Origin of the sequence: Dyadobacter sp. UC 10, from assembly GCF_008369915.1 — a bacterium.
Lineage (GTDB): Bacteria > Bacteroidota > Bacteroidia > Cytophagales > Spirosomataceae > Dyadobacter.
The window spans coordinates 4,680,304-4,737,974 of the sequence record NZ_VSRN01000001.1 but is presented as its reverse complement, the minus strand read 5'-3'; the positions used below and the strand labels follow the sequence as shown (position 1 = coordinate 4,737,974).

Here is a 57,671-nt window from a genome sequence, read left to right as displayed (position 1 = left end):
TCCAGTACTGCGGAAGCTGATTTCGTAAAAGCCAACCAGCTTAATCCCAAAGAATGGCGCAGCTGGCATTATCTGACCGATTTTTTTAATAATCAAAAAACACAGGAAAAGGCGCTGGTAAATGCGCAAACTGCTTATAAACAATTCCCTGACAATCCAGTTATCGGCATCGACTATGCCAAATCGCTGCTGAATGCAGGTAACTTCACTGCATGTCTGAAAATATTGGAAAAAATCCAGGTTTTGCCGCAGGAAGGTGCGCGGGAAGGTCACACTTTGTATGTTGTTGCCAATCTGGGTAATGCAATGCATTTGGCAGAAAACAAAAAATACCGTGATGCTTTAAAAGCACTTGAAAAAGCCCGCCTGTGGCCGGAAAACCTCGGTACCGGGAAACCGCACGAACCGGATACGCGACTGATCGATTACCTTGCAGCGTATTGTGAAACCCAGCTTGGCAATGCGCCGAAAGCCAGTCAGTATACGCAGCATATCTCAGACTACACCCTCCATGCCAGCAAAGAAAGCAACAGAAATGTGCTCAACAATTACCTTGGTGTGTATTTGCTCCAAAGAGCGGGTAAGCAGGAAAAGGCTGCGGGGTTTCTGAATAACTGGAAGGCAGAACAGGATTCGCTGCGGAATTGGGAAATTACAAAAGGCTCCGATGCGCCGGAAGTGCAATGGGTCTTGGCTAAGTCGCAGAATGACCTGACGCTTTCTGAAAAGCTGGAACAGCAATTGACAGAGAACAAAAATTACAACCTGACCACGCTATTTTTCAGGATACTTGATTTGACAGAAGCGCGTAAAAAGGAAGATTAATATTGCATGATGAACCAGCGAAATAGATTTACCGGTTTTTATAAAAACAATGAAGTTCCCTTAACGGGGCTGCTGGCTGCGCTACTTCTGTTTGCGACAGTAACAAACGTTTATGCCCAGCCGTCGCGCCCGAAAGGCGTTATTGAGGACGGGCAGCATTATAGTGAGGTATTTAAAGAAAACCGGCATTTCAGACTGATTTTGCCAGCCGATTACCACCAGCATCCCGGGCGGCGATATCCTGTGATTTACTATTTTCATGGCAATGCGGGTCGGTTTAACGGTCCGGCGGAAGGTGAAGTTTCCCGCTCGGGCGAGGCGCGTTATTATGATGATTTTAATGGGAATTACGCACGTACCGGCCCCGATTCGCTGGACAACTTCACAAGTTACGTAGCTGATAATGATGTAATTATTGCGAAATGGGATGGTTACGTGCCGGCGCAATATCCTCGTCCGTACGACATTGCTCCCGTGAAGGAAGACCGGCAGTTTGTCGATTACTTTCCGGAATTTGTAAAGTACATTGACTCGCATTATCGCACAAAACCTTACCGCGAAGCCCGCGCCGTTTCTGGGTTGAGTATGGGCGGATTTATGTCCATGCTGGCTGCTTCCAAATACCCGCATTTGCTGTCGAGCGCCTCGTTTTTTTGTCCGTCCGCTTCATTTACGGTTGGGCCGAAAGCTTTGCAGATTTTTACTCCATTTAAAGAAATGGGGCGCAACTTTGTTGGGTTACCGATCCGAATGCATTTGGGTAGCAAGGATTTTTTGCGGCAGCACGATCAGGAGATTGACGATGCTTATAAAACCCTCGAACTCAACTATGAAAGCTGGCATTACGGGATTGGCTATTTCAAAGGTTTTCACAATGCTGTCAATATCAAAGGGCAGTTTGATTTCCACATGAAGTACTTCCGGATGCCACTCGCGCGACCCGAAAAATGGCACCATATTGATGTGTATCCCGATTTTTCAGTCTGGAATTATAATGTTAATACTGACAGGAAAATACCAGGCTTTACCATACTCGACGATGTGCGCCGGGAAGGATTTAGTATACAAACAAAACAATGGCTGCCCGACGGGCCGCTGGCTCCGAACATTGCTGTACAAGTCCTGACGGATAGCATTTATTCTCCAAATACCCGTTTTGAGCTGATCAAGCTGAATGTCTCTACCCGCAAAATTGACCGCAAAAGTGTTACCAGCGACGCAAAGGGCCGCATTCAATTACAGGGAACGGGTCAGCACAGTAAGATTGGATTGTACCGATCCGGTGATCCGGGCCACATTACGATGGCCACCTACTCGCTCGATAAAAAGATGCCGGGTGTGGGCGATATCGTTTCACTAAGTCCATTATTATTCAACAAAGGCGGCGCTGCGGTGGATTCCGTTCGCATGGAGCTGATTGCGCAGGATGAAGAAGTGGAAGTAATGGATCCCGCGATCACCATTGGTAAAATCGCTCAGGGAACGCTGCACGAAAAGACCCGCTTCCGCATCCGCTCGCGACACGCGGAGCTGGATCGTGCGAAGATGAAATTAATGGTGAGTTACAATGGCAAAAAAGACCAGTTTTTACTGGAAGTCCCTTTTTATTCACCCGAAAAAACCCTGACAAAATTCGAAATCGCTGACGGTCGGAATATAAATCTTGAAGTAGAAAATCAAATGCGCGTCGGCGAAGGAAATGGCAATGGAATAGCCAATCCGGGGGAATGGATCAGCATTTTTACAAAATCCGATCTGGATTCGCTCCATGATTTTGGTTTGCAACTTTTTACCGAAGATCCTTACGTGGATATGGACAGCCGGCGCATGCTTTTCTTTGCCCGGGCAGACTGGTCGGGCGCACAGCGTTTGACATCGCAGGTGAAGATTAAACCTGCTTGTCCGGATGGACACGAAATTGCTTTTTACGGTATTTACGAATATCCAAAAACCGGTAACACGCGCCGGGACAACCACGGGGCGCATTCGTTTATCCATGAAACGAAACGGGTTTCTTTCAAAGTGAAAGTCAAAAAATAGTGGGTATGGAGAATGAATTGGCAGATTTGAACCGGATATCGGTATATGCCAGCGATACTAATAATCTGTTGAGCAGACTTTTGCAGGTATTTGGCAAGAGCCGGTTTGAGGTTACCTACATGCAGGTCTTCAATACAGCAGATGAAAACCTGAAACTGATCCTCGTGGAAGCTTCTTTTCCGAAAGAAATGTTGGGACTAATTCTGGAACGCATTGAAAAGATCGTTGAGGTGCATCGCGCTTTCCCGCATCAGGATGAAGCAGCAAATCTGGCAGCTGTGCTAAACGTTTAGTTCTGGCTTTTACAAAAGCATTTCCCCGGATGTTGCTACCTTTACGGCCAGGTGTGACCGTTCGAGGGACACTTTCAAATGACATTGATTCAATAAAAATAATAGGATAAAAGGTTTGATACCATGAAAAAGACCGCGCAGCGTCGTTCGCTGATCTTGCAAAAACTCGATGAGTTGGGCGAAGTAAATGTGAATGATTTGAGTGAGATGCTGGAAGTGAGTGAGGTAACGATCCGTAACGATCTGGACAAGCTCGAAAACAGTAACCTGCTCGTGAGGGCTCACGGCGGCGCTTTTAAAACCAATAACATTGCCCTGACTGTCACCGAAAAACGGAAGATTAACCACGATATCAAGCGGCTGATCGGTAAAAAAGCAGTCTCGCTGATCAACGAAGACGACAGCATTATCCTCGATTCGGGCACGACGACTTTTGAAATATCGAACAACCTCGAAAAATTCAAAAGCCTGACCGTGATCAGCAACGCGCTGGACATTGTCAATAACCTCGCACAATATGAAAATTTGCAGGTATATATGCCGGGTGGCTACCTGAAAGAATTCTCGATGTCACTGGTTGGCCCAATGGCCGAGCGCAACTTTAAACAATTGTATTGCAACAAACTTTTCCTCGGGATCGACGGGATGAAAGCCAACGCAGGTTTTTTCACGCACTATATGGAGGAAGCGCATTTAAACCAGATCATGATTGATATTGCCGAAGAGGTGATCGTGGTGACCGATTCTTCGAAATTCAAAAAATCAGGACTGGCGTTTATTTGTGGTTTTGATAAGATTAATAAGGTGGTTACTGATGATAAGATTGAGGAGGCGGATTTGAAGATGCTGAAACAGCATAACATTGAGGTGATTATTGCGGAAAGCTAAGTTACACGCATCGAAATGGAACAAACACTGAGATATATTTCCATACTATTGTTGGCGCTTCTGACGATCGGCCATATTGAATGTGCCGCACAAACTGCATCGGCAAATCAACAAAAAATCAATAAAGCGGGGATTATCACTGGTGCTGATCAGACCGAAAAATACCTGTCCTATCTGAAAGGAAAACGCATTGGTTTAGTTGCAAATCAGAGTTCGATTGTTGGTAAAAAAAGCAGCGTCGACAGTCTGGTGAGTCTTGGGATTAAAATCGTAAAAGTGTTTGGGCCTGAACATGGATTCAGGGGCAATGCGAGTAACGGGGCCGCAGTGAGTAGTGAGGTAGACGCTAAAACGGGTATTCCTATCATTTCTTTATACGGCAAAAACCAGAAGCCAACCAAAGAACAGTTGGCGGATATCGACCTGATGGTCTTTGATATACAGGATGTCGGCTGCCGCTACTACACCAATATCAATACGCTGGAATATGTGATGGAAGCTTGCGCGGAAAACAATAAAGAACTGCTCATTCTTGACAGACCTAATCCAAACGGATATGTTGTGGACGGACCTGTCATGACGGATGATCGGTTTAAATCCGCCATTGGAATTCACTATACACCGATGACGCACGGCATGACGATCGGGGAATTTGCGCAGTACCTTAATGGTGAAGGTTATCTTGAAAAACAATGCAAAATTAAGGTTATAAAAGTCGCCAATTATGACCACGATATGCCTTATGAATTACCGATTCATCCTTCGCCGAATTTGAATACGCAGCAAGCTGTCATGCTTTTTCCGAGCCTGTGTATGTTTGAAGGAACTGCAATCAACGAAGGCCGGGGCACTTACATGCCGTTTACGATCCTGGGAGCGCCCGCGCTGAAAGGCAAGTATTCATTTTCGTACAAACCTGTCGGTATTCCGGGAATGAGTGAGCGGCCGAATCACAAAGATTCCGTTTGTTATGGTCTTGATCTCCGTAATTACGACATTGAAAAGCTTCGCAAAAGTCGCCAGATTAATCTGTCGTGGTTAATCGAATTATACAAAGCCTATCCGGACAAAGCACATTTCTTCACTCCCGGCCGGGCCAACCAGGATATATCCGCGTTTGACCTGCGCATAGGCACCGACCAATTACGAAAACAGATCATTGCTGGCGTACCTGAGGCAGAAATCAGACAAAGCTGGGAGCCTGAATTGGGGAAGTTTAAGGCGATTCGAATGAAGTATTTGCTGTATCCGTGATGGATAGTCTGGCATCTGCGAGTTCCTTTTTGATCAGAATTTCAGAAAAAACCTCACTTTTGTTACCTAATTAGCTAACTTTAAGATTGTAAAGCACACTATACGAGCAATGAGCGTAAAGTTTATCCGGGACATCTTTTATTATGAGAAATACTATCTTGAATTCTTTGATAAATTGAAACCGGATGTCAGGAAGAAGTTTAACTGGACATTGCAACTCATTGCAACCATTGACAGGGTACCTGAAAAGTATTTTAAGCACATAACTAACTCAACAGGAATTTATGAAGTCAGAGTTGAAGTTGGGTCTGATATTTATCGGGTTTTCAGTTTTTTCGATAAAGGAAATCTGATCGTGCTGCTAAATGGATTTCAAAAGAAAACACAGAAGACGCCAAAAAACGAACTCGACCTGGCGGAAAAACTCAAAAAACAATACTTCGATGAACAACGTGACTCAAAATAAAAAACTAACCTCCTTTTCCGCGCATCTTGACGAACAGTATGGAAAACCTGGCACGACCGACCGAGAACAATACGAAGAAGAATTTGAAGCCTTCAAACTCGGAGCAATGATCCAGGAGTTGCGGAAGAAACAAGGTTTGACGCAGGAACAACTGGCGGATAAATGCGGCACGACAAAAACTTACATTTCACGAATAGAAAATAATGCAAGCGATATCAGGCTTTCGACTTTGATGCGGATTGTCAGAGAAGGTTTGGGAGGAAATTTGAAGCTGAGTGTGACTGCCTGACTCTAAAATGAAATGTTATGAATTACTCAAATTTCCAAAGTTAATGACTTGCTCTCTGCACGGTAATTTACATCGGAATGCGCGTAAAATATCAGAGGGACTTCCCGGCAGATTTACATAAATTGCCTTTTTAACCAAAACACCGCTCCGCATGACACATACTACCTCTAATCCGAAGATCCACGAAGGCCGCAATTTGAAACGTTTCCGCGAAATGCTCTCGATTAAGCAAGATGCACTTGCATTTGAGCTTGGCGAAGACTGGAACCAGCAAAAAATTTCTTTACTGGAACAGAAGGAAAAGATCGATTCGGATATTTTGGAACAAGTTGCTGCTATTTTAAAAATTCCTGCTGAGGCGATACGAAATTTTGATGAGGAAAAGGCGATTAATATAATCGCAAATACATTTCAGGAATTTCATGATCAATCGGGCGGTGTGAACTTTCAGCCTACTTACAATATTAATCCGATCGAAAAATGGATGGAGGCATTGGAGGAAAATAAACGTTTAAATGCAGAATTGCTCAAAGCGAAAGATGATACGATCAGGATGCTGGAGAAGTTGATTGTCAACAAATAGTAAGCTAATCTTCATTCTGAATTGAGACATTTGACCACCACACTAATGAAAGAATCTGAAAATCCAGCAACGTCGTTGATCCAGGATGTTGTACAAATTTTACAGCTGGCGCGACAGAATGCTTATCGTGCTGTAAATACAGCAATGCTTGAAGCTTACTGGCATATAGGTAAGAGAATTGTAGAAGAAGAACAAGATGGAGCGGCCCGGGCTGCATACGGAGAAGGAATTATCAAGCAACTTTCAAAGGACTTAAGTCGTGAAATTGGCAAGGGTTTTTCAGTAGCAAACCTGGAAAATTTCAGAAAGTTTTACCTTACTTTTTCAGGTGAACAAAAATCTTACGCAGTGCGTAGGGAATTGAGCTGGACACATTACCGGCTGATTATGAGAGTTGAAGACCCTGCGGCCCGGACGTATTATGTAAATGAATGCGCAAACCAGACGTGGAGCACGCGAACATTGGAGCGCAATATTAATTCCTCATATTACCAGCGTCTGCTCTCTTCTCAGGCAAAACCAAGCATGTACATTCAGGGTCAGGACTTCAACAAAATTTTTACAAAGGATTTCATAAAAGACCCTTATGTTTTTGAATTCCTGAACATTCCCGAGCCGGTGAATGTATTGGAACAAGACATTGAAAAAGCACTGATCGGAAACTTGCAGCAATTCTTACTCGAATTAGGAAAAGGATTTTCATTTGTAGGAAGACAATTCAGGATCAGTACCGAAACAAGTCACTTTTATATTGACCTCGTTTTCTACAATTACCTGCTGAAATGTTTTGTGCTATTTGATCTAAAAACCGGCAAGCTAGCACACCAGGATACCGGGCAAATGGATATGTACATCCGCATGTTCGACGACCTGAAAAAGCAAGACGATGATAATCCGACCATAGGAATTATTCTGTGCACTGAAAAAGACGAAACGGTCGTGAAGTATAGTATTTTGAATGACAGCAAGCAGCTGTTTGCAACCAAGTATATGCTTTATCTGCCGACAGAAGAAGAATTAATAGCGGAAATTGAGCGGGAGAAAAGGCTTATTGAAACGCAATTGAATGAAAAGGCAGGATCTTTCGGACAATAACTAGCCTGCGCATTTTTCCAAAACCACATCAAGTACTCCCGCCGGTTCCAAAACCACAAAATCCGGATTGGCACGCAGGGCAGTCTCCATACTATCATAGCCCCAGCTTACCCAGGCGATTTTGACGCCGGCTTTTTTACATGCTTCAATGTCGCGCACCTCGTCGCCTACATACAGAACCTCATTTGGCTTTAAGTTGTATTTTTTAAGAAATCCCCTGATCAGTTTGTCTTTCCCGAAGAGGCTTGTGCTGCAATATATTTTACTGATCTTATCAATGCCATTGGCAGCCAGAAAATCAGAAATGTTGCGTTCTGAATTCGTTGAAATGATTGCGATTTGAAGACCGTTGTTGTGAAGGGCATTGATCAGTTCCTCTATTCCCTTAAATAACTTTACCTGCGACAATGCAGCTTTATAAAGACCCAAAAATTCGCTTGCCAGAAATGGAATGCGGTATAGCGGCACTTTGAGATAGCGACAGCGCTCCCTGATCGAGAGCGTTTTCAGATATTCGAGACCATCCGGTTCGATCGGGCGATAGTTGTGTTTTCTGGCAATTTGGTTATAAAGCGGAACAAATACTTCCCGAGAATCAGCCAGTGTTCCGTCGAAATCGAAGATGACGTATTTAACCATTACTATTAGTTAAATGCCTAAGAGCAGTTTTATCAGCGAAAAACCTTTCGTTTCCTTATTTTTTTGTATTAATTGCATTGCGATTAGTTGCGCTATCCTATAACCAACCCTTAACCTAATAGATTTTGTACACGCTTGCAACATTTCCAAAGATCCGAATAATCAGCCTAAAAATTCAAGTCGATAGCATATCAGACTCCCGCAGGATTGCTTCTCAAAGTTTGAGAGCGGCAAGCCGGGTATTGTTACTTGCGTGCTGCTTATTTCTCGCAAAATCACCCTCGACCGCACAAGTCAAAACTTCTAAGCCAACAACCCCTAAGACCAACCCCGGCTCAGCCTTACTGCCTCTCCCGCAACAAATGGAGCTGACCGATAAAATGTTTAAAATCAGCAAAAGCTGGAAGATAATCTCCGATCGCTCCTCAGTACCCGCACAGGTTTTAAAAAGTTTTCAGGAAGATTTGAAAGAAGGAGGTCTGCCGCTTTCGGTGGCAACTAAGAGCAGCTCACCGGCGATTCGGCTGATTGTTAAAAAGGGATCGGTAGAAATTGGTGCGACCGTTGATACGAATCGCACTGCACTTACCCGCCAGGCTTACCGGCTAAGCTTGAAACCTGAGACTGTTACCATTACCGCCAATGATGCGCAGGGTTTGTATTACGGTATGCAAACTTTCCTGCAACTACTACGTGCACAAGCACCTAAAATACAGCTTCCCGAAGGAGAAATTACCGACTGGCCCAATGTGGAAGTGCGGATGATTTACTGGGACGATGCGCATCACGTCGAGAAGCTGGGCGCATTGAAGCGGATTGTCCGGCAGGCTTCGACTTACAAGATCAATGCATTTTCGATTAAACTGGAAGGGCATTTTCAATATAAATCTGCCCCCGCGATTGTGGAACCTTACGCGTTGACGCCTCAGGAATATCAGGAGCTGGCAGATTTTGCAAAAACGCATTATGTTGACTTAGTGCCTTTTCTGGACGCGCCGGCGCACGTTTCTTTTATCCTGAAACATCCTGAATACCGCAAGCTGCGGCTGATTGACGATATTAACTACCAGTTTTCGGTTACTAATCCGGAAACATTTAAGCTGCTTGACGCGATGTTCAGCGAGCTGATCGATGCGAGCAAAGGCAGCAAATTCATTATCCTTTCCAATGATGAGGCTTACTACACCGGCAAAGCGCCTTCTGAAAAAGCGATGGCGGATAGTCTCGGCGGAAATGGTCGGCTACTGGCCTGGTTTATCAAAAAAATGGCCGATAGATTGCATGAGCAGGGCCGGACTGTTCTTTTTTGGGGCGAATTTCCATTGAGAAAGGAGGATATTACCTCGCTGCCGTCGCATATCGTGAATGGTGTTTACAACAAAGCAATTGCGGCGGATTATAAAAAGCATGGGATCAGACAGTTTGTTTATACAGCCACACAAGGCGCCGAGCCTATTTTCCCAAACTATTATCCGCTGCACACGAAGACAGCCGTGATGGCAGATGGAAGTGACCGTTCGTCGGGCCGGGTAGCGGGTATGTTCCGGGAGATCGGCACTGCATTTAAGGAAAATCTATCTTCGTTTATGGGCGTAGTGATTGCCGGCTGGGCCGACGCCGGGTTGCATCCTGAAACTTTCTGGCTGGGCTATGCGACCGCCACGGCAGCGGGGTGGAATAATAACCTCACTCCCGCCGATGCTTCGGCGCGATTTATGAATGCGTTTTACGGATCAGCGCAAAAGGATATGGACAGCATTTACCACGTTCTCAGCGAACAGGCTGAGTTCCATACTGAGAGCTGGGACTGGATCGCATCACCCTGGCGAACGATGATCAAAGGAAATTCAGACAGCCTGTTCCTGCAACCTGAAAAAGACCAGACTTTACCCCTACTGCCCGTACCGGAACCAGGTACACTGGCAATTTCAGACAAAACTTACCCTGTGAATGCGCAGCGCTTTGCGGCAGCAAAATCCATGCTTCCGCGCAATAAATATGCGTTTCAATTACTCCAGCAAAACAAATCGCGTGCTAAAAAGCAGCTTTATAACCTGGAAGTACTGGAATCTGTGGCGGCGATCTGCGGGCAAAACCTGCGCATGCTGGTTACATTAAATCAGGTAACTGATGCACTGCAAAAAGCTACGTCGGCCGGCAACCCGGCAGCGGCGGTTAGGCAATTGGATATGGCCATGGAAATGGTAAGCAAACTGAAAACACAGCGCGACAGTACGCTCGCATTTGTCAAAAATATCTGGTATAAAGAATGGCAGCCACTGGTTGAAGAAGCAAACGGCCGCAGGTATCTGCATCAGGTAGACGATATCAAAGACCACCAGCCGGTGCGCACCATCGACCTCAGTTATTTGATTTACAGAGAGTTGCACTATCCGCTTGATCAGTGGTGGAACGATGTGCAGAAAGTACGGAATGAGTATGCAAAGCAACATCAGTTGCCCTTGGTGGAGAAGCAGTTGAAATGGCAGCAATACAGGTAGCAAACTCGATCCCGTGACCGAAACTTCGCCAGGCGAATTTAGGATACATCCGCTTTCACTTTGTTTGTAAAGGCTGCGGGTGTGGGCAATTCCCTATTTACCACTGGTTGTCATTCTGTTAGTATACAATCATTACATTTCCGCTTCTTAGTAATTTTTCATTTGAAAAAATCTGATACGGATAACTTCCGGAAGAGACACGCTGCCCCCTATACATGCCATTCCATGGATGTATATATTCCCCTGAGTAGTAAATGATTTCTCCCCAGCGATTGAAAACCTTAATGGCAAGCTTCCTGATGGTACCTGTATTGGAGATTTCCCAATTATCATTTTTACCATCTCCATTGGGGGTGAAAATGTCCGGGACAAGTAGCATCGAAGTATCCCTGGGAGGATTTGTACAGTTTTTAACATCCAAAATCTTGTCTATTCCGAATGCTTCGGTCTGCTTGAAGCAGGTTCTGTCGAAATCCACTTTCACACTAACATTGATCTGATAATCCGCACCCTTATCCAGCGTTGGGATCTGTATTGATCCGGATGATTCGTATTGCTTAATTCCGTCGACCGTCCATTCAAAAACAGAACCGACCTGGTCTGCTTCTACCTTTAAGGACAACATTTCACCGGCGCACACCGGTTTATTGTCCGCAACAATCTGCCCGTTCACAGGATCCGAAGGCACTTTTCCGCCTTCGAATAAAGCATCGATTTCTTCCTGACTCAGCGGACGGTCGTAAAGGTGAATATCATCTATCACTGCATTGGACGCCTGACCGTAATTGTTACGGGCACCAATAGTTGCTCGCACTGTACCCACACCGTAAAATGCTTGAAAACCCTTGTCGCTTTCCGTGCAGATCTTCTTGCCATTGACATAGAAATAATAATTTTTGTCGTCCTTAACCACAGCAAGGTGATACCACTTTCCCGCTGGTTGGATCGAAGCGCTGGTACAGGCAAGATGATTGGCGACTCCCTGATAGCATCCATGCGAAAACCCTATAAGCTCTTCAGTCGCATACAAATTGCTAAAAATAATATGTTGATCGCCCAGGTCGCTTCCAACGGAAAAAAGAAACCAGGCCGTGCGTTCGGTAGGAATTCCGTTAGGACGTGCCCAGATAGAGTAGGTAAAATTATTGAGTTGTAAGTTATTGGGGCTAATCTCGATTACATCGTCAATGCCGTCAAATTCATAGGCTGAATTTGCATTCCCAAAGCGATCCGCAACAAGTTTTGCACCAGTAACTGTGCCATCGTTCGCAAGAGGGCTGTAATCTTTCGCATTGCCCGAAAAGGGATAGCAGCCAACTAATCCCCGTGTGAGGTCAACCTGCGCATGGCCAGTTATGCATCCAAAAAACGTCAAAAACAACAAAGCCGCACGCGTGGCAACCGAAAAGGAATTCATGTAACCTTAGGGAGAGTAATAATAATGAAAGATGGGAAAATTTCTTTTCGGAAAAAACTCGTCCGCAGATTATCCAGGCAGCAGCGGTGAAGCAACTGCGGAATGAGTATCGAAGCACCATCAGTCGACAAGTCCCCTAATTAACTGACCACGCCGGATTTTCGCTGCGAAATCGAATACCATTGAATGGTAATAAAAGCAACTGCCAGCAGGGGAACGGCGATCAGATTGACGACATTCCAGCCCCAGCTTGCAAGCGCAGCTCCCGCAACAAAAGATGATAAAGTATTGACTGCATATACCAGAAAATCATGAAATGCCTGCGATTTGGCCTGGTCTCCGTTTGTGTAGGACTGGGTTAAGATCGTGCTCCCGCCAATGAACATGAAGTTCCAGCCGATGCCGAGGAAAATCAAACCCGATGTAAAGTGCAAAAAGTCAGTTCCCGAGAGTGCGAGAGAAATGTGGAGCAGGAACATCAGGATTCCGCCGGAAATCACCTTTATCGCGCCGAAGCGCTGGATAAGATTGCCGGTAAAAAAGGACGGCACAAACATCCCGAGCACATGCCATTGTATAACAATCGAAGAGTCATCCGCATCGTAGCCACAGATTTTCATGGCAATCGGTGTGGCGGTCATGACCATCACCATCACAGCGAATCCCACGGAAGAGGATACAATGGCCGCAATGAACGCAGGTTTCTTTAAGATTTCCGAAAAGGGTTTCGCAGGCCCCGGCGCGCCGACCAGCGCAACCTGACGCGAATCGTGCCGGATAAGCGAAGTAACCGCCAGGGCAAGAATGCTTAAAGCCATGAGCGATAAAAAGGAATAGAGAAACGGTATTTCACCCAGATCTTTGGTCAATCTGGCGATCGAAGGCCCTGCCAATGCAGCAAAGATACCACCGGCAACAACCCAGGAAATCGCCTTGCTCCTGTCCTGCTCTTCTACCGATTCGGCCGCCGCGAACCTGTAATACTGGGAAAAACCCTGGTAAGCACCGATCAGAACATTACCTGACACGAAGACCCAGAAATCGGAATAGTAAATGCCCAGCGACGTCAGCGCACCGGCCAGAAACCCAAAAGCTATACCGAGCGTAAATCCTTTCTTCCTCCCATATCTTTTCATAAAAGCGGCAGCGGGGATCAGGGTAACCGCAGTACCGACGCTGATCACCGCCAATGGCAGTGTCGCCAGGCTTTTGTCCGGTGCCAGATTGAATCCTACGAGACCGGCCAGCGTGGTTACCAATATCCCCGCGGTCTGAAACAATGCCTGTCCTCCCACGAGTGGGAGGACGTTTACCAAAAACCGGCCTTTTGTATTTGTCGCCATAAACGATCACACGATTAGGTGCGGCAAGGTATCACAAATACTTATTCCTTCATGCCCGGATAATCGTTACCTGACACTGATTTTTTCAGAATCGGCACTTATGACGTATTTATTTCCCTTTTTGGTCACCGGTACATCCCTTACCACGCTTTCGCCCGGCAGGAAAAGCTTGATAGTCGTTTTCGCTTTATCTCCGCTGAAACTGACCAACTCAATGTTTTTCCAATCGATCTGATCCGTCGACTGGGCTACTTTGACGTGCGGGAGTATTGCGCCTTCGCGCACCAGCATTACCACTTCCAGCTCACCAGCGGCAATATTGTGCCAGCCGCCCTCGTACGATTTGCGGGTTTGATAGTCTACCCATTTTCCTTTTGGCAAATACACCTGGCGGCTTTCCCCAGCCTCAAAAAGCGGCGCAACGAGTATGTCCGATCCGAGCATATACGCATTATCCACTAGCCACGCCCCAGGGTCTTCAGGAAACTCAACCAGCAGTGCCCGCACCATCGGCAAGCCTTTTTCCGACGCAAGTTTGGACTGGGTATAAATGTAAGGCATGAGCTTATACTTCATTTCCACGGCCTTTCTGAAATAATCCTGAAAATCTTCACCATATTCCCAGGGTTCTTTGGGCGCCTGTCCGTGTGTGCGGGTATGCGAGCAGAGCAAGCCCATCGGCAGCCAGCGGCGATACAAATCTTCGGGCGTTTTCATAGTAAAACCGCCGATATCATGGCTCCAAAAGGTAAATCCGGAAAGTCCAAGCGACAAGCCGCCGCGCAATTGTGCTTCCATTCCCTTGTTGGTGGTTTCCGCGTCGCCGCCCCAATGGATCGGGTAACGCTGGCTGCCCGCCCAGGTGCTGCGCGCCCAGATGATATTTTCTCCCGTCAGCTTACGGGTCAGTTCCGAAACGATCTTGTTGTACCGCAAGGGATACAGGTTATGTTCATAAAAACCCGTGCGACCGGAAGCATACACCCCCGAAAGTGGCGCAGCTTCGCCAAAGTCGACTTTTATGGCCGAAACACCCATTTTGAGCAGCCCGCCGATTTTGTCTTCATACCATTTAATGGTATTCGGATTGGAAAAATCAAGCACCGCATCTTCATAAGGAACCGTTCCGTTTGCATTCTTTACAGCCAGACCTTTCGAGGTAATTTCAGGGTACAGACTGTTTTTAGGAACAAAATAGGGTAGCTGCCAGAGCGAAGTCCGGAAACCCTGTTTCTTCAAATCGGCGATCATACCTTCCGGATCTTTGAAGCGGCTCGGGGCGAAACGGTAATCGCAGCGCCAGTCGGTCTCAAACCAGCCCGTATCGAAATGGATCACGTCGGAAGGAATGCGGTTTTCGCGCAGTTTGGCGGCCACATTACGCCCGTCCTGCTCGGAAAAATAGGTAATGCGGCTCATCCACAGTCCAAACGACCATAATGGGGGCATCGAAGCTTTGCCCGTCAGGTTGGTGTATTCGTCCAGAATAGCTTTCGGCTGACCAAGAAAAACAAACAAATCCAGGTTCTCGTCCCCAATTTGCATCGCATTGGATTCCCCATAAGTCGCCCCGAAATCGCAGGTAATAGGCGAAGTGGTGTGCATAAACATGCCGTAACCACGAGAGCTCATGTAAAATGGAATGGGTTTGTACATGGTTTGCGTTTCCACGCCATTCGGATCATGCGTCCACAAAACGATTTTCTGACCATTCTTATCCAGCCGCGTAAATGACTCGCCGCAGCCAAAAATCTTTTCATCCGGTGAAATCGAAAATACCGCAGCTACGCTCCGCGAATAATCCGAAGCCCGGCGAACAAAAGAGAAAGGCAAAGTAGGTGTGTAAGAAGATTTGCCATCCGCCTGCCCGCGCGTCTGCGTCAAAACTCTCCCGCTTGCATCACGGATCAAAATCTTCCAGGGATTCTCATAAACAGTAACAGATCCGTGCACATTCGTGTATTCATGGCCACCGCTAATTTTCTTATACTTCCAGGAATCATCTTTCAAAGGGTTTTTAACAAGCATGAGCGAAGGGTCACCCGAAGGCCCCTGCGCCCCTGTATGAGCACGAATGCGCACCGTACGCGGAGATGTAAATTCCACCGAAAAAGGCAAAACAGGATCCTGTGCATATTCAATGGAAGGAAATTCATTGCTGTACGACCGCTTGTAACCAAGCATGGAGTTATCAAAATTATGGGCAGAAAATGGCTCATGCCGCTTCCATTTGATTTTTCCCTGCCCGGTTGCAGGATCGAATGCAGCCAGACTGTCGGCAAAAAACAGGGTGTTCGAAAAATCACGGAAATCGCCGCTGATATCGACCGGATCGTTCACCAGCTTGCTTTGCTGGGCAATGGTTTGAAAACCCGTAAGACCAAGCAGGAACAATAGTATGAAAAGCTTTTTTGAAAAAAATGTGGAATTGTACATGATAAAATGCAATGTGATACCCTGAATTAATGGGCGATAATTTTTCTTACAAGGGAGCGGCCATTTACGCCGGTAAGGCGAATGAGATAAATACCGCCGCTTAATTTGCTGGTAACAGCTATTTCCCGCTGCGCCTTTGCAAGCTTTTGCTCAAAAATCTGCCTGCCGCCCTGATCGCCAATGATGATCTTCTCAAAATCCTGATCTGTCCATTTCACGGTGATCTTTTCCCAGGTCGGATTGGGAAAAACCTGGAAAGGTTCCGTATCCTGCCCGACGCCGGTCACCGCTCCCCCGCCCCGCAACAAAACAGAGGTAACAGACATCGCCGGAAGCGACAGATCAAGGACATTACCCGTTACGCTGAGTTCTGATTTCACCAGGGCGTTTTGTGTATGAGAAATAAACGTTTCAGTAGCGGGAAGCTGTGATAAGGTATAAACGGGGGCTTTTTCCAAAACAGGAAGAAAGTGACCGAGCTCCACCCGAACCTGTCGACTTTTATCCGGAGAACGATTGATCAACACCACAGTCATCGAATCCCTGGGCGCATTCACGCTCGGATAAGCGGATATGAATGTTTCGTCTGCCGAAGTCGCTTTCACCGCATGCGTCTGGTTATAGCGGCTCAGCAAATGCATGGTTTCCCACATTCCGGCTTTCCAGCTCCACGGCGTGAAAATCTCGACGTCGTTTTTCATGAATTCACCCATGGTAGACGCATACCAGACGGCCGTAACGGTCGGGGATATACTTTCGTCAATACCCGTTTCTGTCAGTCCAAGCGTTACGCCATGATCAGCGCCCAGATATTGGGTCAGCCAGTCGTTACAGCGGGCAAAAATGTATTCGCGCGTAATGTTGTTATCGTAGCCACCATTGATCGTTTTCACACCATTGGCTTCGGGGAAAATGTAATTTCTATCAAAATACACCCGGTGTAACTGGCCAACTTCTTCTGTTTTTTTAGTGGCCGGATAAAAATGAATATCCAGCACATCGAGTAACCTAACATTACTCTTCTGCTGCTCTTCGGCGATGGATTTGATGAAGTATTCGAGCCAGGGATAGGTTTTTCCGTTCTCCGTCACCGGCTTGCCGTCCCAGTTGTACCATTGCCATTCATTCGCAGTCACCGGGCCGACGAGTTTGATATCGGGAAATTTGGCGCGCGCCTTTTTGGCCAGTTCAATGTAACGCTGCATAAATTCCTGCGGGGAAAGTTGCTTCGGCATCACGTCATCATGCGTCCCCGACCAGATCTCCGGCTCGTTATCCATATTCCAGTAACGGATATTTTCCTTCTTCAAACCCAACCCTTTTGTGCCAAACCAATGATCGAGAAGGGCAACGGAGGAATCGGCATTCCATTTTTCGAGATAAAGGTTGAAATCCCCTTCTTTTTTGGCTTTCGTCCCGGCTGAATTGGGTTCGCCTCCGCCGGCAAGGTTCTGGTTCACACCCTCCCACCACTGCGACCGGTTATAGTCCCAGTCGGCGAAATTGGCTGCATTGCTCTTCGCTGCATAACCTAAAAGCGGGAAAGCCCACATGCCCTGCGCATCCGGGAAATGCCTTTGCAGCGCCTGTGCAGTCTGGTCCCAATTGTTGAAATACACGTTGTTATACCAGTCCGGGTGACTGCCCAACTTTCTGCGCCAGTTGTATTTCGAAGAATTATTCCCCCCGCTCTCCCGAAAAAACCGCACACCCGCATCACGCAGCCTGATCAGATCAGTCTCTGGCAATGCCCAGTTAGGATCAGTTGAGGAAAAGGAATTGTTGCGTCCGTAGAGATACGGAGAAATAGATTTCACCTCCGCATTTGCATCGATTTTAATGTCGACTTGCGCGGAGGTGAGCGTCGGCGTTAAAAGGAACAACGCAAAAGCGAGGGAGCGTGAAAAGGAAGTTTTGCGGATTTGCATGGTTCGTAGCGCCTCTCCCCCTGCCCCCTCTCCTGAATGAGAGGGGGTTTTGTTTTCACTGAAGTGAAAGGGAGCTGACTATTTTCGCTCCTACGGAGCTTTAATATATATTTTAATGTCCACCAGCAAAAGAGAACGCTCCTGCAAGGAGCCATTCCCAAAACGCCCCTCTCCCTTGGGAGAGGGGTCGGGGGTGAGGGTCACTTCTTCACAATCCGGAAATTGTCAACACTGCCGTTGAATGAGGCAATCGCTACGTCCGGAGTGTTGAAAAGGACTTTCAGATCGGTAATTTTAGACACATCGGTAATCGTATTACCGGCTGCATTCTTGAACTCCGAGAGCTCGATCACAGCTGTTTTCCAACCGCTTGTCTGATAACCGGTTGAGGCGTATTCGGTGGAATTCCACGGCTGGAACGAATACACATATTCACTGCCGCCTGCCGCGATGGTAATGTCATATTTACCTGCTTTCCAGGGCTCAGCAATATTGTGCTCGAATTTGAATTGCCTGTCTGCGGCCGGGCCGGCGGCTAACTTGAAGTCAAACGTGCAGGTTGAGAAAACCCAGGCGTCGGCGTAGCCGGTTGCGGGTAACTTGGTTTGTTTGATCCTTGAATACTTGCCGGATATTGCGCCCGGATCGGTAGCCGGCATAATCGGCGCTGCGCCCCAGCATACTTCCGAGCCCCAGCTGGTTGCCGGCACATCGAAATTGATCATACCTCCCTCCGAACCGTTCACTTTGAATCCCGTTTTCACCGTCCCAAACTCTCCTTCCACAGTAACAATGTCCGACATCGCGGTGGCAGGCATTTTCGCCGTGATTTGTTTCACATTTGCGCTCAGTACTTCCAGATTGGTTGCGCCGACCTTGACAGATTTGATATTATAGAAATAATCCCCGTTGATTACCAGCGTTCCACCCGGTTTTACAAACTCGGAATACAGACCCGAAAGAACCGGCGTCGGCGCTGTCAGTACAAAATCATAACTGGCTTCTCCGCCCCTGGTCTGCACCCTGATCTTATTAGGGACAGCCGGATCCACAGCCTTGGTAGGCGCATTCGCAGGTATGGTCACGATCACATTGGAGTTACTGCCTAATGCAGAATTGAAAGTCGCTTCAAAGTCATTGAAATACACTTTCAACACGCTGCCCAGGTTTTGGCCCTGGATCACGATCAGACTGCCAGGCTCGGCCGCATTCAGCGAACTATCGGCCTTGGTTGGGTCGAGCAGACGGACGTTGCTGATCATAGGGGCACCGTCGACATCATCATTATCACAGCTTTGGAACGAAAGCAGCATTCCTGCCGCCATACAAAGTCCCAGGGCCGTTTTCAATATATTTTTTAATTTCATTGCTGGTCTAAAATTAGGGTTAGTCAACTAGTTTGCTGAAATCGAAAGGTACCGGCTCGTTTTTCAATGAAGGTGCGTTCACCAGTTCTCCCTCAGGGAAAGGCAGGTAAAGCGTGTTGGCCGATAACGGATAATATTCAGCCGGCGAATAGGTTACAGTGTACTTTTTTGGGTTGGTAGAACCCGGCACATAAGTCATCGTGTAGTTTTCCCTGCGCTGTGCAGCCGTGTAAGCGATTGCTTTGGCAGGATTGAAATAGTACCACCGCACGACCTCATTCCACGAGTTACCTTCAAACACAGTCTCAACTCTTCTTTCTTTGAAAATATCCTCGAAAGTCAGCGAAGTTTTGTTTGGCATACCAGCCCTTTTACGAACAGCATTGAAGTATTCCAATGCTTTGGCATCGGAAGTGGTAGCGGCATTGCCCAGCACTGCGTCTGCATAAATCAGGTAAACTTCCGCAAGGCGCAACATATAGGAATTGATATTGGCCGCCATAAATCCACCCAAACCACCATTGTCAGCCGGTGAGCCTACAATGTATTTTTTAATGGCCGAAAGTTGCGCCGGCCGTACATATTTCAAACCGCCCGTTGCTTTCTGAATGTTTGGGTAAACGTCACTATCAAACATCGCGATCGCCTTTCTGCGAAGCGAATCAGCCGGGTTTTCTGTAAAATACTTTACCAGATCAGCGGAAAGGCCCTGCGCCGCACCCCAGCCGTCGCCGGTTGTGGTAATATTGGCATCGTAAGCAAAGTATGCCTGGAACGAGTTGTTCACTCCCCACGGGTTACTTACCGGCATCCATTGCAGTGAGAAAAGACTTTCCGGGTTGTTTTTCGAAGCGTTGTGATTCGCACTTTCAAACAGCTCCCCATAAGTCGGTGCAAGTGTACGGCCGCTTTTGGTAATCACATCCCCGGCATAGTATTTCGCACTGTCCAGATCCGACTGGTTACGCGTTCCGTTCTGGTTCAAACCCGCGCGCATCAGGTACATCCGTGCCAGCATTCCCTCGGCAGAATATTTGGTCAACCTTCCCTGATCAGCAGTGGCAGGCAGGCTTTCTGCGGCAAACCGGTAATCCTGAATGACCAGCTTCCACACATCTTCAATCCGGTTACGGACAGGCGCTTCGTTAAGCTGTGCCACGTTGTCGTACACGATCGGCACGGCACCCCAGTTGGTTACCAGGTAATAGTAGGCAGTAGCCCGCATGAAGCGGCATTCCCCCAATCCCTGCGCCTTCACAGCCGCAGAAGCCGTGCTCCCGGTCGCTTCCTTGATTGCCTTGTAAGCGTTATTGCTTTGCGCGATGATCTTGTAAAAAGATTTGTAGCCCGGCAATAGGGTATTCACGTCCGTCGACGGGATCGCGTGCTTGATGTAGGCAGTGCGGTCGTTCGAATTGAGGTTACCCGCGCGGGCTTCCTGAAAAGCCATATTTGCCTTATCATTGAAATCGAACCACACAATATTGTAAAGCGGCGCAGTACCTGCCAGAATTTCCGCATCGGTTTTATAAAAATTACCAGAGGTAAGTGCGTCCAGCGGCGGGCGGTCGAGGAAGTCCTCGCTGCATCCCTGCATAAGCATCAATGCGCCGATAGCTGCTAAAAATTTGATTTTGACTTGCATATAAAAAGCTCTTTTAAAATTGTTGTTGGATCGGATCGGTTAAAAATCAGCCGTCAGACCGAAAGAATACATGCGAACAGACGGGTACCGGCCAGTATCTACACCTGCCATCACGGTTCCGCCATAAGTCACCATACCGATCTCCGGATCATAGCCTTTGTATTTGGTAATGGTAAACAGGTTTTGCGCACCGACCGAAGCTTTCAGCCCACGTATAAAAAAGTCTTTCAGCATTGACTTGGGGAAATTGTAGCTCACTGTGATGTTTTTGAGGCGTACATAGCTACCGTCTTCGATGAAATTGGTATTCATCCGGTTGTTACCATTCGGGTCGCCCGGTGCGATACGTGGGATATTGTGACCCGGATTAGTCAATGTCGCAGTTTCTGCTTCACCGGCTACGTAAGTGCTTGGGCGGGCATAATTCGCAACTGATTTCCACTGGTTACCAAATACCCCTCCGTTACCCGGAATTTCAGCCCGGTAACGCGGGTAGTTCAGGATGTCATTTTTAAAACTTCCGGTCAGAAATGCGTTGAGCTCGAAATTCTTATAGGTCATATTGTTATTGAAACCCAATGTAAACTTCGGCCACGGATTACCGATCACCGTGCGGTCTTCCGCGTCGATAACACCATCCGCATTCAAGTCCTTGAACTTCGTATCTCCGATCCAGCTGCCTGTTTGCGGATTAATTGTCAGCTCTGCATTTGAAGTCTGGATCGCATGGTTTTTGATATCTTCGGCATTCTGGAAAAGTCCCTCTGCCACATAGCCGGTCAGCATACTCGCAGGTTGCCCTACCTCTGTTTTGAAACCAACCGAAGTCGCATTCCAGATCGGCGTGATCGGGTTTAGGAGCGAGGTAACTTTATTTCGGTCAAATGAAAGGTTCAGTCCGGTTCTCCAATAGAAACCGCCCTTGTCGATATTCACCGTATTCAGTGTAAGACCTACACCCCGGTTTTTCATTGAACCTGCGTTCACAGCCGGCCAGCTCAGGTAGCCTGGTGAGTAAGCAATGTCCCCGCCATAGGTAAACGGATAAGAATTAACTGTAATAAGGCTGGTAATATTCTTAATATAGGCATCCACGATCAGCTCCACGCGGTTGCTGAACATGTGCAGGTCCAAACCTCCGTTGATCACATCATCCTTTTCCCAGGTCAGGAACTCGTTGGCGAAATTGGAAGCCAGAAAGCCCGTTCCCCAGCCGGTAGGCACGGTTTGCAGCGTAGAATAGATCGCATTTCCGCCGCTTCCCTGGTTACCAGAGCGGCCTATCTCAAATCTCAGTTTCAAGTCATTGATCGCATTCACGCTCTTCAGGAAAGGCTCTTCCGAAACCCGCCATGCCACCGAAACTGCCGGGAAGTTGCCCCAGCGCCGTCCGTCGCGGAATGCCGAAGATCCGTCCATCCGGTACGTTCCCTGTACGAAATAACGCTCGTTGAAACTGTAATTCACACGGGCGAAATACGATTCGCGCGATCCCGAACCTTTGCCGGAGTTGTTGCTTACGTTGGAAATAACAGACGCGTCTCCGCCTGAAAGCTCTTCAATGGTATTGGTAATGAATTTCTTACGACTGGCAGTAAGGGATTCATAAGTGAATGCCTGCGCTTCGTGACCGGCCATAATATTGACACCGTGCCGCCCTAATTTCAGGTCGTAGCTCAACCGGCTGTGCAAACTCCACCAGGTATTTGTGTTCACATCCCTTCTGGAAGTAGCCGCATCCTGTGATACTACGTACCCACCGATTGTGTAAGACGGATGGAATGAATAGTATTTCAAAAATTCGGAGCTACCGTTCACCTCTGTGTGCCACGTCAGGTTTTTGAGAGGTTTGACATCTGCGTACAAACTTCCCAGAATAGAGGTCCGGCGGTTGTAATCGTTGTAGATCTTCGAGATCATGACCGGGTTGGTGAACTGGAATTGCGTAGAAGTCGGGCCGCCCCAGCTGCCGTCGGGATTTGTCACCGGTACGCTTGGGTTTTGGTCCAATGCCAGCTGGATAATCCCGCCGTTATTCGTATTTACTTTTTCCTCGGTAATACCAACACTCATATTGGCACCGATTTTCAGCCATTTACGCGTTTGGTTTTCCAAATTCAAACGGCCATTGTACCGTTTGAAACCAGAACCTTCTACAATACCTTTTTGATTAAAATACTCACCGGAAAGATAGTAAGTCGACTTTTCGGTACCGCCGCTCAATCCCACAGAGTATTTCTGCAAGGTAGTCGGGCGGAAAAGTGCAGCCTGCCAGTCAGTACCTTCTCCTAAAACCGAAGGATCTGCGAATTGCGGTTCGGTAGCAGTACTTCCCACAGCGGCGGCCTCATTTCTGAATTGAGCGTATTCCCGCAGGTTCATTACATCAATATGCTTCGGCTCCGACTGAATGGTCACCAGCGAATTGAACGTAACCTTTGCTTCACCCGCCTTACCGCGCTTTGTAGTGATCATCACGACACCATTTGCACCAACCGCACCATAGATCGCTGTGGCGGAAGGTCCCTGCAATACGTTGATCGTTTCGATATCGTCGGGGTTGATGCTGGAAAGGATATTGGAAAAGCCCGACGGGCGGTTGTTAGGATCGTCCTTCATATTGTCAGGCTTGATCTGCACACCGTCTATTACATATAAAGGTTGTGTAGTACCTGTCAGTGAGCTGAGGCCCCGGATCAATACCGACGGTGCAGCGCCCGGCTGACCGGAATTTTGCTGGACCATTACGTTAGCCGCCCGTCCCTGCAACCCCTGTTCGAGGGAAGTATTGATGGTTTTGCTCAGGTCCTTACCGGAAACAGTCACCTGAGAGCTGGATACGTCGGTTTTTTTCATTTCACCATACCCTACCACCACCACTTCGTCCAGCGCAGCGATACTTTCCTGCAATCTGACGTCAATCTTCGTTTTGTTCCCTACCGGGATCTCCTGGGTTACATACCCGATGAAGGAGATCACCAGTGTATTCCCCGCACTCGCCTCGATCGAAAACTCTCCCTGGGTATTGGTGGTTGTTCCGTTGGAAGTTCCCTTCACCACCACACTTGCGCCTGGAATAGCGTCGTCCTGGTCTACTGAAACGACGGTACCAGTAACTGTTTTTTTGGCATCGCTCTGCGCAAAGGCACCCACGCCCGCGCCCATGATCCCCACTGAAAGAAGGAGAGGTCGTAGTAACCCGGCGAGAAATTGCAAGCTGCGATTAACCCGCCTTGTTTCGTACAAATTTTGTTGCATGTTGTTTGGTTTTATAAAGTGACTATTTGTTCACCTCCGATTTATACTTTTCCGATACCGCTGGGTTAGGCTCCGGATTTGGTACAAATCGAATGAATAGTTGGACAAATGTGCCTTTAAAAAACTTGCAGCAAGGGTTCCAAATGTTTACAAATAGGGTGTCATTTGTAAACCGGGGCGAAAAATCAAGCTGGTTTTTCGCCGTTTAATCCATTTTAAAAATTTGTAGCTGAAAAAGCAGGTGAGCAGGTAATGAGAAAGTGAAGCTCCCGCATATGTCAGTATCAGACTGATCTTTTGTACTATTCCTGGGTAACCTGCTGCCGCCGGTACTCCGTCGGAAGCATCTGGTACTCCTCCTTGAAAAGTTTCGCGAAGTATTTAGGGTTATTGAAACCAATCTGGTAGGCGATTTCGGAGACGGTCAGCTGGCTTTTTTCCAACAGGCCTGCCCCCCGCCTGATACGGATAATGCGGATAAATTCGATGGGCGTCTTGCCGGTCAGCGAAAGGATTTTTTTATACAGGTATACCCTGCTCATCGACATCGCATCGCTTAATTCCTCCACGGTAAACTCCGGATTGGCCAGGTTGGCTTCCACTACCTTCACAGCGCTGTTCACAAACTGCTCGTCCAGCGACCTGACGGCAACTTCGCTCGGCCGGATTTTTACATGCTGCTGAAACTGCTGCTGCAGTTGCTCCCGCTGCCGGATCAGATTGGCGATCCTGACTTCCAGAATGTCCAGCCGGAAAGGCTTCGTCACGTAAGCGTCCGCGCCGGTCTGGTATCCCTGCAACTGCTGCTCTTCCTCCGCCCGGGCTGTAAGCAGCACCACCGGAATATGCGAAATGCGCCGGTCGGTTTTGATAATGCGGCACAGCTCTATCCCATCCATTTCTGGCATCATCACGTCACTCACGATCAGGTCGGGAATGTGTTCCAGCGTAGCATCCAGCCCGGCCTTCCCGTTCGGAGCTTCCAGTATGTCGTAACTTCTCTGAAAAACTTCTTTCAGATATGCCCGGAACTCGTCGTTATCCTCTACCAATAGCAAAAGCGGCTTGTTTTTGGTAGGCCGGTCGGTGGGGAGTTCAATTTCAATAGCAGATGCTTCGGCAGGCGAAGCTGCTGGCTCAGGCGTGGAAGTTATAGCGGGCGGGCTTTCCTGCAAAGGCAATGTCACAGTGAATGTACTTCCTTCGCCAACTGCGCTTTTCAGATCAATGGTACCGCCATGCATTCTTACAAATTCGCCGGCAATGGAAAGCCCGATGCCACTGCCCTGGTTCACAATATGATCGGGCATCGGATGCTGATAAAACCGCTCGAAAACCCTGGCCTGCGCCTCCTCCGGGATACCTATCCCCGAATCGGCGACGCTGATCTCCAGATTCTCCCCGCTTTCCCGCTTCACTACCCGCAGACTAACCGTTACTTCTCCGTTCTCAGGCGTGAATTTGAATGCATTGGACAGCAGATTGTACATGACCTTGGACAATTTATCCTGGTCAAAATCGGCGTAGCGGGACGTTACTTCACTTTCAAACCGGTACTGAATGTGCTTATGCTCAGAAAGGTCCGAAAATGTCTGGGCGATCTGACTGAGAAACCGGACAATATCGCCACGCTCGGGCCTGAATTGTGTTTCCTCCACTTCCAGCTTTTTGAAGTCGAGCATTTGGGTAACCAGATTGAACAGCCGCTGCGCGTTCCGGTGCACGAGTGACAGTTGCCTGTGCACCGCATGGTCTGAGCGGATGTTTTTCAGCAGATTTTCGAGTGGCGTAAGCATGAGCGTGAGTGGCGTACGGAACTCATGGCTTACATTGGTAAAAAAGCGGATCTTCATCATATCCAGCTCGTGCATTTGCTGGGCATAATGTCGCTCCTGTTCGAGCTTGAAATTCATCCGTGCGCGTTCAATCAGTATCCAGCGTGCGATCATCAGGGCGCCTGCCACCAACAGAAAATAGAGCAGGTAAGCCCAGGGGGTGCGCCAGAAAGGCGGCAAAATTACCACACGCAGGCTGCGCTCGGTGGATGCGCCACCTTCTTTCATTTTGACCCTGAAAACGTAGGTACCCGGGTCGAGGTTGGTATAAGTCACTTTGCGGGTATTATCCGCCTCAAACCATTGCCCGTTAAATCCTTCCAGGGTGTATAAATAATGGTTCTTTTCAGGATGAAGATAGTTCAGCGCAGCGAATTCGATCGTGAATACATTCTGGCTGTGTTTTAAGGTAATCTGGTCGGTTTGGGACACGGATTTTTCCAGGACAGCCTTTCCGCTCAACAGTTCCCCCGGCTGGACACTTTTGTTGAAAATCTGAAAATCAGTGAGCGTAACTCTGGCCGCGACCTGTTCGTCAATAATTTGTTTTGGGTCGAAAATCGAGAAACCGTTCGCCCCGCCGAACACCATTTCGCCGGAGCGCAGCCGGAGCGCCGCATTCTCATTAAACCCTCTCCCCTGCAAACCATCCACTTCATTGAAAGTACGTACCTGCAATGCTGCGGGTATCCCGCCGGTTCGCTTATAGATATTGATATTTACCAATCCCTTAGGTGTTCCCAGCCATAAATTCTGCATTCCGTCGACAGCCACGGTCAGGACAGAATTGTCCGGCAGCCCGTGGCGGGTATCATAAGCCACAAACGCATTGGTGCGGGCATCATAGCGGTTCAGTCCTTCGGAAGTACCGATCCAGATATTGTCGAAAGCGTCCTGGGCCAGCGAAGTAACCCCGTCGCTGCTGAGACTGGTGCCATCGCCGGGCTTGTTGGCATAATGTACAAAACGGCCTGTTTGCCGCATCAGAACATCCACTCCGTTCGCAGTACCGATCCACAAATTACCCTGCCTGTCTTCCAGCATCGCAGAAATATAGTCCGAGCTGACCGAATTGGGGGCCGCACGCTGGTAGTGCCGGAATGTCTTTTTGTTTCGGTCAAAAAGGTCCAGCCCATCAGCCAGCGTTCCTACCCACAGGCGTTTCTGCGAATCTTCAAAAATCTCCCAAACCCGGTCGTCGATCAGGCTCGTGGAGTCTGAGGGATCGTGCAGATAGCGGGTGAACTTTTTCCCGTCAAAACTATTGAGTCCGCCAAAGTACGTACCTATCCACAGCACATCGCTTTTATCGAGAAACAGGCTGACTATTACATTGTTACTCAAACTTTGAGGGTCGCCCGGAATATTGCGGTACTGCCGGAAACTATTGTTTTTACGATCAAAATACACCAGCCCGCCTCCGTTCATGCCCAGCCAGAGATTACCCTTGCGGTCCTCAACAAACATATTGACGTCGTCGAAAGGCAGGCTGCCAGGGTCGCCCGGTGCGTGCTGGATCAGCGAAAACTTGAAGATATTCTTGTGGTAACTGCAAAAACCCTTCTTGAAGGTACCTGCCCAGATCATGCCAGTGGGGTCTTTGTACAACGCCTGCACGCTGTTCTGGCTGATCGTTCTCGGGTCGCCCGGGTTAAATAGCAGGGTCGATACGTTGCCGCTTTTTTTATCAATGACATTGATACCTCCGTGGTCCGTTCCCAACCAGATGCGTCCGTCCGGGCCGGCCACCATTGCACTGACTGTATTGTTATTGAGGCGAAAATCCGGCTCGGCGGTATTGGCAACCCGCAGCGTATTGTTTTTGAAATCAAAACAAAATGCCCCTAATGCAGCCTTCACAATGTATACCCAGGGCTCACCGTCATCGTCGACAAAAACCCTGTGGTTGGATAGATTTCCCAGGTTGCGGCTTTGCAGCAATGCACTCTGCACGTCGATGAGCTGCGTCCGCGCATTGACCCGCGCAAGAAAACCGTCGTCGCACACTACCCATAGGTTACCCTGGACATCTTCGTCAAAATCTGATATTACCCGTTTCGCGGGCGCAAAGGAGTCTTCGGACGGGCCGAATTTAACCTTCACCAGCTTTTTGGAACGTGTAAGGAATTTGAGCAGCCCCAGCCGGTTGTGGTTTATCCAGTAGTCGCCGGAGCGGGTCCTGATAATGCGGCTGAAATTTGCATCGGGCAGGCCTAGCCTTTTGGCGGCCTGGTCTGCATTATGTTCAATGCGTTCCGTTACGGGGTCGTAAATATCGAAACCAATCTGCGTATTGATCCAGATAAAACCCTGCGGGTCTTCAAAAATCGCATTGACCCGCCGATCCGAAATGGTAGCAGAATCGCCCGGGATGTGCTTGAAAACGCGGAAAGAGTAACCGTCAAACCTGTTCAGACCATTCGCTGTCCCTATCCATACAAAGCCCTGGCTGTCTTTCAGGAAGCAGTTGATCTGGTTGTGGGATAGTCCGCGCTCGGTGTTGTAGCGGGCAAACTGGTATTCATTGGACTGGGCCAGGCCCTTTTCCAACCGCCCCGATACCAGGGTTACAATCCAGCAAAAATGCCAAAGCCAACTTCGCATCGCACAAAAACGGATCTTTTACCTCAATTAATACATATTGTTCTTAAAGCAGGTCACCCCGTGATTCTATCCCCAGACTTACCATAGCAAATGATTTACCGCCAAGGTTCCTAGCTGCGGGCCCGCCGATCCGAAAGAGCGGCTTCACCCGGCAGCCGCCTGTATTTTCTGAACCTTTCAAACGGTAGATATACACATTCTGATCTTCTTTAAAATACCATTGAAAGTTACCATCAGAAATGCCCGGGTACCATTACGACGAAAAGGAAGGGGTTAAGGATCAGCTGCTCTGGGCCGCCGTAATCGACGGCGACAGAAATGCGCTGGGCAGCCTTTTTGATGCCTATGCGAAACAACTGATGGTATACGGATACAGGATTTGTGCCGATAAAACGCTGGTAAAGGATGCGATCCAGGATGTCTTTGTCGACATCTGGACTTACCGAAGCAACCTCGCTTCCCAGGTGCGCGTCAAATTTTATCTGTACCGCAGCCTTCGCCGGGCGATCCAAAAACAAATGACAAACATTCCGCTTATCCGTACCGAAACGGAACATCTGGAAACCATAATCGGCGAGCAGGCGTCTGCGGAAAGCGATTGGGTATTGCAGGAAACCGAAACGCAGCACAGCCGCCGCATACTTTATTCTCTGAAACTGCTTTCAGACCGGGAACGCGAGATTATTTCGCTCAAATACTATTCAGACCTCAAAATCAGGGAGATCGCCGATATGCTTAATCTGAAAGAACAAACCGTTGCCAATACACTCCAAAACGCACTGACCAAGCTTCGGAAAAGCCTGGTACTCGGGCTGCTCTTCTGCCAAATGCTGGCTGAAAAATTATTTTGAAAAAATCTGCATTTTCTTTGGTAGTAAGTCAGGGCTCTGCTCATCTGTATTTTATAAGGTATATTATTTCCTATTTAAATACCAATGAGCGAATATCTGGAATACGAGCCGGAGGATTTTGCCAGCGATGATTTTTTTATTCATTGGGTGAAATCGACGGACATCGCGGCAGAGACATTCTGGCAAAACTGGCTTGAAACCTATCCGTTCAAAAGGCAGGATGTGGAAGCAGCCCGCCAGCTGGTGCTGCTGACGCAAAACCTGCCGCAGCCGCAGGTATCAGAATCGGAACTGAGTCATCTCAAAGCATCCATTTTCAATAAAATCGATGCGGCGGAGCCGAAACCGGCAAGGCTTTGGGTTCACATTCCCGCCTGGGTCGCCGCGGCGAGCATCACTGGCTTACTTTTGCTGGCAGGCTGGCTGCTCATAAACCGAAACCACATTTCGGACGAACGTTATCCAAGCCTGGTAGCGAAAGCGGCTGAAAAGTACGATTTGATTGAAGTGAAAAACCTGACGAGGGCCGTTAGACTGATCAATCTGCCGGACGGCAGCTCGGTAATCCTCAAAAAAGGCAGCATGCTTTCCTACCCGCAGGAGTTTGAGAAGAATTCCCGGGAAGTGTATCTGACTGGTGAAGGTTTCTTTGAAATCACCCGAAATCCTGAAAAGCCGTTTTATGTCCACGCTAACCAGATTACGACCAAAGTGCTGGGGACCAGTTTCAACGTGCGCGCCTACCCGGATCAGCAGCAGGTACTGGTTTCAGTCACCACGGGGCGGGTTTCGGTGTACAAAGCAGGCAGTGAGGAGTCCAGGACTGTGAAGGCCACCCGTTCGCTGAAAGGACTGGTGCTTTCCGCGAATCAGAAGGCATTGTATGCAGGTAACAGGATCGTGCTGATGAGCGGGCAACCGGAGCTCGCCCAGATTCCGCCCGGTGAAGAAATGAGTTTCGAATACGAAGAAAAGCCGGCAGGCGAAATCTTTGCGGACCTTGAAAAAACGTACGGTATCACCATCGTATATGATCCTACCGTTATCGGAAACTGTCCGGTAACCGCCTCGCTTACCGGCGAGCCTTTGAATGAAAAACTGAAACTTTTATGCAAAGCGATTCACGCCGGCTATGAGTACGTGAACGGGGAAATAGTCGTGTCGGGTAAAGGCTGCGAGTGACGAATAGATCTTTTAACCAAAATATTTACCTAAACCCCTTAACTGTGACAATCTGACCACTACTACCCTGTAAAAAAAGAAGCCGGCAAAGTTGAAGCTTTACCGGCCCGCCGATCCGATTCATCCTGGCAGATGACCGGATCTGTATGTCAAAATCTCTCAAAATTTTAACAAACGAAAGTATGCAAAGAAAGGAACGATTACAACATCTGTTGTGGACGACTATGAAACTTACTTATTACCAGCTCCTGCTGCTTGTTGCATTTATGGGCGTCGCCTCTGCGGGCACGATGAAGGCGCAGGATGTGCTCAGCCAGACCATTTCGGTGAGGATCGTGGACCAGAAGTTCAGGAATGCATTGCAGCTTATTGAAAAGAACTCCAATGTTAAATTCATTTACAGCTCGCGGGTTATCAACGCAGACCGGCGGGTAAGCCTGCATCTGACGAATGCACCGGTGGCCGACGTGCTTGAAAAATTACTTAAACCTTTGCAATTGACCTATGAAGTATCGGGAAGGCAGATTGTTTTGGATAAAGCAGAAAAAAATGCGGAACCGGGCGATGACGACCAGACTTACCTCGACGCAGACCTTAAAATATCGGGCACGGTCACCGATCCGGCGGGCAGTGCATTACCCGGTGTGAGTATCGTGCTAAAAGGAACGCAGCGCGGAACGGTTTCCGACGTATCCGGTGCGTATGAGCTGGAAGTACCTGACCAGCAAGCCACTCTGATATTTTCATTTGTAGGCTACATTTCGCAGGAAGAGGTCGTAGGCGGGCGAAGGACGATAGACATTTCTTTAAAGGTGAATGAAAAAGCACTGGAAGATGTGGTGGTGGTAGGTTACGGTTCGCAGAAAAGAAAGGATGTGATCGGGAGTATTTCAACGATTAAAGCTGATGTGCTGGAAACTCCGTCGGGTTCGACCAATTTCAGCTCCTTAATGCAGGGCCAGGCTTCGGGTATCAGTGTACAATCGTCCTCGGGCAGACTTGGTGCGCCCGTCAATATCACCATCCGCGGCCTCAGCTCCATCAGCGCGGGTACCAGTCCGCTTTGGATCATCGACGGCGTACCGATACTCACAGATATTTCGATCGACAATAACGGCTCGGCCGCGCAGTCGCCGATGTCGCTGATCAACCAGTCGGATATCGAATCGATCCAGGTTTTAAAAGACGCCGCAGCCACATCGATTTACGGTTCCCGCGGCTCGAACGGGGTGATTATGGTGACGACAAAATCGGGCGCAACCGGAAAGGCTACGGTCAATCTCGATTACAGCACCGGTATCTCGCAGCTGCCGTTTCAAAGGGTCAAATTTTTGAACACACAGCAATGGTTCCAGATGAAAGACGAATCCAAACAGGCTTACGGACTTGGCCCGTTTGAAATGAGCGATTTCTATTCGGGTAAACCATTTGCCACGGAATTCCTCACCCGCCAGCAGGCAGAGTCCATTAATACAGACTGGCGGAAAGAAATGACCCGCACCGGCAGCTTTCACAATGCCAACGTTTCCATTATGGGCGGAGACAAGCTGACAAAATACTATGTGTCAGGAAATTACAGGAAGGACAAAAGCGTAATGACCAACGAAGACCTCGAACGTTTCGGCGTACGGGCCAACATCGACATGAAGCCATTGAGAATGCTCGATGTAGGCGCAAAGATCAATCTGTCCATGTCCAAAGGAAACCGTGGCAAGAACGGGACAGCCAGCGAAGACGGAAACAAGAGTGGTACCAACGGCGGTTTTAGCTTTGTAAATACTATTACAGTACCCTTTGAGCCCGTTTACAGTGTTCAAAATCCGGCGTTCTACTACAATCCCTATACCGGAAATCCGCGCGCAAGCAGCGACCCCGCCAATATGGTGGAGCAGCTGGATATGTACCGGGTATTGACGGATGTGTATGCCGAATACCGCTTTCCGTTCCTGGAAGGGCTATCGGCTCGGACACAGCTTTCGATGGATTTTGTGCAGGCCAACCGTAATTTCTGGGTTTCCGACGCGATCCGTTCCAATGGTTCAATGGCGCAGGACAATGCTTCGACCTCTAAAAACATCAACTACAACATCTTCCTTACCTACAACAAAAATTTCGGCGACCATTCTCTCAACCTCGTGGGAGGCACCGAAGCCCAGCGATCCACGACCTGGTACCGCAGTATGGAAGGCCAGAACCTGGTCGGGAATTACCAGCAGCTCGGCACACCGGCGAATCTGACGACGATGTTTTCGGGACTGAATGGGGAACGTTATCTGCTGGCGTATTTTGGGCGGGCCAACTACAAGTTCAAGGACAAATACCTGGCAGGTATAAGCATGCGCCGCGACGGTTCCTCGGTGTTCACTTCCGACTACCGCTGGGGCAACTTCCTGGCATTCTCGGCCGGCTGGATATTGTCCGACGAGGCTTTTATGGGTGATTTTGGGAGAAACCATTTCATCAAACTGCGGGGCAGCTACGGGCAAACCGGCAATGCGGGTATCCCGGGCTATCTGGATGTATCCAATTATGCGACCAACTATTCTTATGGCAGCTCGGATGTTTTTGCGACCAACGGAACAGTCATCACGTCGATCGGCGTCAAAAATCTTTCCTGGGAAACAACCAGCAATTTCGACGCGGGCGTTGATTTCGGTTTTTTCAGCAACCGGATCAATGGTTCGCTCGCCTACTACAACAAATATGTGAAAGACCTGCTATTGGCCAGCACGCTGCCTCCATCGTCTGGCATTGGCTCTATCTGGGGCAATATCGGCGATCTGGTAAATAAAGGGATCGAGCTGAATGTGACTTCTTCCAATTTGAAAGCCCGCGATTTGAAATGGCAGACCACTTTAAACCTCGCTTTCAATCATAACGAAGTAAAAAAGCTAACGCCACAGGTCGACCAGGCGGGAACCGGAATGGCCGTGCTTCCTTTTATTTCGAAAGTCGGGTATCCGGTACGTGACTATTATCTGGCAGACTTCGCCCATGTAGACCCGCAAACGGGCATTTCGCAGCTGTATGCCCTGGATAAGGAACATTACACGCAAACGGGTGAAACACGCCGGTTAAAAGACGCGCAGGGACAGGATGTACTGCTGATCTCCAACAGCGCGAATGCCAATGCCAATATGTTTCATCACAAAAACAAAAACGGCATTCCGAAATACTACGGAGGCATTACCAACCGGCTCGGTTACAAGTCATTCGATTTCAGCTTCCTGGTCACTTTTTCGGGTGGCAACTACATTTATGACACGTTTATGCGGGACATTGTGGTGCAGAATTCCAACGGAGAGCAGTTGCAGGAGGTTTATAACAATTACTGGAAAAAACCCGGCGATGTGGCCAAATACCAGCGCCTGACGTGGAAAGGAAATGTAAAAATGGAAGACGGCTCGATCCTCGGCCTGGGTGATCCGCGCATTTATACCGACCAGTTTTTGTATAAAGGAGATTTTGTAAAGCTGAAATCCGTCTCGCTGGGATATTCCGTACCGCGCCGGTCGGAGGAGCGCAAATTGTTCCAGAACCTGAGGATTTACGCCACGCTTGAAAACCTGTATACTATTTCGCAATATCCCGGCTGGGACCCGGAAGGCCAGAGCACGGTATATCAGTGGGACCTGCCACAACTTTTCTCGGCTACCGTAGGCGCATCGATCAAATTTTAAATCATTGAATATGAAAAAGATACTACTACTCGCTGCGCTGCTGCTACAAATCAGCGCCTGCAAAAACGAGGATTTTTTCGAACTGGAAAGACCGGTACAAAGTCCCTGGACAAAGCTCACTGAATTTGACCGCGCCGTGATCGGGCCCTACGCGCTGATGTTTGCAAAGGGAGACTGGGGAAATGTTTTTAATTATTGGTATTTATACAAAAATGCGATCGCCGACGACGTGGCCTGGGCAACACCGGGCGACGGGACCTGGGGCTGGTACCGTGACACGGAGGCCAATAAAGCCTGGACGGACGATATTTTCAACACCTGTTACAATGCGATCTCCTCGGTGAACGATGCATTGCAATTTGTGGAAGATGCCGGAGGCGCGCCATTCCCGAAAATCTCAGCCGACGATCAAAAACACAATCTTGACAGGATCGTGGGCGAATTGCATTTTCTCAGAGGCTTCGCTTACTATATGAATGCGACTACATTCTGCACGGCCTACGTCCCCGGCGGGCCGAATGATACGCGACAGATCCCACTGCGTACGACGAAAGCCAGCTCCTACCAGGACGCTTCGACACCGAAGATCGGGACCACGCAGGAGATATGGGAACAGGTGATTGCAGATTTCGAAAAGGCTTACCAGATGCTGCCGGAACGTTATATAGCGGGTAAAATGCATGCGTCGTATCAGGCGGGCCGGGCCAACAAATTTGCGGCGGCGGCCATGCTTTCGCGTGCCCATTTCGCGATGGGAAACTATCCGAAAGCACGCGAGTTTGCTTCTTTCGTGATCGACCAGAACGGCGGGGATTATGACCTGAGCGAAGATCCGATCGAGGCATTCAACAAAAGCGCACTGGCACGCGGGAAGGAGACGATCATGTACATACCGAGCTACGACCTTACCTACGGCAAGCAAAACCTGCACTCGACGTGCTTTGCCAATATGTTCCAGAAAACCGTTTGCGGCTGGACAGCTACGCATGTGGATTACGAAACCTTGAAAAGGCTGGGCTGGATGGCCAATCCGAAAGCGGATGCAACGATTGGTATCGCGGCAAAAAGGGACAAGCGTTTCACACAGCTTTGCTTTGTGCGGGAACCGGCAAATGTTCCGGCAGCAAAACGCGTGGAAGGCCGCTATTACGAAACCCGCGTAAACCTGACCTGGCGCACGATTGTGTCGGATAAGTCGGCACGCGGGCCGGCTGCGGGTTACACCAATGTACCCCAGATCAGGCTGGCGGAAATGTACCTTACCCGTGCAATTTGCGCCTTCAAAGCCGGTGACAAAAAGCAGGCGGCGGCTGATCTGAATATAGTCCGCAAGCGTGCCTGGGATGCCCGGGTGGCTGGTGTCGCCTATGAAAAGTCACCCAATTTTGTGACCGAGGGGAATATTACCGAGCAAATGATCGGTGACGAAAGGCTCATCGAAATGTTCTGTGAAGGCGACCGGATCGACTATCTCAGAGCGCTCAAAGTGCCTGTCGGAAATGGTGACCGCGGCCCTGGGACTACGCCCTACACATCTCAGGCATTCGTTTGGCCCGTTCCTGTTGTGGAAAAAAGCCTGAATAACGGATACCAATAGCATAAGTTGAATGGATATGTATTAGCTAAAAAACCCCGGCTAAATGCCGGGGTTTTTCTGTATGCAGCAGTTTTCAGCCTCAAAATCCATCCTGCAAACTATTACAGCTGTTCAAATCAAAATGGCGGCTGCGTTTGCTGGGGCTTCGTTTTTCGCAAGTGCGCTTATCGTCTCCAAAGTTACCCGGGCAATTTCAGAAAGTGCTTCTTCCGTGAAAAATGCCTGGTGCGCGGTAACCAGCACATTTGGAAAGCTCATCAGGCGCTGAATGGTATCGTCCTCGATGATACTTCCGGACAAATCTTTGAAAAACAACTTTTCCTCCTGCTCGTACACATCGATCCCCAGATAGGCGATTTGTTTATTTTTCAGTGCCTGGATCACATCGATCGTATTGATTAACCCGCCCCGGCTGGTATTGATCAGAGAAACACCGCTCTTCATCTGTGCAATGGTTTTTTCATTGATCAGATAATGCGTTTTTTCATTAAGCGGGCAATGCAGGGAAATGATGTCGGAACCGCGCAGCAATTCGTCAAGCGGAACATACGAAACGCCTGCCTCGCGCAGCTCTTCATTAATAGCTAAATCATAGGCGAATACTTTACAACCAAAACCGAGCATGATCCTGCAAAAAGCAGCGCCGATTTTACCGGTTCCTATCACGCCTACCGTGCGCCCGAAAAGATTGAACCCTAACAGACCGTTCAGTGAGAAATTCTGTTCCCGAACCCGGTTGTAGGACTTGTGCGTTTTCCTGTTCAACGTCAGTATCATCGCTGCGGCATGCTCAGCTACGGCCTGCGGGGAATATTCGGGGACACGGCAAACACGCATTCCATGCCACCGCGCCGCTTCCAGGTCGACATTATTGAAACCCGCACAACGCAATGCGATAATCTTCACACCCTTTGCAGCGAGCACGGCGATCACCCCGGCATTTACCTTATCGTTGACAAATACACAAACAGCGCCGACATCGTCCCCTACCGCATTGACAATATGCGGCCCGAGATGCGTTTCCAGGTATTCAATCTGAAAATCGTGGTCTCTATTGTACCGATCGAAAAACTGCCGGTCGTAAGGCTTGGCGGAAAAGAAGAGTATCTTCATTTAAAATTATCGTATGAATTGCCGATGTATTTTTTAATAGTTTTCAGGTGACAAATTAATTCGATTATTTTGTTTACAAATATTAATAAACCGTTTAACATTCATCCGGCTCTAAAATATCGTCCATAACTGACAGCGCACCCAATTAGCCGCTTGCAGGCATCAACTAAAATCCACTTATGAAGTTACAGAATTTACTTCCCGCATTTGCCCTGGTTTGGCTTTGCGGTTGTTCTGCAAGCAAAAATGCCGGCGGGAAAGTTTCGGGCAGCGACGAAGTACGGGTGTCCATAGACCTCGTCGATATCGATTCCGACCGGGTGAGGGTCAAGGTGACGCCGCCCAAACAAAAGACCTCTTCCATTGCCTACCATTTTCCGAAAATCATTCCCGGCACCTACGCAGTAGCCGATTACGGCAGGTACGTGGAAGATATCAAGGCATTTGATAAAAACGGAAAAGAGCTGAAAACCTCCCGGACAGACTCCAATACGATTGTGATCGAAAACGCGACAAAACTGGCACAGATTTCCTATCTGGTCAATGACACTTTCGATTCGGAGGAAGACAACGGAACATTTACAGAAGAAGGGAAAACCATTTTTTCGCCCGCAGGAACCAATATCGACACTGGTAAGCAGTTTATGCTCAACCTCGCGGGCTTTGTCGGGTATTTTACCGATCAGCTTGAAAAACCTTATCGCGTTACCGTCTCCCACCCTGCCGGACTGTACGGAACCACCGCGCTTATTGATGCTGAAAACGACGAAAAGTCGGATGTTTTTAATGTTGCAAGGTATCCGGATATAGTCGACAACCCCATCATGTATGCAGCTCCGGACACTTCGCGCTTCAATGTAGATGGCATGGAGGTGTTGCTGGGCGTATATTCGAGACGCGGGTCGGTACGTGCCGCGGATCTTCGCCCCGACCTCGAAAGAATGGTGAGGGCTCAGAAGAAATTTCTGGGGCCGATCAATGACACGAAGAAATACGCCGTGCTGACCTACGTTTCCTCCGGCGCCGGTGACGATGCGAAAGGCCTGGGTGCTTTGGAACATAACAACTCAACGGTCGCCGTGTTTCGCGACCCGATGAGAAGTAAAGACCTGATCCATGTGATCAGTCACGAGTTTTTCCACACCATCACCCCACTGAAAATCCATTCAAAAGAAATCCACTATTTCGATTTCAATAACCCGAAAATGAGCCAGCATTTGTGGTTTTATGAAGGTGTAACCGAATATTTTGCAAATCTTTTTCAGGTTAACCAGGGGCTGATCAACGAAAACCAGTTTTATGACCTGATCGCAAAAAAGGTTGAAAACGCGCGTGAATACGACGACAAACTCTCCTTCACGGAAATGAGCCGCCAGGTCCTGGATAAAAAAATGAAGTCGCAATATCCCAATGTGTATGAAAAAGGTGCGCTGATTGCGATGTGCCTGGATATTCTGATCAGGGAAGAAAGCCGGGGTGAGCGCGGGCTGCTGTGGCTGATGGGCGAGCTCTCCAAAACCTACGGTCCCGCCAAACCTTTCGACGACGACCAGCTGATTCCGGAAATTACAAAACTGACCAGCCCTGCAATCGGGGAATACCTTCAGAATCACGTCGTAAAAGGAGAACAAATTCATTACGAAGACTTTATGAATAAAGTTGGAGTAAAAAAGGAAATAGTACCTCTTCCAGAACCGGTCGTTTTTATGATAGAAGGCAAGCCTTATATCAAGCTGGACGCAACGAGAACAAAGATCCTGGCGGATTCGGTAGACGGTGCAAATCAATTTTACAATAATCTCGGCATTAAAAACAATGATGCATTTGTAGAAATCAACGGGTTAAAGATGGACCCCGACGACCTGAACGGTATCGTTTATATGGGTTACGACCTCGAAGAAGGAAGCCCGATGATAGTGAAAGTGAACCGGGCCGGCACGGATCTCGAACTCAAAGGCACCGTCAAGCTGAACTATTCCGACGGCGACGGTTTCCGGTTTAAGGATCAGTCTAAAACTGCATTGAACCAGGCCTGGCTGAAAAGATAGTGTTACTCGACCGAATACAAGCCAAATGAAAACTACGATGAAAAAAATGCAGCTCCTCTCGGTACTGGCCTTAGCCAGCGCGATTCGATCCGGCCGGCCCTCCCAATGCCAGCTGTTCATTATACCGGCTCCTAAGTGACCGCCGGAAGACGACACTCACCAACAAAGAGGCAGCCAGTATAAACAAGCCGGGCACATTGTGGCTTGCGTAGGAGTTGAATGCCATTTTTCTTTTGGCTAACGAAGTGCGGACAATTTCTGCAAATGGCATTGACGCAGGCACCGGCGTCCAGATATTTCCAAGCTCACGCTTGAAAAGCACGCGCGACAATCTTTCTTTTTCTGCTTCCACGCCCTCCGCTGCAAAATTCAGCTCAAAAACCAGCGGATCGATCTTCGCCTGCATATCCTGCGGTTTTACGACACTCTTATCAATCAGGAAATCAACCGGGCCGATAGACAGGTTAGATAGTTGTAACTTTCTGAGGTAAGAAATGATCTTGGCGGAATCGGAAGACAAGGCGTATAAAAGCGAATCCGTAGAAAGTGAGTTCAGCACATACCTGTGCCTGACCACCCGCTCGGCATTTTGCCGACCTGCGCTTTTCTGAGCGACATATCTTCGGGGAGCTGAGTAATTATGGCCGCTAAAACGCTCAGGTTACGATGCGCCTGCACGCCTCATTTTTCGGTGATAAGTCCCTTTTTTGACGACAGCAAATGAAGCCCTCGCATTGTCGAGATCCTCTGAAATCGTGGCAGTATCCAGTTCATTTTTGCCAAAAAGCCTGGCAATCTAAATTTTCTTATCATTGTTATCGAGTGTTTTCTGCTGCCCTATCGCAACCGGTTCCTCCTGATATTTTGGATACTTTCGCCGGATATCTCGCGTATGGCCTTCTGCGCCCGTGTTGAGAAATTGTTCTCTGAATCTTGTCGCTATCTTTTGTTGCCTGTGCGATCGCAAGACTCTGGCAACAAAGCGAAAGGATCATTGTGCTCAGAAAACTTGTAAATCGTACCTATTTGATCATACCAACGCTCAACTTCAAATTTTGACCCTAAATTAAGTCTGGAAACAGTTTCGGATAACCGGAGCAAAGCTTACCAAAAAGCCAATTCTCCGAATTTATTGATATGGATCCGGCCAAACGCGAAAGGGTAATTATCAATATATCTGACATTTTAGATCTATTAGGGTAAAATCTAAAATTACCATCTGTGTTGATTTCGTTCCAAAAAACCGATTTAGAAATCGCCGGAAATCTGCCTTGAGTAGTGAGTAAAAGACTATTTTTCTTCGGCAATGGAGACCCTTTTAATGTTTACCGAGGGAATAATGACCGATTCATTTGAGGGAATCCTACATGTTATTTTGGGATCCTCTTTCAAATTAAAATGCAAAAGATAAATGTCAGAAGTGTCCGCAGATTGAATTTCAAGATCATAATCCGTTAGTACAACGTTGTCGTAGACTCTGGAATCCAAATCAATAGTTGCCCCATATGATTTATTGGATACCTTGGTTGGGACAAATTGTACAAGCCAGTATTCGGAATTGCTATTATTATCACAAGCCACTTTTTTGATTATTTTCCCTGTTTCGACCTCAAAATCGTATTCATCCGGCTTATGGCAGGAAAGAAGAAAGAATAGGCTTAAAAAAGAGACCCAGCTTTTCATTAATTAGGACTGTTTAATATTAAATTAATTTCTTAGATACTCCGCGTTCTTATTTTACAAACCAATAATCATCGCTAGTGGATGAGTGGTAAGTATTTTTTTCATGCTTGATCAATAAGATATGGTAAGAAGTTACATATTTAATTATATATACAATATATATAAATTCAGGTATTTATAAAAATATGACCATTACAAAGTTGAGCTACGAAATCAATGGTTTCTTATTCATTTTTGCAGTTCCAAGAAACTAAAAAGACAATATAAATGCAGAACCTGAAAATAGCAACCGCTCAGTTTGAAAACCGGAGCCGTGATAAACAATACAACCTGAAAGCGATTGACAGACCTGCAGCGGCGGCGCAGGGCACACAGGTTATCGCGTTCCACGAATGCTCAGTTACCGGATACACTTTCGCGAGAAAACTGGACCGGGCCCAGCTAACCGAAATCGTTCTTTACAGGGATATCATCGGCGCAACGCACAACCCGGAACAAAAAGTAGCCTGGCTGAGCTAGCCCATATTGTTGTAATAATTCATTCAAAATGTAACTTTACAACTACAAAACTTCTTTCAAGAAACTTCTGTATCCGGCTATGAAAAATTTCTCCTTTTTTTTAATGGCTCTTTGCTGTTCCGCGACCAGCTTTGGGCAGACACAAAAACCAGTATATAAGCCTAATGCGGATATCCACTTCATGCCTATCGCACTGGCATTCCCCGACCCTTCGGTGCGGATCGGGAGCGAGTTGATGACAGGCGGGCGGTGGAGCTATGGACTCAGCGTGGGTGCAGGAATGAAAGCTTTTACTTTTAGCAGGACGCCATTGAGCCTGTTCAGTTCCAGGAGTTACAGGATGATGGAAATCCGCCCGGAGGTAAAATTCTATTGGCTGAAAAGAGAGACATTGGGCTGGTATCTGGCTGCCGAAGGTTTTGTTTCCAGCGTGAACCGGCAATTAGGGAAGGATTCTTACTACCTGTCCGATACTACGATGGTATCGTTCGACGGCTCACATTTCAGTAAAAAGAAAATGGGACTGGTCTGGAAAATAGGTGTTAAATTTCTCGTCCCCGAAAAACTGACGATCGATATGTACACCGGGCTTGGTCTGGCGCGGACCAATGTCCGTTATACAAAGACCGAAAATCCGACCGAGGACCCTTATGATCCTTTTTTTGATCCCGAGGATTTTTATCCAGGAAAGAAATTCACGCCGGTTATCTCCTTTGGGGTGAAATTCGGGTTGCTGGTGTGGCAAAAGGAGGAATAAGCCCGTCCTTAACCGCAAATAAAGGGGTGTAACCAAATTTTAATGCGATTTTAACTTGCTTTTAACCTCTTATTAAGGGCGAGTTGCGCTTTTTGTATTAAAGTTTTGAAGGTCACTCCATGATGAAAAATTTCGCCCCGCAATTTAATCCAGCCGCCCCAACGGTATGGACCCGGATCGTCATCACCGGATTTTCCCGAATGAGCCTGCCGGTCATCTCATTTAAGTTTGAATCAGATGATTAAAGCAGCGGGGAAATACATCGTTCCGTTTTTGCTGATCGTCCTGACCGGGCACTTCTTCGCAACTGCCAGCACCCACGAAAATATTGTCCGGTATGCCCGGCAGAAAGTCTCTCAGGCCGGCGCTATCCTCGGGTACGACCTGCACCGCCATACCCTTATCCCAGGTTACGGCGTCACCGATCGCAAGTTGCGGGACAAAATTTATGTTGAAGAAAAGGAAGAAGAAAATTTCAGCCTTCCATTTGGTAAAACGTATAGCTGCGATCGTAGCTGCTTCGCTCCTTCTTATAGCGGGGCGAGGGATCTCTTTCTTGCCAGCACCGGGAAACAATTACCAATAAACGCACAGCGGCTTTCCTATCCCTACCGCATATACCTATTGCTGAAAGTATTCAGGATTTGATCCCGGCAACGGAGAAAAGTCAAAACCCGCTTTTGAAAACTGGTTATTCCTGACGGTACTGCTTAATGGATTCTCCGACAATAAATTACCTGAACTAAATTTTTATCAAATAGAAAAAACATCATGAAGAGAATCCTCATGGTCATCGGCTTGTGCACAATGTTGTTCAACACAAGCTGTGAATCCAAAAAAGAAGAAAAGGAAGAAGAAACCCAATTCCTGGTTACCAGCCCTCTGGAAAAAGACACACTGATTACGAAAGAGTATGTAAGCCAGATCCGTGCGATCAGCCACATTGAGCTGCGGGCTTTGGAAAAAGGATATCTCCAGAACATTTATGTAGACGAAGGCCAGTTTGTAAAAAAAGGCCAGCTGATGTTCAAAATCATGCCCATGCTTTATGAGGCTGAAACACAAAAAGCACAGGCAGAAGCCAATTTTGCGGAGATTGAGTTTAGAAACACCAAATCCCTGGCAGACAGTAACGTAGTTTCCAAAAATGAGCTTGCACTCTCCAAAGCAAAGCTTGACAAGGCAAAAGCGGAGTTAGGTCTCGCCCAGACGCACCTGGGTTTCACCGAAATCAGAGCGCCCTTCAACGGCATCATGGACCATTTTCAGGTCAGGCTGGGAAGTTTGCTGGACGAGGGAGACCTGCTGACAACCCTTTCAGATAACAGCGAAATGTGGGTTTATTTCAATGTCCCGGAAGCGGAATACCTCGATTATAAAGCGAACGAGAAAAAAGATCAGATGCTGAAAGTGAACCTGCAGATGGCCAACCAGCAAATGTTTGAATATCCGGGCGTAGTAAAAACCATTGAAGCCGATTTCAACAACGAAACGGGCAATATCGCCTTCAGGGCTACATTTCCAAACCCTAAAAAGTTGCTGAGACACGGAGAAACAGGCAATGTGCTGGTGAAAGTACCGTTCAAAAATGCCCTGATCATTCCTCAAAAAGCCACTTTCGAAGTATTGGACAAGAAATATGTGTATGTCGTGGACAAAAACAATGTGATCAGGTCAAGGGAAATCACGATCGCGGCAGAGCTGCCGCACATATTCGCCGTCAGCTCCGGCCTGAAAAAAGACGACAAGATCCTGCTGGAAGGCTTGCGGCAGGTACATGAGAACGAGAAAGTACACACAAAATTCGTACAGCCCGACTCGGTGATTTCCAATTTAAGTCTGTATGCCGAGTAACCTGGTATAAAAATCAAAAGACATGTTCAATCAATTCATACGCAGGCCCGTATTCGCCATTGTGATATCGGTCATGATAGTCTTTATCGGGATACTGGCTATCAAAAAGTTACCCATTTCCCAGTTTCCTGACATTGCTCCTACCACCGTCAATATATTCATCGCCTACCCCGGCGCCAGCGCAGATGTACTGGTCAAATCGACCCTGATCACGCTGGAACAGGCTATTAACGGGGTGCAGGACATGCGTTACATTGCTACGGATGCAACCAGCGCCGGCGAGGCCACATTGAGGATCATCTTTGAGCCCGGGACCGACCCTAACGATGCGGTAATACGCGTAAAAACGAGGGTCGATCAGGTAATGCCGCTTCTGCCGGAACTTGTTCAGCGGGAAGGGGTTATCATTACGCCAATCCAGCCCAGTATGCTGATGTACGTCAACCTCTACTCCAAGGATAAGAGCATTGACGAAAAATTCCTTTTCAACTACGCTACCGTCAAAATGATCCCTGAAATCCAGCGGACAAAAGGGGTTGCAAGGGCGCAGATCCTGGGTAGCCGGAGGTACGCGATGCGCGTTTGGCTCAATCCCGACCGTATGCGGGCTTATCATATTTCCACAGAGGAAGTAATGAAGGCATTGGGTGAGCAAAGTATCATCGGCCGCCCCGGCAGAATCGGACAAAGCTCAGGTATCGCCGCTCAATCGCTGGAATATGTGCTGACTTACAAAGGAAGGTACAGTGAGCCGAAGGAATATGAGGACATCATCGTCCGCGCCAACTCTGAAGGGGAAAGCATCCACCTGAAAGACATCGCCAAGATCGAATTGGGAAGTGAGTTTTTCGATATCTATTCCAATCTCGATGGCAAAGCTTCTGCTGCGATCGTATTGCGGCAAAATTACGGCAGTAATGCCAGCGACGTGATCGAGGAAGTGAAGGAAAAGCTCGATATCATGAAAGAGTCCTTCCCTCCCGGCGTCGATTACAAGATCAGCTACGACGTTTCCCAGTTCCTGGACGCGTCTATTGAACAGGTGATCGATACATTGCGCGATGCATTTATCCTCGTCGCACTGGTCGTATTCATATTCCTGGGCGACTGGCGCTCGACATTAATCCCGATCCTCGCCGTACCCGTTTCATTGATCGGTGCATTCTTTGTAATTCAGGGATTCGGGCTGTCTATCAACCTGATCACGCTTTTCGCATTGGTACTAGCCATTGGTATTGTGGTCGATGATGCGATCGTGGTGGTGGAAGCGGTGCACGCCAAGATGGAAGAAGAGCCGCATTTATCACCTTATGGCGCGGTGAAAAAGGTATTGGGCGAGATCAGCGGGGCCATTATCGCGATTACGATGGTGATGGTTTCGGTGTTCCTGCCTATCTCATTCATGTCGGGTCCGGTGGGTACTTTTTACCGCCAGTTTTCCATTACCATGGCCAGTTCCATCGTGATTTCTGCCTTGATCGCATTGACACTCACGCCGGTACTTTGTGCGATGCTTTTGAAAAACCACCACGGGCACGAAAAGAAGAAAAACCTGCTGACCAAAGCACTCGACAGTTTCAACCGGGGCTTCGACAAACTGACAGGCGGCTATGTAAGTTTGCTTAAAAGGATCGTAAGCCGGAGAGTACTCACATTCGTGATATTGATCGTCTTCTGTGCCGGGATAGCTTACGAAAACAAGATTTTGCCCGCAGGTTTTATTCCGAATGAAGACCAGAGCACGATCTACGCGATCATCCAGACACCTCCTGGTTCTACGCTGGAAAAAACCAATGAAGTTTCCCGCCGCCTGCAAAAAATCTGCGAGGAAGTTCCCGGCATTGAGTCGGTTTCTTCCCTCGCAGGTTATGAGATCATGACCGAAGGACGTGGTTCCAATGCCGGTACCTGTCTGATCAACCTCAAACCCTGGTCGGAGCGCGAGCATAATGTGAAGGAGATCATGGAGGAACTGGAAGAAGAATCGAAAGGACTTGGTGCTACGGTCGAATTTTTCGAGCCGCCTGCCATTCCCGGTTTTGGTACCTCGGGCGGTTTTTCAATGCGTTTGCTGGACAAAAACACAGATACCGATTACAGTGAGTTCGATAAAATCAACAAAGAATTCATGGAGAACCTCGGCAAGCGGAAAGAGCTGACCGGCCTTTTCACCTTCTTCGCTGCCAATTATCCGCAGTACGAGCTCGAAATAGACAACAAGCTCGCGATGCAGAAAGGCGTATCGATCGGCAAAGCCATGGATAACCTTAATATCATGATCGGTAGTACCTATGAGCAGGGCTTTATCAAGTTCAACCAGTTCTTTAAGGTGTATGTACAGTCCGACCCCGCATTCCGCAGGCTTCCGTCAGATCTTTTAAAACTCTTTGTTAAAAACGATACGGGAGAAATGGTACCCTACTCGGCATTCATGAAGCTTAAAAAAGGCCAGGGCCCGAATGAGATCACCAGGTTCAACCTCTATAATTCTGCATCTATCCAGGGACTTCCTGCAAAAGGATATACCACGGCAGATGCTATTCAAGCCATTCGTGAAGTGTCTGCCAAAACACTTCCCAAAGGTTACGACATCGCCTTCGAAGGGCTGTCCTACGATGAAGCCAGCCGCGGGAACGAGGCGCTTTACGTATTCCTGATCGTACTGGCATTCGTCTATTTCGTGCTGGCTGCACAATACGAGAGTTTCATCATCCCGCTGGCTGTGGTGTTTTCGCTGCCTGTCGGGGTGTTCGGTTCCTTTTTGTTATTAAAATTGATGGGGCTGGAAAATAACATTTACGCTCAGATCGGACTGATCATGCTGGTTGGTTTGCTGGGTAAAAATGCGGTACTGATCGTAGAATTCGCGGTTCAGAAGCGGCAGCAGGGAGAAACGATCCTGAATGCAGCTATTGAAGGCGCGAGGGTCCGTTTCCGACCGATCCTGATGACCTCGTTCGCATTCGTTGCAGGGTTGATCCCCCTGATCCTTGCAACCGGCGCCGGCGCGATCGGTAACCGGACGATCGGCGCTTCGGCCATGGGCGGGATGCTGTTCGGTACCATTTTCGGGGTAATCATTATCCCCGGCCTCTACTACATATTCGGCAGCCTCGCCGATGGCAGAAAAATGATCAGGGATGAAGAAGACAGCTCGCTGACCGAACAGTTTGTCCACGCAGTCGACGCTTTTCCCGAAACTCAAGAAACCCAAAATGATGCGCAATAACAGAATAGTAACCTGGGCGGTGATCACGGTCACCGCGCTGACATACACCGGCTGCAGTGTGCCCGTTTTGGTACACAAAACCGAAAACAAGACTGTACCTGTGAGCTACAACAACTCACAGGAATCTGCCAACACGGGAAAAGTAAGCTGGAAAACCTTTTTTAAAGATCCCTACCTGAATGTGCTGATCGACTCGGCTCTGAACAACAACCAGGAGCTGAACATCACCATGCAGGAAATTGAGATCTCACGCAACGAAATCCAGGCCCGGAAAGGAGAATACCTTCCTTTTGTGGGGCTCGGAGGCGGAGCGGGCGTGGAAAAACGCGGCCGGTACACCAACATAGGCGCCAGTGAAGCAACTACCGATATCAAGCCCGGAAAAGAAACGCCCGAATTCCTGCCCGACTTTCGGGTTAATGCTTTTGCGCACTGGGAAGTCGATATCTGGCATAAACTCCGGAATGCCAAAAAGGCCGCACTGACCCGGTACCTGTCTTCCGTGGAGGGCAAGAATTTCATGACGACCAATCTGATCTCTGAAATTGCTAACTCCTATTACGAGTTGCTGGCATTGGACAACCAGCTGGAAATCCTGCAAAAGAACATTGAGATACAGAGCAATGCGTTGCGGATTGTTAAAATGGAAAAAGAAGCGACGCGGGTCACAGAGCTTGCCGTGACGCGGTTTCAGGCGCAGGTATTACACACGCAAAACCTGCAATACGACATTCAGCAGCGCATTGTGGAGACCGAAAACCGGATCAATTTCCTGATCGGCCGGTACCCACAGCCTATTCAGCGCGACCACCAGACTTTCGAAAAGCTAGTTCCGGACCTGATGCAGGCAGGTATTCCTTCCCAACTGCTCGAAAACCGCCCGGATGTGCGGCAGGCCGAGCTTGATCTGTCAGCCGCCAAGCTGGACGTGACCGTGGCGAAGGCCAATTTCTACCCTTCCCTGGCGATCAGTGCGAGTGTCGGATTACAGGCATTTAATCCGGTGTTCCTGACCCGACTGCCCGAATCGCTGATCGCTTCGCTGATTGGTGATATGGCCGGCCCGCTGATCAACAAAAATGCGATCAGGGCAGCTTACGCCAACGCCAATGCGCGCCAGATCCAGGCTGTTTACAACTATGAGAGAACGATTTTGAACGCCTATATTGAAGTACAAAATCAGCTGTCGAAGATCAGCAACCTGGAAAAAAGTTATGACACCAAATCCCGGGAAGTACAGGCGCTTTCCACTTCGATCACTATATCAAACCGACTTTTCTCCTCAGCGAGAGCCGATTACATGGAAGTATTGCTAACCCAGCGCGACGCCCTGGAATCCAGGTTCGACCTGATAGAAACCAAGATGCAGCAAATGAATGCAACGGTCAATATCTATCGCGCATTGGGTGGCGGCTGGAATTGACCGTAAATAGAAGAAGCGTTTTTTAGTTAATCAAAAAGCCTGGAATGTGACATTCAGGCTTTTTGTGCTAAATATTGGTTACGAACCTGGAAATCGAAAAATAATTGGTACCAGCCGGTCGCAAAGTAAAAGGCTTCTGCTGTGGAAGAATGCTTTTGTTTGGTTGTACGCTGGACGTATGTGAAGTACACATAACTCCAAGGCGGCCGGTTTTATGCAAGCCTTTACACACACTACAACCTCATCCCCACACAGATTTCAGGAACTGGATGCATTAAGAGGCATAGCGGCCTTCGGCGTAATGTTGTTCCATTTCACAATTAATGCCAATAAATTACTGTTGGGATGGCAATTTAGATTTGGCGTGACAGGCGTCGATCTTTTCTTTATGATCAGTGGTTTTGTAATTCTGCTGAGCGCCTCCAAGGCGAATTCCGTTCGAGAATTTGCTATTGCAAGATTTGTAAGACTTTATCCGACATTCTGGATCTGCGCCTTTGTTACTTTTTTATTTAAAAAATATGATGAACCCGAGAATACCGGAACCAAAGAGTTGCTTGCCAACGCAACGATGGCCCCTAATTTTTTCGGCGTGGAATACCTCGACGGCTCCTACTGGACACTTGTCATTGAGCTTACATTTTATTTTTGGATGGCGGCGATCATGCGATCCGGCAGTGTAAAATATATTGCAGAATCAGGACTGATCGTTCTGACAGCCATTATTTCCTTTCACCTTAACAGTATTCAATATCCTGATTTTTACCAATTTATCATACAGAAGATACAGATAGTGAATCACTTTCCCCTCTTCTATTCCGGGATTATTTTTTATTACATTAAAAAGTCAGGTTGGAGCTTCAAACACGCTGTATACCTTGTAACATCAGCGACAGCATCGTTTTATTTACATGATAAAGGGGGGCATTCGAGAGATTTTTTAAGCCTCAATGAACATTGCTTAATCATTACTGCCTTTCACCTACTGTTTCTTCTTTTTGTTAGTGACAGACTTGAATTTTTGAAAATACGTGCCCTGATCTTTCTTGGCAAAATATCATATTGCCTGTATCTTATCCACCAATATATCGGCCTCAGGATAATCGAATGGCTCGGGAAATTTGGAAATTTAAACATCTATCCCGCACTCTTTATCACCATCTCTCTTTGTATGACTTTTGCCTGGGTGATCACCTTCCGCATTGAAATGCCGGCAGTATGCTTTTTAAAATCAAAGATGCAGCTAAGTACTCCGGTGTGTAAAAAACAGGATAGCATCAAAAAATTGGAATCTTTACTCACATCAAAACAAAAGTAGCCCCGGATACCAGTACCACGGACAGCAGCATGGACAGGAAAACCAGGATGGACGACTGCTCTTCGTCGGCTTTCAGGAATGCAGCGAATACCGTCACATTGGCGGCGACTGGAAAAAGGGGCACGAGCGCGAGCATTTTGTAATCCTCCTCTTCCAGATCTTTGGCAATTAAGGACGCCAGCAATGCGATAACCGTCAGAATGACGGCCGCCGCAACGGTGCGAAAACTGAGCAATTTGAAAAAATAAGGCAGTTTCACGTCTTTAAAATTGACATTGGCCAACTGAAACCCGACTATCATCATCCCCGCCGCCGAAACTGCAAAGCTGACTACACCCAACGCAGGTTTGACAAATTCCGGCGTTTTCAATCCCGTCATTTTACAGATCACCCCGGCGACGAAGACATACAGGAAAGGGATGCTCAGCATCTCTTTCAGTGCCTTGCGGGAATCGTATTTTGTTTTTGCTACCTGGTAATAGCCGATCGTGTCGCCATAAAGCGCCGAGCCGAGGTAAATGCAGATCAGCATACTCACCTTATCTTCGCCGAAAAGAGCCGTGACCGTCGGAATACCGAAAAAAGCGATATTGAAAAAGGAAAAGGAACTCCTCAATATCAGCGGATCGGTTTCATTAGCGAGCCTGTTCTGCACCATTTTCGCTGCGTAATTCATTCCGAATGCCAGCAGGAATGTCAAAATAGGCAAAACGAGCAACTTCGACGGCTCTGCATCCAGCATGTTGGTAAAAACCAGCAGCGGCAGCAGTACATTGATCAGCGGCTTACTGACATAATCCGAATTGAAATCAAACTTTTTACTGATCAGGTAACCGGCGGGTATAAAAGCCATCACCGGCAGCAGCTCTTTGTATAATTTAAGAAGGGTTTCCAATGATCTGGCTGGTAAGGTGACGAGATAAATTGCCGATCATTTTCACATTGAACCAGACCGCATTCACATCGAGCAGCAAGCCGTTCGTGATATGGCCGACCGCATAAAAATTGGGGTAGACTTTTTTACCGGCAATCACCTGCATGGTTTCAGTATTGATCTTGATCCCGCCTGCATCCTCTGCTTCTACCAGACCATCTTTTGCAAGATGCTGCATCAGCTCCGATTTCATCATTTTAACCGACGAAGCAGGACCGGTTGCATTGATCAGGTATTTTTCAAATGATGGGGGTCCATTTTCGCAGCTCATTACAAATCCTTCCTGCTTCTCATCATAGGCTACTTCCTTCAAGCCGGGGATAACCTTCAACTGCCGGCTTTCAAAAAGCTGATCGATACGTTCCGCATTCACCAGCGGCATACAATGCCTGCTAATGCCCCAATAAGCGCCAAACCATTTTTTGAATTTCAGCTTTTCCGCTTCGTCCAGCCATTTCCACATGTCGGAGCTTTCGTACCTCAGCGAATAAGGTACATTAATGAGTGCGTCCCCGCCGTTTTTTGCGATCCTGATATCCTCCCTAAGAAGTTCCCCAGCGGGTTTTCCAGTTCTTTTTGTAGCTTTCCAATCAATTTTCCCACCCGCATATTCCTCCGCTTCCTGCATAAAAAGTCTGAAAATCTCTTTTACCGTGGGGTTCCGCAGGTAGTTTCGCTGGATTTCGTGCAGCTTTTTCAGAGTAAGAAATTTGCATTCGATCATTTCCTGATGCTCGGGCTGCACCCTCGGCATCAGTCCATCGGGAGAGTAGCAAGTGATTTTTCCTTTGTAATCATTATCGGTCAGGGTCATCAGTGCATCAATTGCGCTCAGGCTCGAACCCAGGATGCCTACATCCGCACTTTTTGGAATTTTGTCGAGAATGGGCGCCGAAGGCCAGGGAGAGCCGAAGTAACTTTCCTTCTGGTCAAGATGCGGGTAATTGTTGGCGACAGGCGTACCCGGCGCAAGTATCAGTACATCGCATGAGCAGGTTTCGCTGCCCGAGAAGCTGATCTCAAAACCTTCTTTACATTTCGCTACATTTTTAGCGCTGGCGTGCAGCACCGCCACATCCATCCCCTCCGATTTCGCCAGCTGAAAATAGTGCTCGAACTGTTCTTGCAAATAATCGCCATAGAGTCTTCTGGTAGTAAAAGCCCGGTTTTCACCCTGATTGTCGACAACCTCGTTGCCTACCCTGGAATCATGTTCAATCAGCCAGTCACTAAAATGTTCGGGTTCGGTAAAATGGATTCCCATGAGGTCAGCCTGGGTGTTGAGAATATGACCCGGTTGTTTCGTCCCGAATGCAAGTCCTTTGCCTACTTCCTCATTCTCCTCAATGATCGTAATACTGATTTCCCGATGTTTTTGCGCTATCCTGAATTGAAGAAACAGCTCTATGAATGCCGATATGCCACACGCTCCGCCGCCAATGATGGCTATTTTTGTCAAACTCATTTCAAGATCCCCGTTTACGATTGCCCACTGCCGGCAGGCATCAGAAATGAGAACTTAAATAATCATGCTCATGCGATGACAATCATAGTGGAACCGACTCCAAAGCCGTAGCACGCTCGGCGAACTCGGTGAAGAGCTGGCCCAGGTATTCCGAAAAATGGACCAGATTGAGCACGCCAATGCGGATTTTATTAGGCAGTACCCGGTAATACTTTTTAAATGCAGCGGTAAAATGCGTCGGATTCTTGTAACCCGTTTTTTGTGAGATCTCCGATATCTTGGTGCCGGGCTGCTGCAACATCTGCATGGAAGTTTCCATCCTGAGATCGTGCAGGTAACTGAAAACGGGCTTGCCGAAAACTTCCTTGAAATGCTTTTTAAGGTTATACTCGTTGGTGCCGACCTGATGCGCAAGCTCTTTCAACGACCAGCTCCTTTCCAGGTTCGCGGCAATCATCCGGCGCGCCAGATGCATTTTTTCCACATCCGATTCTTTGAGTACCATGGTAATATCAGGTACCGGGTGCTTTTCATACTGCTCAAACTGCAGTGCCAGAAGCTCCATCACTTTGCCTTTTATAAAGAGACTTTTATGGTACCCGTTGTATGAACAATTCAGGATCTCGAACAGGGAAGAAATCATCCTGGAAGTGACGGGGAGGTTTCGCCAGCTCATGAAAGCAGGCAGCACTGTTTTGATCCCTTTTTGAAAATGCGCAGAAAGCGGGTGCGTATCCGGCAGGTTGTTGAAAAAGAACGCAGTGCTTAGGTTAATCGCAAATACTTCCACGTTATCCTCCGGCTTCCACTGTACCAGCATATCTTTTTGAGGAAGCAGGAACAGGTTATGCTGTTGTGGCTTAAACCTGACAAATGGCTTGGAAGCAGCTTCTGAAAAATAGGTTGTGACGCTTTGAAGGCTGAAAATCATTTGCACATGTGAACCGGACATACATACCTGTAAAGGTTCGGCCGAGCGTACATGGAAGTTTCCGTACCAGATATAAACACCTTCCATCGTCAGTTCTTTCCCCGCTCCCTTCCACCTGGAATCATCGAAAACCAAGCCCGTTTCAATTACACTGTCCATTCCTGGCGCTGTGAAATCCGGAAATTGCCAGAAGTGTGTTTCGTCAGACACGCCCTGAACCGCTATTTTTTCTTCTTCTGCCGTCATCGCAGTGGATTTGTCCAAAGATACTTGGAACAAAAATAGCGTGTATTTAGACTGATTTTAAATGATCTAAAAAAACTACCGCAAATCCACTGAAATATCATAAAAATCAACCGTGCAGCCCGCAGAAGAATTCAGCGGGTCAGCGCACGGGATCTTCTGTTGGGTTACTCATTTCATTCTTTTAGCTGTCGTCTCGAACATATTCATCAGGCTTCCTTTCAGATGATCATCATCGACTTTCTCAAGATCAATGGTAACATCGTAGCCCTGTGTAAAAAATGCCAGTGCAAGCTTGTTGCCACTTTCCGTGACGGTAACCGGAATTTTTTCAGCCGTGGAATCCTTCTGGTTAATAAGCTGGCCAGACAAAACCCCGCCGTTCCGCACCAGGTCTGCAACCATTTTAGAATCACCATCTGGGGTACCTACCACCAGAATTTCCCACTTCCCCGCAAAAAAATCAGCCGGAGCCGTTTGTGCGCGGCTGCTGAACGCAGCGAAAAGCATGAAGGCAATTGCGTAGATAAAGCTTGTCCGTTTCATATTACTGTTGTTTATGGAATGAAATTGAAGCAATATAACGGGAATAGTTATATTGTCTATAATTCAGACAATAAATTTTTTCCTATTAAATATCTACTTGATGCAATAGCTTACCTGGTGCGTCCAATCAGGGAATAAATGGTTTTCCAACAACAATTTTATCGCCCGAGTCGTCGACCTCAAACAAATGCGGCACGCGTACCGTGCGGCCATTTACGCTTTTATGACTGTGCAGCGACATAATCAGTTTTCCCTCAAATGTCCGGAAAAGCATGCCGTGACCGAAGTTGGCATCATTAATTGGCTTTTTTTCCTGAATCCACGGTCCATCCAGCGTGCCGCTTTCAGAATATGCAACTCCCTGTGTATAAACATCATAAATCCAGCTAGTCCACAACATACCCAGCTTTCCCGTCTGCGTGCGGAACAGCCACGGGCCGTCAGTTACTTTGTTAGGCCGGTCTTTTCCTTCCTTATCTTTTTCCCGGCTCCATGGCGAGTCGCTTGCCAGGAACAGGATTTCAGGCTCGCCCGTCGTGCCGCTCAGGTCGGGAAGCAGCTCGATTTTTTCGACTGTCCCATTTCCGTTCTGCAACCATTCGTGGCAGTATACCATATAAGACTTCCCGTTTTTTTCGGTCCATATTGTAGCGTCGAGTGTTAATTTGTCGGCAGGCAGGTAAACCGGCTTGTCCATCGGCACATAAGGACCGTCGGGCTTGTCGCTAACCAACACGTGGCTGGCGCGGCGTTCCAGGTCTTTCTCCACTTTGACCGCCTTATTGGTGAAAGTCGCAAAATTGTAATACCTGCCTTTAATCGCATGTAACTCCGCCGCCCAAACCATCGGGCTCGGTCCCATCCACGATTTCGGGTCCGTTTCGATCACTTTATACGGGCCGCTCCATTTTTTGAGATCCTTGCTTTTCCACAGCATTCCGCCGGTTCCGGTCATGTAATACATGGAAGTTTTCTCGTCGGCGAGGATAAACGGATCGCTAAGCCGGATGGAGTCGAGCGGAATATCCGTTTTGAATTTTGCGACGGGCTGCTGGGCAAAAGCAGCCAGCAGGTTTGCGGTAGCAAATAGTAAGGTCAGGAATATTTTTCGCACGTTTTTCCGGTTTTGTTGAGATAATAGATCGAAACAAAGAAAGCAAAAACGATCCGCGGAAACAAAGCCGGACAGACCGCTGCCGGGCAGCGACTGCCGGGCAACGAATGCCGGGCAACGATTGCCGGGCAATGGTCTGCTATTCCGATCGTAATGTATCTGCCGGGTTTGTATTGGCAGTCCGGTAAGCCTGCACGCCGATCGTCCCCAGCCCGATGAGCAGCAGCGTTGCGACGCATTGAAAGAAAACGGCCGGACCGAGTGAAACGTGGTAGGTGAAAATTTGAAGGAAAAGTCCGCCCAGCAGGTAACCCAGCGGTAAAGCGATAATCGAAGCAATGAGGATCAGCCGTACAAAACCACCCGACAGCAGCGCCATGATCTGAGCCACACTCGCGCCCATCACTTTCCGGACGCCCACTTCTTTGGTCCGCTTTTCGGTGGTATAAGTGACCATTCCCAGTAGCCCCATTGCGGCGATTACAAAAACGATCAGTACGATAATACCCGTAATCTGCTGGTCGCCACCATCGGCATAATTATCATATAATTGCTGCTCGTACCATGCAAATACGAACGATTCGTGCGGATGAAATTGCTTCCAGACCTTCGAAAGTGCCGCCTCGACCCGCTCTTTCGGTGCGCCTGCCGCGATTTTCAGGGATAGTACCTTGATTTCCCCGGGATCATAAGCCAAGACAAGCGGCGCGACGGGCAGCTCGTACCGCATGAAACAGAAGTTTCTCACCACCCCGGAAACCTGTACATTGCTTTCATTCAGACGAATAGTATGTCCGACAATGTCTTTCGGATTTTTAAAACCAAGCATACCGGCCGCATGCTCGTTGATCACCGCAAAATGAACGGAAGTATCTGTGGAAGGCTCCGGTAAATTTTCGCCTGCCACAAATTTCAGCTCCATATTGGCTATAAAATTGGCATCAGCTGCATAAATATAGGTTTCCTGCGATGCTATCGCAGATTTCGTCCCTATCCTGCTGATCTTAGCTTTTCCTGCACCTTCATTTAATGTAGCCGAAGCCAGCCCGATCCGCTCCACGTCGGCCTGCTTACCGATTGCGTTGGCCAGCAACTTAAAATTGCCGGATGAAAGGGGGATATTGAGAATATCTCTCCGGGTAAAATTCTCATTATCAGTAGCCATATATTCAAATTGGCTATTGGAAATGCCCACGAAAGTCATGAAAACCAGCGCCACTACAAACTGGATCACGACCAGCGATTTACGGAAACTGATCTTCCCCAGGCCCGCCGGACCTATTTCACCTTTGATAATGCGGGCAGGCTCGTAAGAAGAGAGGATCCGGGCAGGCAATATCCCCGCGAGGATCCCGGTCAGTAGTGTGAAGACGATGAAAGAAATCCAGAGCACATGTGTTTGGCTGACTTCGAAATGCAGCCATCGCACATGCACATACGATTGAATAAACAACAGCCCCATGTACCCGATACCCAGGGCAAAAAAGGCGATTACGATGGTTTCGGTCAGGAATTGCGTAACAAGCTGCCAGCGTTTGGCGCCCGCCACTTTGCGTACACCCACTTCCCTCCCCCGGCTCAGCGAACGCGTTAATGTGAGATTGACATAATTGAAACCGGCTAGCAAAATAACAACCAGCGGAATGAGCAAACCGGCACCGATCTTCCAAAGCGGCTCTACGTGCGGATTATTGAGCAGACTTTCGGTGTCAGGAGAAATCTCCCCGAGCAGCTGGCTGCGGAAACGATGTCCTTTAATATCCTTGAATGCGACGTTTTTTTGGTTATCCTGAGCTACCTGTAATATTGCACGGTCGAGCAATGCGCGGCTGCTGCCTTTGGAAAGCAACACAAAAGTATATGCATTATAATCCAGCCAGTTATCTGTTTTGATATGCTTGTTGAGATTATTAAAGCCGGACATTGAAACGAATATATCCGATTGTAAATGCGTTGTAAACGGTTTGATCGAACCGAAAACGCCGGATACCGTAAAATCGCCCAATTCGGGGTCGCGCAGCGTTTTGCCCACGGGATCAGCAGTTCCAAAATACCGCTCTGCCGTCTCTTTCGACAGTACCACCTCCCGCGGCTCCATGCAGGCTTTGCCTTTTTCGAGTTTAAAGCCGAATATTTCAAAAAATGCAGGGTCCACAAACATTCCGGTTACACGCAAGGTCTTGATACCATTGTTGAGATTACCACCGAAATTCCGCACGATCCGCGTCGACTTTTCGATCACGCTGTGTTCGTTCAACAGCTTTTCAGCCAGCGGTATAGGTGTGGAAGCCAGCGCATAGCGCTCGCCGTTATTTCCTTCCGCATCGGTCACGATCCGGTAAGTACGGTCGGGGAACGGGTGAAATGAATCTTTCTCGAAACTGCTCTGCACCTGAATCAGCTGTAAGAAACAAAATGCCATGGCGAGTCCCAGGCCCACGATATTGATCAGTGAAAACAGCTTATGCTTCCAGAGAT

Annotated in this window: 40 protein-coding genes and 1 pseudogene (2 of these 41 only partly in view); 22 read left to right on the top strand and 19 right to left on the bottom strand. The window is 48.0% G+C overall.

Annotation, left to right across the window (positions count from 1 at the left end; all coding sequences use genetic code 11):
- From FXO21_RS19580 to FXO21_RS19540, 9 genes are all read left to right on the top strand, one after another.
- A protein-coding gene (locus FXO21_RS19580; protein WP_149641672.1) for a DUF5107 domain-containing protein crosses the window boundary here: on the top strand, positions 1-825 show its end. It extends 2,385 nt beyond the left edge of the window; the window shows 825 of its 3,210 coding nt (coding positions 2,386-3,210); its start codon lies beyond the left edge, outside the window; the stop codon is at positions 823-825.
- Positions 826-831: 6 nt separating this feature from the next.
- On the top strand, positions 832-2,865 hold the full coding sequence (locus FXO21_RS19575) for an alpha/beta hydrolase (protein ID WP_149641671.1): 2,034 nt from the start codon (positions 832-834) through the stop codon (positions 2,863-2,865).
- A gap of 5 nt (positions 2,866-2,870) precedes the next feature.
- Positions 2,871-3,158, top strand: coding sequence for an ACT domain-containing protein (locus tag FXO21_RS19570; RefSeq protein ID WP_149641670.1), 288 nt, complete (start codon positions 2,871-2,873; stop codon positions 3,156-3,158).
- A 123-nt stretch (positions 3,159-3,281) separates the two neighbouring features.
- Positions 3,282-4,046, top strand: coding sequence for a transcriptional repressor AgaR (gene agaR, locus FXO21_RS19565; protein ID WP_149641669.1), 765 nt, complete (start codon positions 3,282-3,284; stop codon positions 4,044-4,046).
- A 15-nt stretch (positions 4,047-4,061) separates the two neighbouring features.
- Entirely contained in the window at positions 4,062-5,300 is a 1,239-nt protein-coding gene (locus FXO21_RS19560) for an exo-beta-N-acetylmuramidase NamZ family protein (protein ID WP_149641668.1), read from the top strand.
- A gap of 109 nt (positions 5,301-5,409) precedes the next feature.
- Positions 5,410-5,766 carry a type II toxin-antitoxin system RelE/ParE family toxin gene (locus tag FXO21_RS19555; RefSeq protein WP_149641667.1) on the top strand — a complete coding sequence of 119 codons (357 nt, stop codon included), beginning with the start codon at positions 5,410-5,412 and terminating at the stop codon, positions 5,764-5,766.
- On the top strand, positions 5,744-6,055 hold the full coding sequence (locus FXO21_RS19550; protein WP_149641666.1) for a helix-turn-helix domain-containing protein: 312 nt from the start codon (positions 5,744-5,746) through the stop codon (positions 6,053-6,055). The genes FXO21_RS19555 and FXO21_RS19550 overlap by 23 nt, the downstream gene beginning before the upstream one ends.
- Positions 6,056-6,206: 151 nt before the next feature.
- Complete coding sequence (locus FXO21_RS19545; protein WP_149641665.1) at positions 6,207-6,638, top strand: helix-turn-helix domain-containing protein; 432 nt, start codon at positions 6,207-6,209, stop codon at positions 6,636-6,638.
- Positions 6,639-6,683: 45 nt separating this feature from the next.
- Entirely contained in the window at positions 6,684-7,733 is a 1,050-nt protein-coding gene (locus tag FXO21_RS19540; protein WP_149641664.1) for a PDDEXK nuclease domain-containing protein, read from the top strand.
- Here FXO21_RS19540 and FXO21_RS19535 read toward each other — a convergent pair whose 3' ends face one another.
- Positions 7,734-8,372 carry an HAD-IA family hydrolase gene (locus tag FXO21_RS19535; protein ID WP_149641663.1) on the bottom strand — a complete coding sequence of 213 codons (639 nt, stop codon included), beginning with the start codon at positions 8,370-8,372 and terminating at the stop codon, positions 7,734-7,736.
- Positions 8,373-8,497: 125 nt separating this feature from the next.
- Here FXO21_RS19535 and FXO21_RS19530 point away from each other — a divergent pair, with 125 nt between their 5' ends.
- Positions 8,498-10,873, top strand: coding sequence for a glycoside hydrolase family 20 zincin-like fold domain-containing protein (locus FXO21_RS19530; RefSeq protein WP_409014766.1), 2,376 nt, complete (start codon positions 8,498-8,500; stop codon positions 10,871-10,873).
- A gap of 118 nt (positions 10,874-10,991) precedes the next feature.
- Here FXO21_RS19530 and FXO21_RS19525 read toward each other — a convergent pair whose 3' ends face one another.
- The 8 genes from FXO21_RS19525 to FXO21_RS19490 all read right to left on the bottom strand — a co-directional run bounded on the left by FXO21_RS19525 (position 10,992) and on the right by FXO21_RS19490 (position 28,706).
- A complete protein-coding gene (locus FXO21_RS19525; RefSeq protein WP_149641662.1) occupies positions 10,992-12,290 on the bottom strand; it encodes a LamG-like jellyroll fold domain-containing protein in 1,299 nt (432 codons plus the stop codon).
- A gap of 140 nt (positions 12,291-12,430) precedes the next feature.
- Positions 12,431-13,633: an MFS transporter gene (locus FXO21_RS19520; protein WP_149641661.1), complete on the bottom strand. Its 1,203-nt coding sequence runs from the start codon at positions 13,631-13,633 to the stop codon at positions 12,431-12,433.
- 66 nt (positions 13,634-13,699) lie between these two features.
- Complete coding sequence (locus FXO21_RS19515; protein ID WP_149641660.1) at positions 13,700-16,069, bottom strand: TIM-barrel domain-containing protein; 2,370 nt, start codon at positions 16,067-16,069, stop codon at positions 13,700-13,702.
- Between the two features lie 26 nt (positions 16,070-16,095).
- On the bottom strand, positions 16,096-17,997 hold the full coding sequence (locus FXO21_RS19510; RefSeq protein WP_149641659.1) for a glycoside hydrolase family 44 protein: 1,902 nt from the start codon (positions 17,995-17,997) through the stop codon (positions 16,096-16,098).
- Positions 17,998-18,197: 200 nt separating this feature from the next.
- A complete protein-coding gene (locus FXO21_RS19505; RefSeq protein WP_149641658.1) occupies positions 18,198-19,364 on the bottom strand; it encodes a glycan-binding surface protein in 1,167 nt (388 codons plus the stop codon).
- Between the two features lie 19 nt (positions 19,365-19,383).
- The gene (locus FXO21_RS19500; RefSeq protein ID WP_149641657.1) at positions 19,384-21,009 is read right to left on the bottom strand and encodes a RagB/SusD family nutrient uptake outer membrane protein; all 1,626 of its coding nucleotides are present in this window, start codon (positions 21,007-21,009) and stop codon (positions 19,384-19,386) included.
- Positions 21,010-21,048: 39 nt separating this feature from the next.
- Entirely contained in the window at positions 21,049-24,267 is a 3,219-nt protein-coding gene (locus FXO21_RS19495; protein WP_149641656.1) for a SusC/RagA family TonB-linked outer membrane protein, read from the bottom strand.
- A 302-nt stretch (positions 24,268-24,569) separates the two neighbouring features.
- Positions 24,570-28,706 (bottom strand): hybrid sensor histidine kinase/response regulator transcription factor, encoded by a 4,137-nt coding sequence (locus FXO21_RS19490; protein WP_149641655.1) that lies wholly within the window; start codon positions 28,704-28,706, stop codon positions 24,570-24,572.
- 239 nt (positions 28,707-28,945) lie between these two features.
- Between FXO21_RS19490 and FXO21_RS19485 the strand changes: the two genes are divergently transcribed.
- The 4 genes from FXO21_RS19485 to FXO21_RS19470 all read left to right on the top strand — a co-directional run bounded on the left by FXO21_RS19485 (position 28,946) and on the right by FXO21_RS19470 (position 36,016).
- A complete protein-coding gene (locus FXO21_RS19485; protein WP_149641654.1) occupies positions 28,946-29,557 on the top strand; it encodes an RNA polymerase sigma factor in 612 nt (203 codons plus the stop codon).
- 84 nt (positions 29,558-29,641) lie between these two features.
- Entirely contained in the window at positions 29,642-30,739 is a 1,098-nt protein-coding gene (locus FXO21_RS19480) for a FecR family protein (protein WP_149641653.1), read from the top strand.
- Between the two features lie 182 nt (positions 30,740-30,921).
- Positions 30,922-34,419 (top strand): TonB-dependent receptor, encoded by a 3,498-nt coding sequence (locus FXO21_RS19475; protein ID WP_192579260.1) that lies wholly within the window; start codon positions 30,922-30,924, stop codon positions 34,417-34,419.
- A gap of 10 nt (positions 34,420-34,429) precedes the next feature.
- Positions 34,430-36,016 (top strand): RagB/SusD family nutrient uptake outer membrane protein, encoded by a 1,587-nt coding sequence (locus FXO21_RS19470; RefSeq protein ID WP_149641651.1) that lies wholly within the window; start codon positions 34,430-34,432, stop codon positions 36,014-36,016.
- 111 nt (positions 36,017-36,127) lie between these two features.
- Here the strand turns inward: FXO21_RS19470 and FXO21_RS19465 are convergent, their stop codons facing one another.
- Positions 36,128-37,129 (bottom strand): 2-hydroxyacid dehydrogenase, encoded by a 1,002-nt coding sequence (locus FXO21_RS19465; RefSeq protein ID WP_149641650.1) that lies wholly within the window; start codon positions 37,127-37,129, stop codon positions 36,128-36,130.
- A gap of 179 nt (positions 37,130-37,308) precedes the next feature.
- Between FXO21_RS19465 and FXO21_RS19460 the strand changes: the two genes are divergently transcribed.
- Positions 37,309-39,177: a M61 family metallopeptidase gene (locus FXO21_RS19460; RefSeq protein ID WP_149641649.1), complete on the top strand. Its 1,869-nt coding sequence runs from the start codon at positions 37,309-37,311 to the stop codon at positions 39,175-39,177.
- A gap of 70 nt (positions 39,178-39,247) precedes the next feature.
- Here the strand turns inward: FXO21_RS19460 and FXO21_RS19455 are convergent, their stop codons facing one another.
- From FXO21_RS19455 to FXO21_RS19450, 3 genes and pseudogenes are all read right to left on the bottom strand, one after another.
- Positions 39,248-39,754, bottom strand: coding sequence for a hypothetical protein (locus FXO21_RS19455; protein ID WP_149641648.1), 507 nt, complete (start codon positions 39,752-39,754; stop codon positions 39,248-39,250).
- A 487-nt stretch (positions 39,755-40,241) separates the two neighbouring features.
- A pseudogene (locus FXO21_RS29285) lies at positions 40,242-40,484 on the bottom strand (hypothetical protein); the annotation flags it as partial.
- On the bottom strand, positions 40,468-40,860 hold the full coding sequence (locus FXO21_RS19450) for a hypothetical protein (protein WP_149641647.1): 393 nt from the start codon (positions 40,858-40,860) through the stop codon (positions 40,468-40,470). The gene FXO21_RS19450 and the pseudogene FXO21_RS29285, both read right to left, overlap by 17 nt.
- A 267-nt stretch (positions 40,861-41,127) precedes the next feature.
- Between FXO21_RS19450 and FXO21_RS19445 the strand changes: the two genes are divergently transcribed.
- The 7 genes from FXO21_RS19445 to FXO21_RS19415 all read left to right on the top strand — a co-directional run bounded on the left by FXO21_RS19445 (position 41,128) and on the right by FXO21_RS19415 (position 49,960).
- Positions 41,128-41,379 (top strand): carbon-nitrogen hydrolase family protein, encoded by a 252-nt coding sequence (locus FXO21_RS19445; RefSeq protein WP_310586915.1) that lies wholly within the window; start codon positions 41,128-41,130, stop codon positions 41,377-41,379.
- Between the two features lie 79 nt (positions 41,380-41,458).
- On the top strand, positions 41,459-42,136 hold the full coding sequence (locus FXO21_RS19440) for a DUF3575 domain-containing protein (RefSeq protein WP_149641646.1): 678 nt from the start codon (positions 41,459-41,461) through the stop codon (positions 42,134-42,136).
- Between the two features lie 237 nt (positions 42,137-42,373).
- The gene (locus tag FXO21_RS19435) at positions 42,374-42,784 is read left to right on the top strand and encodes a hypothetical protein (RefSeq protein WP_149641645.1); all 411 of its coding nucleotides are present in this window, start codon (positions 42,374-42,376) and stop codon (positions 42,782-42,784) included.
- Positions 42,785-42,907: 123 nt separating this feature from the next.
- Positions 42,908-43,990 (top strand): efflux RND transporter periplasmic adaptor subunit, encoded by a 1,083-nt coding sequence (locus FXO21_RS19430; RefSeq protein WP_149641644.1) that lies wholly within the window; start codon positions 42,908-42,910, stop codon positions 43,988-43,990.
- A 22-nt stretch (positions 43,991-44,012) separates the two neighbouring features.
- The gene (locus FXO21_RS19425) at positions 44,013-47,219 is read left to right on the top strand and encodes an efflux RND transporter permease subunit (RefSeq protein ID WP_149641643.1); all 3,207 of its coding nucleotides are present in this window, start codon (positions 44,013-44,015) and stop codon (positions 47,217-47,219) included.
- Entirely contained in the window at positions 47,209-48,642 is a 1,434-nt protein-coding gene (locus FXO21_RS19420; protein ID WP_149643551.1) for a TolC family protein, read from the top strand. Before FXO21_RS19425 ends, FXO21_RS19420 begins: the two co-directional genes overlap by 11 nt.
- 214 nt (positions 48,643-48,856) lie before the next feature.
- Positions 48,857-49,960, top strand: coding sequence for an acyltransferase family protein (locus FXO21_RS19415; protein ID WP_149641642.1), 1,104 nt, complete (start codon positions 48,857-48,859; stop codon positions 49,958-49,960).
- Here the strand turns inward: FXO21_RS19415 and FXO21_RS19410 are convergent.
- From FXO21_RS19410 to FXO21_RS19385, 6 genes are all read right to left on the bottom strand, one after another.
- Complete coding sequence (locus FXO21_RS19410; RefSeq protein ID WP_149641641.1) at positions 49,941-50,855, bottom strand: AEC family transporter; 915 nt, start codon at positions 50,853-50,855, stop codon at positions 49,941-49,943. The genes FXO21_RS19415 and FXO21_RS19410 overlap by 20 nt on opposite strands.
- Positions 50,839-52,359 carry an FAD/NAD(P)-binding protein gene (locus FXO21_RS19405; RefSeq protein ID WP_149641640.1) on the bottom strand — a complete coding sequence of 507 codons (1,521 nt, stop codon included), beginning with the start codon at positions 52,357-52,359 and terminating at the stop codon, positions 50,839-50,841. The genes FXO21_RS19410 and FXO21_RS19405 overlap by 17 nt, the downstream gene beginning before the upstream one ends.
- 82 nt (positions 52,360-52,441) lie before the next feature.
- Positions 52,442-53,569: a helix-turn-helix transcriptional regulator gene (locus FXO21_RS19400; protein ID WP_149641639.1), complete on the bottom strand. Its 1,128-nt coding sequence runs from the start codon at positions 53,567-53,569 to the stop codon at positions 52,442-52,444.
- A 135-nt stretch (positions 53,570-53,704) separates the two neighbouring features.
- On the bottom strand, positions 53,705-54,079 hold the full coding sequence (locus tag FXO21_RS19395; protein ID WP_149641638.1) for a hypothetical protein: 375 nt from the start codon (positions 54,077-54,079) through the stop codon (positions 53,705-53,707).
- Between the two features lie 127 nt (positions 54,080-54,206).
- On the bottom strand, positions 54,207-55,193 hold the full coding sequence (locus tag FXO21_RS19390) for a glycoside hydrolase family 43 protein (protein ID WP_149641637.1): 987 nt from the start codon (positions 55,191-55,193) through the stop codon (positions 54,207-54,209).
- A 139-nt stretch (positions 55,194-55,332) separates the two neighbouring features.
- Positions 55,333-57,671, bottom strand: partial view of an ABC transporter permease gene (locus tag FXO21_RS19385; protein ID WP_149641636.1) — the 3' portion only. 34 nt of this gene lie beyond the right edge of the window; only the last 2,339 of its 2,373 coding nucleotides appear in the window; its start codon lies off the right edge, out of view; it ends in the stop codon at positions 55,333-55,335.

What these genes read in the sequence shown, in the direction of transcription:
- FXO21_RS19575 (WP_149641671.1), top strand. Translation starts at nt 832, where the DNA reads ATGATGAACCAGCGAAATAGATTTACCGGTTTTTATAAAAACAATGAA.
- FXO21_RS19570 (WP_149641670.1), top strand. Translation starts at nt 2,871, where the DNA reads ATGGAGAATGAATTGGCAGATTTGAACCGGATATCGGTATATGCCAGC.
- agaR (WP_149641669.1), top strand. Translation starts at nt 3,282, where the DNA reads ATGAAAAAGACCGCGCAGCGTCGTTCGCTGATCTTGCAAAAACTCGAT.
- FXO21_RS19560 (WP_149641668.1), top strand. Translation starts at nt 4,062, where the DNA reads ATGGAACAAACACTGAGATATATTTCCATACTATTGTTGGCGCTTCTG.
- FXO21_RS19555 (WP_149641667.1), top strand. Translation starts at nt 5,410, where the DNA reads ATGAGCGTAAAGTTTATCCGGGACATCTTTTATTATGAGAAATACTAT.
- FXO21_RS19550 (WP_149641666.1), top strand. Translation starts at nt 5,744, where the DNA reads ATGAACAACGTGACTCAAAATAAAAAACTAACCTCCTTTTCCGCGCAT.
- FXO21_RS19545 (WP_149641665.1), top strand. Translation starts at nt 6,207, where the DNA reads ATGACACATACTACCTCTAATCCGAAGATCCACGAAGGCCGCAATTTG.
- FXO21_RS19540 (WP_149641664.1), top strand. Translation starts at nt 6,684, where the DNA reads ATGAAAGAATCTGAAAATCCAGCAACGTCGTTGATCCAGGATGTTGTA.
- FXO21_RS19535 (WP_149641663.1), bottom strand. Translation starts at nt 8,372, where the DNA reads ATGGTTAAATACGTCATCTTCGATTTCGACGGAACACTGGCTGATTCT.
- FXO21_RS19525 (WP_149641662.1), bottom strand. Translation starts at nt 12,290, where the DNA reads ATGAATTCCTTTTCGGTTGCCACGCGTGCGGCTTTGTTGTTTTTGACG.
- FXO21_RS19520 (WP_149641661.1), bottom strand. Translation starts at nt 13,633, where the DNA reads ATGGCGACAAATACAAAAGGCCGGTTTTTGGTAAACGTCCTCCCACTC.
- FXO21_RS19515 (WP_149641660.1), bottom strand. Translation starts at nt 16,069, where the DNA reads ATGTACAATTCCACATTTTTTTCAAAAAAGCTTTTCATACTATTGTTC.
- FXO21_RS19510 (WP_149641659.1), bottom strand. Translation starts at nt 17,997, where the DNA reads ATGCAAATCCGCAAAACTTCCTTTTCACGCTCCCTCGCTTTTGCGTTG.
- FXO21_RS19505 (WP_149641658.1), bottom strand. Translation starts at nt 19,364, where the DNA reads ATGAAATTAAAAAATATATTGAAAACGGCCCTGGGACTTTGTATGGCG.
- FXO21_RS19500 (WP_149641657.1), bottom strand. Translation starts at nt 21,009, where the DNA reads ATGCAAGTCAAAATCAAATTTTTAGCAGCTATCGGCGCATTGATGCTT.
- FXO21_RS19495 (WP_149641656.1), bottom strand. Translation starts at nt 24,267, where the DNA reads ATGCAACAAAATTTGTACGAAACAAGGCGGGTTAATCGCAGCTTGCAA.
- FXO21_RS19490 (WP_149641655.1), bottom strand. Translation starts at nt 28,706, where the DNA reads ATGCGAAGTTGGCTTTGGCATTTTTGCTGGATTGTAACCCTGGTATCG.
- FXO21_RS19485 (WP_149641654.1), top strand. Translation starts at nt 28,946, where the DNA reads ATGCCCGGGTACCATTACGACGAAAAGGAAGGGGTTAAGGATCAGCTG.
- FXO21_RS19480 (WP_149641653.1), top strand. Translation starts at nt 29,642, where the DNA reads ATGAGCGAATATCTGGAATACGAGCCGGAGGATTTTGCCAGCGATGAT.
- FXO21_RS19475 (WP_192579260.1), top strand. Translation starts at nt 30,922, where the DNA reads ATGCAAAGAAAGGAACGATTACAACATCTGTTGTGGACGACTATGAAA.
- FXO21_RS19470 (WP_149641651.1), top strand. Translation starts at nt 34,430, where the DNA reads ATGAAAAAGATACTACTACTCGCTGCGCTGCTGCTACAAATCAGCGCC.
- FXO21_RS19465 (WP_149641650.1), bottom strand. Translation starts at nt 37,129, where the DNA reads ATGAAGATACTCTTCTTTTCCGCCAAGCCTTACGACCGGCAGTTTTTC.
- FXO21_RS19460 (WP_149641649.1), top strand. Translation starts at nt 37,309, where the DNA reads ATGAAGTTACAGAATTTACTTCCCGCATTTGCCCTGGTTTGGCTTTGC.
- FXO21_RS19450 (WP_149641647.1), bottom strand. Translation starts at nt 40,860, where the DNA reads ATGAAAAGCTGGGTCTCTTTTTTAAGCCTATTCTTTCTTCTTTCCTGC.
- FXO21_RS19445 (WP_310586915.1), top strand. Translation starts at nt 41,128, where the DNA reads ATGCAGAACCTGAAAATAGCAACCGCTCAGTTTGAAAACCGGAGCCGT.
- FXO21_RS19440 (WP_149641646.1), top strand. Translation starts at nt 41,459, where the DNA reads ATGAAAAATTTCTCCTTTTTTTTAATGGCTCTTTGCTGTTCCGCGACC.
- FXO21_RS19435 (WP_149641645.1), top strand. Translation starts at nt 42,374, where the DNA reads ATGATTAAAGCAGCGGGGAAATACATCGTTCCGTTTTTGCTGATCGTC.
- FXO21_RS19430 (WP_149641644.1), top strand. Translation starts at nt 42,908, where the DNA reads ATGAAGAGAATCCTCATGGTCATCGGCTTGTGCACAATGTTGTTCAAC.
- FXO21_RS19425 (WP_149641643.1), top strand. Translation starts at nt 44,013, where the DNA reads ATGTTCAATCAATTCATACGCAGGCCCGTATTCGCCATTGTGATATCG.
- FXO21_RS19420 (WP_149643551.1), top strand. Translation starts at nt 47,209, where the DNA reads ATGCGCAATAACAGAATAGTAACCTGGGCGGTGATCACGGTCACCGCG.
- FXO21_RS19415 (WP_149641642.1), top strand. Translation starts at nt 48,857, where the DNA reads ATGCAAGCCTTTACACACACTACAACCTCATCCCCACACAGATTTCAG.
- FXO21_RS19405 (WP_149641640.1), bottom strand. Translation starts at nt 52,359, where the DNA reads ATGAGTTTGACAAAAATAGCCATCATTGGCGGCGGAGCGTGTGGCATA.
- FXO21_RS19395 (WP_149641638.1), bottom strand. Translation starts at nt 54,079, where the DNA reads ATGAAACGGACAAGCTTTATCTACGCAATTGCCTTCATGCTTTTCGCT.